Annotated in this window: 53 protein-coding genes, 1 other RNA gene and 1 pseudogene (1 of these 55 running past the window's edge); 38 read left to right on the forward strand and 17 right to left on the reverse strand. The window is 63.7% G+C overall.

The window, feature by feature from the left end; genetic code table 11:
* Positions 1-379: transposase (locus BMY22_RS02830; RefSeq protein ID WP_143068452.1), on the forward strand; the 379-nt coding region annotated here is incomplete at its 5' end.
* Between the two features lie 121 nt (positions 380-500).
* Here BMY22_RS02830 and BMY22_RS02835 read toward each other — a convergent pair.
* The 4 genes from BMY22_RS02835 to BMY22_RS02850 all read right to left on the reverse strand — a co-directional run bounded on the left by BMY22_RS02835 (position 501) and on the right by BMY22_RS02850 (position 3,925).
* The gene (locus tag BMY22_RS02835) at positions 501-1,034 is read right to left on the reverse strand and encodes a BON domain-containing protein (RefSeq protein WP_090619407.1); all 534 of its coding nucleotides are present in this window, start codon (positions 1,032-1,034) and stop codon (positions 501-503) included.
* A complete protein-coding gene (locus BMY22_RS02840; protein ID WP_090619409.1) occupies positions 1,031-1,624 on the reverse strand; it encodes a phosphoheptose isomerase in 594 nt (197 codons plus the stop codon). Before BMY22_RS02840 ends, BMY22_RS02835 begins: the two co-directional genes overlap by 4 nt.
* 110 nt (positions 1,625-1,734) lie before the next feature.
* Complete coding sequence (locus BMY22_RS02845) at positions 1,735-2,100, reverse strand: YraN family protein (RefSeq protein ID WP_090619411.1); 366 nt, start codon at positions 2,098-2,100, stop codon at positions 1,735-1,737.
* 1 nt (position 2,101) lies between these two features.
* The gene (locus tag BMY22_RS02850) at positions 2,102-3,925 is read right to left on the reverse strand and encodes a penicillin-binding protein activator (RefSeq protein WP_090619412.1); all 1,824 of its coding nucleotides are present in this window, start codon (positions 3,923-3,925) and stop codon (positions 2,102-2,104) included.
* A 146-nt stretch (positions 3,926-4,071) separates the two neighbouring features.
* Between BMY22_RS02850 and rsmI the strand changes: the two genes are divergently transcribed.
* From rsmI to lpxC, 18 genes are all read left to right on the forward strand, one after another.
* Positions 4,072-4,908: a 16S rRNA (cytidine(1402)-2'-O)-methyltransferase gene (rsmI, locus tag BMY22_RS02855; RefSeq protein WP_090619414.1), complete on the forward strand. Its 837-nt coding sequence runs from the start codon at positions 4,072-4,074 to the stop codon at positions 4,906-4,908.
* A gap of 71 nt (positions 4,909-4,979) precedes the next feature.
* Positions 4,980-5,338, forward strand: an RNA gene (rnpB, locus tag BMY22_RS02860) — RNase P RNA component class A.
* A 295-nt stretch (positions 5,339-5,633) separates the two neighbouring features.
* A complete protein-coding gene (mraZ, locus tag BMY22_RS02865; protein ID WP_090619415.1) occupies positions 5,634-6,092 on the forward strand; it encodes a division/cell wall cluster transcriptional repressor MraZ in 459 nt (152 codons plus the stop codon).
* A 2-nt stretch (positions 6,093-6,094) separates the two neighbouring features.
* Positions 6,095-7,036, forward strand: coding sequence for a 16S rRNA (cytosine(1402)-N(4))-methyltransferase RsmH (gene rsmH, locus BMY22_RS02870; RefSeq protein WP_090619417.1), 942 nt, complete (start codon positions 6,095-6,097; stop codon positions 7,034-7,036).
* Positions 7,033-7,326, forward strand: a complete 294-nt coding sequence (gene ftsL / locus BMY22_RS02875) for a cell division protein FtsL (protein WP_090619419.1) — start codon at positions 7,033-7,035, stop codon at positions 7,324-7,326. The genes rsmH and ftsL overlap by 4 nt, the downstream gene beginning before the upstream one ends.
* Positions 7,323-9,068: a peptidoglycan D,D-transpeptidase FtsI family protein gene (locus BMY22_RS02880; protein WP_090619420.1), complete on the forward strand. Its 1,746-nt coding sequence runs from the start codon at positions 7,323-7,325 to the stop codon at positions 9,066-9,068. The genes ftsL and BMY22_RS02880 overlap by 4 nt, the downstream gene beginning before the upstream one ends.
* Positions 9,068-10,531 carry a UDP-N-acetylmuramoyl-L-alanyl-D-glutamate--2,6-diaminopimelate ligase gene (locus BMY22_RS02885; RefSeq protein ID WP_090619422.1) on the forward strand — a complete coding sequence of 488 codons (1,464 nt, stop codon included), beginning with the start codon at positions 9,068-9,070 and terminating at the stop codon, positions 10,529-10,531. The genes BMY22_RS02880 and BMY22_RS02885 overlap by 1 nt, the downstream gene beginning before the upstream one ends.
* Positions 10,524-11,891, forward strand: a complete 1,368-nt coding sequence (locus BMY22_RS02890) for a UDP-N-acetylmuramoyl-tripeptide--D-alanyl-D-alanine ligase (protein ID WP_090619424.1) — start codon at positions 10,524-10,526, stop codon at positions 11,889-11,891. The genes BMY22_RS02885 and BMY22_RS02890 overlap by 8 nt, the downstream gene beginning before the upstream one ends.
* The gene (gene mraY, locus BMY22_RS02895; RefSeq protein WP_090619426.1) at positions 11,892-12,974 is read left to right on the forward strand and encodes a phospho-N-acetylmuramoyl-pentapeptide-transferase; all 1,083 of its coding nucleotides are present in this window, start codon (positions 11,892-11,894) and stop codon (positions 12,972-12,974) included. It abuts the gene before it with no gap.
* Between the two features lie 9 nt (positions 12,975-12,983).
* Positions 12,984-14,330: a UDP-N-acetylmuramoyl-L-alanine--D-glutamate ligase gene (murD, locus tag BMY22_RS02900; protein WP_090619428.1), complete on the forward strand. Its 1,347-nt coding sequence runs from the start codon at positions 12,984-12,986 to the stop codon at positions 14,328-14,330.
* Entirely contained in the window at positions 14,330-15,550 is a 1,221-nt protein-coding gene (ftsW, locus tag BMY22_RS02905; RefSeq protein ID WP_090619430.1) for a putative lipid II flippase FtsW, read from the forward strand. The genes murD and ftsW overlap by 1 nt, the downstream gene beginning before the upstream one ends.
* Positions 15,540-16,610: an undecaprenyldiphospho-muramoylpentapeptide beta-N-acetylglucosaminyltransferase gene (gene murG / locus BMY22_RS02910; protein ID WP_090619431.1), complete on the forward strand. Its 1,071-nt coding sequence runs from the start codon at positions 15,540-15,542 to the stop codon at positions 16,608-16,610. The genes ftsW and murG overlap by 11 nt, the downstream gene beginning before the upstream one ends.
* The gene (gene murC / locus BMY22_RS02915) at positions 16,603-18,069 is read left to right on the forward strand and encodes a UDP-N-acetylmuramate--L-alanine ligase (protein WP_090619433.1); all 1,467 of its coding nucleotides are present in this window, start codon (positions 16,603-16,605) and stop codon (positions 18,067-18,069) included. Before murG ends, murC begins: the two co-directional genes overlap by 8 nt.
* A complete protein-coding gene (locus tag BMY22_RS02920) occupies positions 18,069-19,013 on the forward strand; it encodes a D-alanine--D-alanine ligase (RefSeq protein WP_279626338.1) in 945 nt (314 codons plus the stop codon). Before murC ends, BMY22_RS02920 begins: the two co-directional genes overlap by 1 nt.
* Before the next feature lie 3 nt (positions 19,014-19,016).
* Positions 19,017-19,865, forward strand: a complete 849-nt coding sequence (locus BMY22_RS02925; RefSeq protein WP_090619436.1) for a cell division protein FtsQ/DivIB — start codon at positions 19,017-19,019, stop codon at positions 19,863-19,865.
* 21 nt (positions 19,866-19,886) lie between these two features.
* Positions 19,887-21,134 (forward strand): cell division protein FtsA, encoded by a 1,248-nt coding sequence (gene ftsA, locus BMY22_RS02930; protein WP_090619440.1) that lies wholly within the window; start codon positions 19,887-19,889, stop codon positions 21,132-21,134.
* 43 nt (positions 21,135-21,177) lie between these two features.
* Positions 21,178-22,356, forward strand: a complete 1,179-nt coding sequence (gene ftsZ, locus BMY22_RS02935) for a cell division protein FtsZ (RefSeq protein ID WP_090619442.1) — start codon at positions 21,178-21,180, stop codon at positions 22,354-22,356.
* 106 nt (positions 22,357-22,462) lie between these two features.
* Positions 22,463-23,374 carry a UDP-3-O-acyl-N-acetylglucosamine deacetylase gene (gene lpxC / locus BMY22_RS02940; protein WP_090619443.1) on the forward strand — a complete coding sequence of 304 codons (912 nt, stop codon included), beginning with the start codon at positions 22,463-22,465 and terminating at the stop codon, positions 23,372-23,374.
* Between the two features lie 65 nt (positions 23,375-23,439).
* Here the strand turns inward: lpxC and BMY22_RS02945 are convergent, their stop codons facing one another.
* Complete coding sequence (locus BMY22_RS02945) at positions 23,440-23,892, reverse strand: DciA family protein (RefSeq protein WP_090619445.1); 453 nt, start codon at positions 23,890-23,892, stop codon at positions 23,440-23,442.
* Between the two features lie 259 nt (positions 23,893-24,151).
* On the opposite strand from BMY22_RS02945, the gene secA reads away from it, so the two are divergent.
* From secA to BMY22_RS02965, 4 genes are all read left to right on the forward strand, one after another.
* On the forward strand, positions 24,152-26,884 hold the full coding sequence (gene secA, locus BMY22_RS02950) for a preprotein translocase subunit SecA (RefSeq protein WP_090619447.1): 2,733 nt from the start codon (positions 24,152-24,154) through the stop codon (positions 26,882-26,884).
* 153 nt (positions 26,885-27,037) lie between these two features.
* Complete coding sequence (gene argJ / locus BMY22_RS02955) at positions 27,038-28,255, forward strand: bifunctional glutamate N-acetyltransferase/amino-acid acetyltransferase ArgJ (RefSeq protein ID WP_090619449.1); 1,218 nt, start codon at positions 27,038-27,040, stop codon at positions 28,253-28,255.
* Positions 28,256-28,331: 76 nt separating this feature from the next.
* Positions 28,332-28,976, forward strand: a complete 645-nt coding sequence (locus BMY22_RS02960; RefSeq protein ID WP_090619450.1) for a glutathione S-transferase family protein — start codon at positions 28,332-28,334, stop codon at positions 28,974-28,976.
* Positions 28,973-29,914: a Nudix family hydrolase gene (locus tag BMY22_RS02965; RefSeq protein WP_090619451.1), complete on the forward strand. Its 942-nt coding sequence runs from the start codon at positions 28,973-28,975 to the stop codon at positions 29,912-29,914. The genes BMY22_RS02960 and BMY22_RS02965 overlap by 4 nt, the downstream gene beginning before the upstream one ends.
* On the opposite strand, the gene BMY22_RS02970 is transcribed toward BMY22_RS02965, so the two are convergent.
* From BMY22_RS02970 to BMY22_RS02980, 3 genes are read right to left on the reverse strand one after another with little or no spacing between them, the layout of a single operon-like run.
* Positions 29,915-30,493 carry a cob(I)yrinic acid a,c-diamide adenosyltransferase gene (locus tag BMY22_RS02970; protein WP_090619452.1) on the reverse strand — a complete coding sequence of 193 codons (579 nt, stop codon included), beginning with the start codon at positions 30,491-30,493 and terminating at the stop codon, positions 29,915-29,917.
* A gap of 27 nt (positions 30,494-30,520) precedes the next feature.
* Positions 30,521-32,536, reverse strand: coding sequence for a sensor histidine kinase (locus tag BMY22_RS02975; RefSeq protein WP_090619454.1), 2,016 nt, complete (start codon positions 32,534-32,536; stop codon positions 30,521-30,523).
* A 45-nt stretch (positions 32,537-32,581) separates the two neighbouring features.
* Positions 32,582-33,532, reverse strand: coding sequence for a putative 2-dehydropantoate 2-reductase (locus BMY22_RS02980; RefSeq protein WP_208599219.1), 951 nt, complete (start codon positions 33,530-33,532; stop codon positions 32,582-32,584).
* Between the two features lie 156 nt (positions 33,533-33,688).
* Between BMY22_RS02980 and BMY22_RS02985 the strand changes: the two genes are divergently transcribed.
* Positions 33,689-34,168: a YajQ family cyclic di-GMP-binding protein gene (locus BMY22_RS02985; RefSeq protein WP_090619455.1), complete on the forward strand. Its 480-nt coding sequence runs from the start codon at positions 33,689-33,691 to the stop codon at positions 34,166-34,168.
* An 83-nt stretch (positions 34,169-34,251) separates the two neighbouring features.
* Here BMY22_RS02985 and BMY22_RS02990 read toward each other — a convergent pair whose 3' ends face one another.
* The 3 genes from BMY22_RS02990 to BMY22_RS03000 are packed head-to-tail and all read right to left on the reverse strand — an operon-like array spanning position 34,252 to position 37,001.
* Positions 34,252-35,799: an AmpG family muropeptide MFS transporter gene (locus tag BMY22_RS02990; RefSeq protein ID WP_090619457.1), complete on the reverse strand. Its 1,548-nt coding sequence runs from the start codon at positions 35,797-35,799 to the stop codon at positions 34,252-34,254.
* Entirely contained in the window at positions 35,789-36,202 is a 414-nt protein-coding gene (locus tag BMY22_RS02995) for an MGMT family protein (RefSeq protein WP_090619458.1), read from the reverse strand. Before BMY22_RS02995 ends, BMY22_RS02990 begins: the two co-directional genes overlap by 11 nt.
* Positions 36,203-36,242: 40 nt before the next feature.
* Complete coding sequence (locus BMY22_RS03000) at positions 36,243-37,001, reverse strand: SDR family oxidoreductase (protein WP_090619460.1); 759 nt, start codon at positions 36,999-37,001, stop codon at positions 36,243-36,245.
* A 113-nt stretch (positions 37,002-37,114) separates the two neighbouring features.
* Between BMY22_RS03000 and BMY22_RS03005 the strand changes: the two genes are divergently transcribed.
* The 5 genes from BMY22_RS03005 to ltrA all read left to right on the forward strand — a co-directional run bounded on the left by BMY22_RS03005 (position 37,115) and on the right by ltrA (position 43,401).
* Positions 37,115-37,846 (forward strand): HugZ family pyridoxamine 5'-phosphate oxidase, encoded by a 732-nt coding sequence (locus BMY22_RS03005; protein WP_208599222.1) that lies wholly within the window; start codon positions 37,115-37,117, stop codon positions 37,844-37,846.
* 68 nt (positions 37,847-37,914) lie between these two features.
* Complete coding sequence (locus tag BMY22_RS03010) at positions 37,915-38,382, forward strand: FxsA family protein (protein WP_090619464.1); 468 nt, start codon at positions 37,915-37,917, stop codon at positions 38,380-38,382.
* 314 nt (positions 38,383-38,696) lie between these two features.
* Positions 38,697-38,990 (forward strand): co-chaperone GroES, encoded by a 294-nt coding sequence (locus tag BMY22_RS03015; protein WP_089167450.1) that lies wholly within the window; start codon positions 38,697-38,699, stop codon positions 38,988-38,990.
* Positions 38,991-39,036: 46 nt separating this feature from the next.
* Positions 39,037-40,677 carry a chaperonin GroEL gene (groL, locus tag BMY22_RS03020; protein ID WP_090619466.1) on the forward strand — a complete coding sequence of 547 codons (1,641 nt, stop codon included), beginning with the start codon at positions 39,037-39,039 and terminating at the stop codon, positions 40,675-40,677.
* A 1,032-nt stretch (positions 40,678-41,709) separates the two neighbouring features.
* Positions 41,710-43,401 carry a group II intron reverse transcriptase/maturase gene (ltrA, locus tag BMY22_RS03025; RefSeq protein ID WP_090619467.1) on the forward strand — a complete coding sequence of 564 codons (1,692 nt, stop codon included), beginning with the start codon at positions 41,710-41,712 and terminating at the stop codon, positions 43,399-43,401.
* Positions 43,402-43,644: 243 nt separating this feature from the next.
* Here ltrA and BMY22_RS03030 read toward each other — a convergent pair whose 3' ends face one another.
* Both BMY22_RS03030 and BMY22_RS03035 read right to left on the reverse strand, forming a co-directional pair.
* On the reverse strand, positions 43,645-44,337 hold the full coding sequence (locus BMY22_RS03030) for a pseudouridine synthase (RefSeq protein WP_090619469.1): 693 nt from the start codon (positions 44,335-44,337) through the stop codon (positions 43,645-43,647).
* Complete coding sequence (locus BMY22_RS03035; protein WP_090619471.1) at positions 44,327-44,545, reverse strand: cysteine-rich CWC family protein; 219 nt, start codon at positions 44,543-44,545, stop codon at positions 44,327-44,329. Before BMY22_RS03035 ends, BMY22_RS03030 begins: the two co-directional genes overlap by 11 nt.
* Positions 44,546-45,011: 466 nt before the next feature.
* Between BMY22_RS03035 and BMY22_RS03045 the strand changes: the two genes are divergently transcribed.
* A complete protein-coding gene (locus tag BMY22_RS03045) occupies positions 45,012-45,479 on the forward strand; it encodes a hypothetical protein (protein ID WP_143068453.1) in 468 nt (155 codons plus the stop codon).
* Positions 45,480-45,587: 108 nt separating this feature from the next.
* Here the strand turns inward: BMY22_RS03045 and BMY22_RS03050 are convergent, their stop codons facing one another.
* Positions 45,588-46,406 carry an enoyl-CoA hydratase gene (locus BMY22_RS03050; protein ID WP_090619476.1) on the reverse strand — a complete coding sequence of 273 codons (819 nt, stop codon included), beginning with the start codon at positions 46,404-46,406 and terminating at the stop codon, positions 45,588-45,590.
* Between the two features lie 26 nt (positions 46,407-46,432).
* Positions 46,433-46,885, reverse strand: a pseudogene (locus tag BMY22_RS03055) (acyl-CoA dehydrogenase family protein); the annotation flags it as partial.
* 371 nt (positions 46,886-47,256) lie between these two features.
* On the opposite strand from BMY22_RS03055, the gene ung reads away from it, so the two are divergent.
* Positions 47,257-47,955, forward strand: coding sequence for a uracil-DNA glycosylase (gene ung, locus BMY22_RS03060; protein ID WP_090619477.1), 699 nt, complete (start codon positions 47,257-47,259; stop codon positions 47,953-47,955).
* Between the two features lie 12 nt (positions 47,956-47,967).
* Here the strand turns inward: ung and ygfZ are convergent, their stop codons facing one another.
* Positions 47,968-48,909, reverse strand: coding sequence for a CAF17-like 4Fe-4S cluster assembly/insertion protein YgfZ (gene ygfZ / locus BMY22_RS03065; RefSeq protein ID WP_090619479.1), 942 nt, complete (start codon positions 48,907-48,909; stop codon positions 47,968-47,970).
* 122 nt (positions 48,910-49,031) lie between these two features.
* On the opposite strand from ygfZ, the gene BMY22_RS03070 reads away from it, so the two are divergent.
* Both BMY22_RS03070 and BMY22_RS03075 read left to right on the forward strand, forming a co-directional pair.
* Positions 49,032-49,286 (forward strand): FAD assembly factor SdhE, encoded by a 255-nt coding sequence (locus BMY22_RS03070; RefSeq protein WP_090619481.1) that lies wholly within the window; start codon positions 49,032-49,034, stop codon positions 49,284-49,286.
* Complete coding sequence (locus tag BMY22_RS03075) at positions 49,270-49,722, forward strand: protein YgfX (RefSeq protein WP_090619482.1); 453 nt, start codon at positions 49,270-49,272, stop codon at positions 49,720-49,722. Before BMY22_RS03070 ends, BMY22_RS03075 begins: the two co-directional genes overlap by 17 nt.
* Here the strand turns inward: BMY22_RS03075 and nadB are convergent.
* Positions 49,691-51,307 carry an L-aspartate oxidase gene (gene nadB / locus BMY22_RS03080; protein WP_090619484.1) on the reverse strand — a complete coding sequence of 539 codons (1,617 nt, stop codon included), beginning with the start codon at positions 51,305-51,307 and terminating at the stop codon, positions 49,691-49,693. The two genes, BMY22_RS03075 and nadB, sit on opposite strands and share 32 nt — an antisense overlap.
* A 353-nt stretch (positions 51,308-51,660) precedes the next feature.
* On the opposite strand from nadB, the gene rpoE reads away from it, so the two are divergent.
* The 5 genes in view from rpoE to BMY22_RS03105 are tightly spaced (at most 32 nt apart) and all read left to right on the forward strand, a layout consistent with a single transcriptional unit that may run on beyond the window.
* Positions 51,661-52,242: an RNA polymerase sigma factor RpoE/AlgU gene (gene rpoE / locus BMY22_RS03085; protein WP_090619485.1), complete on the forward strand. Its 582-nt coding sequence runs from the start codon at positions 51,661-51,663 to the stop codon at positions 52,240-52,242.
* 32 nt (positions 52,243-52,274) lie between these two features.
* Positions 52,275-52,886, forward strand: a complete 612-nt coding sequence (locus BMY22_RS03090; RefSeq protein WP_090619487.1) for a sigma-E factor negative regulatory protein — start codon at positions 52,275-52,277, stop codon at positions 52,884-52,886.
* Between the two features lie 8 nt (positions 52,887-52,894).
* On the forward strand, positions 52,895-53,839 hold the full coding sequence (locus BMY22_RS03095) for a MucB/RseB C-terminal domain-containing protein (protein WP_090619489.1): 945 nt from the start codon (positions 52,895-52,897) through the stop codon (positions 53,837-53,839).
* Positions 53,839-54,309: a SoxR reducing system RseC family protein gene (locus tag BMY22_RS03100; RefSeq protein ID WP_090619490.1), complete on the forward strand. Its 471-nt coding sequence runs from the start codon at positions 53,839-53,841 to the stop codon at positions 54,307-54,309. The genes BMY22_RS03095 and BMY22_RS03100 overlap by 1 nt, the downstream gene beginning before the upstream one ends.
* Positions 54,310-54,322: 13 nt before the next feature.
* Positions 54,323-55,595: the 5' portion of a DegQ family serine endoprotease gene (locus BMY22_RS03105; RefSeq protein ID WP_090619492.1), read on the forward strand. Its footprint extends 152 nt past the window's final position; only the first 1,273 of its 1,425 coding nucleotides appear in the window; its start codon is at positions 54,323-54,325; the stop codon falls past the right edge of the window.

Raw genomic sequence — 55,595 nt, forward strand, 5'->3', positions numbered from 1 at the left:
TTACTGGTTGTCCACCCTCGAGGAGGACACGCCGCTATCGGAACTGGTGCGCATCGCCCACCTGCGTTGGCGTATCGAGCGCGACTATCAGGATCTCAAGCAGGACCTGGGGCTGGGACATTACGAGGGGCGTGGTTGGCGGGGATTCCACCACCATGCCAGCTTGAGCATCGCCGCCTACGGTTTTCTGCTCGGGCAGCGCCTGCGCCGTGAGGCCCTGTTCGGACCGGATGGCCAAGGAAAAAAAAACCTCATGGCCTGCACGGTACCTGCGCTTCCCGCGGATTACCGCCCCCGCGGTCGGCCAGCGCGCGCAGCGGCATGTGGCGGACTCGATCACGACGCTGCGTCATCAACTCGGTGTCTATCTGATGCTTGAGTATTGCCGGGACCTGTACGGAGGTTTGGGACATCCATGTTTATGACACAGTAAGATTAGGCGAACAATAAACAATAAAAAGGCGATCATAGGATCGCCTTTTTATTGGCGCTGTTGCCCTTCAGTCTGTGTACTGGAACAGCTTGACGACCTTCTGCACGCCGGAAACGCTCTGGACCAGATTGGTGGCCCGATTTGCTTCCTGGCGGGTGATCAGGCCCAGCAAGTAAACGATGCCGTTCTCGGTAACCACCTTGATCTTCGAGCCGGGTACCGTGTTGTCGGCAAGCATCTGAGTTTTGATCTTGGTGGTCAGCAGGGCGTCGTTGCTGCGGGCCAGGAGTGAGGTGGGCAGGAGAATTTGTATTTCGTTGTGTACTTTGCTCACTCCGGGGACCGAGCGGGCTGCTTGCTCGGCGAGCTGTTTGAGTTCGGCGCGGGGGGTCTGGCCAGCGAGCAGGGTAACGCTGTTGTAGGTGGTGACCACAATGTGCGAGCTGCTGCTGCCCAGGTCGGCATGGGCCTGGCGGATCTTTTCGGCGACCTGGGGTTCGATGAGTTTATCGTCGATCGAGTTACCGATGCTGCGACTGCTGCAGCCACTCAAAATAAGGCTTGCCGCCAGGACGGTGGTGATCAGGAGTGAGCGCTTCATTCTTCGCTTCCGAACAGTTGGTTGTCGATCAGATCGCACAGGCAATGGATGACCAGCAGGTGCACTTCCTGGATGCGTGCCGTGACCTTGGCAGGCACCCGGATCTCGACGTCTTCGGGAAGCAGCAGCGAGGCCATGCCGCCGCCGTCGCGGCCGGTCAGGGCGACCACCAGCATTTCTCGGTCGTGGGCCGCCTGGATAGCCTGGATCACGTTGGCGGAGTTGCCGCTGGTGGAAATGGCCAGCAGAACGTCTCCGGGTTGGCCCAGAGCGCGGATCTGCTTGGAGAACACTTCGTTGTAGCTGTAGTCGTTGGCAATCGAGGTTAGGGTCGAGCTGTCGGTGGTCAGCGCGAGGGCCGGCAGGCTGGGGCGCTCGCGTTCGAAGCGATTGAGCAACTCCGAGGAAAAATGCTGCGCATCTCCGGCCGAGCCGCCGTTGCCGCAGGAGAGGATCTTGCCCTCGTTGAGTAGGGCCTGAACCATGAGCTCGCTGGCCTGGGCGATGTGGGGAGGGATGGTCTCCATGGCCTGCTGCTTGGTTTCGATGCTGGCCTGGAAGAGTTGGCGGATGCGGGATTGCATGTCCATCGGCGATAACCTTCAAAGTCGGGTGTCCGCTGCGGCCAGGGTAGCTTTCTGGCTCATGGTGCGGCAGGGCTGCTGCAGGGTGTCCGGGGCTCGCTAGGCGCTGTTGCAGGTCAGGCGTCAAAGGCGTTTCGGACCCAATTCAGGTGGCTGAACGTGCCCTCGTCGGCATTAGTGATGGCGACGATGTCGAAGCGGCAGGGATGCCTGGCCCAGCGTGGCTCCTTCTGCAGGAAATACTGGGCGGTGCGGACGAGTTTCATGCGCTTGCGCGCATCGACGCTCTCCAGTGCGCCTCCCCAGGCAAGGTGTCGCCGATAGCGCACTTCGACGAATACTACTGTATCGCCGTCGAGCATGACCAGATCGAGCTCGCCGCACCGGCAGCGCCAGTTCTGCGCCAGGAGGTGCAGTCCTTGCGCTACGAGATGGCGGTGGGCGAGAGCTTCGGCGTCGCGTCCGCTGCGCTGCCTATCCATATCAGTAACTGTTGGCTGGCAGGCGTTGAACCTGGCCATCGTGGAAGGTGGCCCAAGGCAGCTGGCGCTGGATGCGCTGATCGGGGCTTAGGCTCAGGCTGCCGGAGAGGCCGTCGATGCGTGTGTCGGGCATGGTCTTGAGCTGCGCCAGACGCGGGGCGAGTCGATAGGCATCGGCGCCCATGGCGTAGAGGCGCCCCAGGCTGCCACTGGCCTGGGGCCATTGGCTGCCGACCAGTTGTGGCAGGTTGTCGATCGGGCTGGCATTCAGCAGCCAAGGAGTTTCGCAGAACTGGATGCCTTCCAGGTCGAGGTACTGGTTCTGCTCTTCCTTCGGGTTGTAGAGGTGCGAGGTGGCATACACCGGTACGTCGCCAGCGTACTGGAAGGCGAGGGTCGGCTTGATCTGCTGGGCCTGCTGCGGTGTGGCGGCGAGGAAAATGAAGTCGATGTCTCGGCGTCGCGAAGGTTGTGCGGTCACTTCGCCGCCAAGCACGCTCTGCAGGCGTTTGCCGCGCGCCTCGCTTTGGCGCAACTGGAACAGCTCGGCGATCTGTTGGGCCAGGCGGGCAGACTGATCGATGCGCACGACGGCGATCAGGCTGCCGCCGGCGGCCTGCCAGTTCTTCTGGAAGGCTTGGAGAACGCGATCGCCCCATTCGCCGGAGGGCACCATGACGACGCCCCGGCGCATGCCGTCGGCCCAGGCGCGGCGGGCAGCTTCGCGGGCCTCGTCTTCGGCTGCCAGGCCGAACTGGAAGAGTTGCGGCGGGCTTTCCTGGCCGGTATTGCCATAGTTCAGCGCCAAGGTGGTGATTGGCAGTTGTTCGCGATCGCCGAGTTGCTTGACCAAGGGCTTTTCCAGGGGGCCGATGACCAATTGCACTCCAGCGGCTTGGGCCTGGCGATAGAAGTCGTCGAGGGAGGTCAGCCGGCTGCTGTCGTAGACTTCGATGCTGGGTGGTCGCTGGCCGCTTTGCTGCGCCTGGTAATGGGCTGCCATGAAGCCGTTGCGTAGGGCGCGGGACACTGAGGCGAGTTGGCCCTCCTCGGGGAGCAGCAGGGCGATCTTGTTGAGGGGTTGGCTGGCCAGTTCCCGCAACTTGCGCAGCGGTGCCGGCAATTGCAGGGCTGCCGGGTGCTGTGGGTTTGCCGCGCGCCATTGGTCGATGGCCGCTTGTTGCAACTCCAAGGTACCGGCGCTTTTCGTCGCGCGGGCCAAGGCCAGCCAGCGGCCCAGTTCGGTGTTCTCTTCTCCGGGGACGCTCAGGGCATCCTGTGGCAGAGCTTGAATCAGGCGCCAGATGCTTTCGTGGTTCTCGCTGGCAGCCGACTCGCTCAGCAGGGGCGCGATGAACACCCGCTCGCGGGCGGCATTCAGGCGCTGCCCATCTGCCTCCAGGGCGCGGGCGCGGGCCAGTTGGGTGCGGGTCTGCTGCTGGACGGGCAGTTCGCCCAAGTGCTGCATGCTCGGGTGGTTCAGGCTCTTGAGCGCCGCCTTGGCGTTGTTGCGGGCCAAGGCAATCTCTGCGCCGAGGGTGCTGGCAAAGATCTGCTGAGCGGGCTTGAGGCTGTCCAGTGGGGTCTGGTCGAGAATGCGTACGGCCTGGCCGAGATCCTTCTGCCGGTAGGCTTGGTCGGCGGCGCTCAGGCGGAGGAGTGCGGCCTTTTCCGGCTTGCTTTGGTCGGCCTGCTGCAGCAGTTGTTCGACGCTGGATTGTGTGGGGGGTGGCAGCTCGCCCAGTTGGGATGATGGCGAGCTCGCGCAGGCGACCAGAAAGCTGGCAAGGAAAAGGGTGGGAAGGGGACGCAGGCAGGCGATCATTGAGGCGTTCCTGATGCTCAAGACAATTGAAGAATTGTACCCAAGCCTCGTCCTGGGTGCGATGTCGTGCACTGGAAACCCGGCTACAATGCGCGTTTCGACTGCTTGAGGGGTTCGCCGTGACTGTGTCTGCTGCTTTGAATCCAATGCCGGGCACGCTTTATGTCGTCGCTACCCCGATCGGCAATCTCGACGACATCACTGCGCGAGCCCTCAGGGTATTGCGCGATGTTGCCTTGATTGCCGCCGAAGATACGCGCCACTCGGCGCGTCTGTTGCAACATTTCGGTATCGCGACGCCCTTGGCGGCCTGTCATGAGCACAATGAGCGCGATCATGGCGGGCGCTTTCTGGCGCGCCTGCAGGCAGGCGAGGATGTGGCGCTGATTTCCGATGCCGGTACGCCGCTGATTTCCGATCCGGGTTTTCATCTGGTGCGCCAGGCGCGAGCGGCAGGCATAAGGGTGGTTCCTGTACCCGGCCCCTGTGCGTTAATTGCCGCCTTGTCCGCTGCGGGGCTGCCTTCCGATCGGTTCGTCTTCGAAGGTTTTCTGCCGGCCAAGGCGGCTGGGCGTCTGGCGCGCTTGGAGCAGTTGAAGGAGGAACCTCGAACGCTGATCTTCTACGAGGCGCCGCATCGATTGTTGGAGTGCCTGGGGGATCTCGAGCGAACCATGGGAGTTGATCGTTTGGCGGTTCTGGCGCGGGAGTTGACCAAAACCTTCGAAACCTTCAGAAGCTTGCCTCTCGGTGAGCTACGCGCTTGGGTCGCTGAGGATAGCAACCAGCAGCGTGGCGAGTGCGTGCTGCTGGTGGCCGGCTGGCAGCCTCCGCCTGAGGAGGCGGTGTCGGCTGCGGCGCTCCGTGTTCTTGATCTTTTGCTCAAGGAGGTGCCGTTGAAGCGGGCTGCGGCATTGGCGGCCGAAATCACCGGGGTGCGCAAGAATCTACTCTATCAAGCTGCTTTGGAACGCCAGGGGTGAGGCTGGCCTGGACGCAGCACCAGAGGGAGTGCTTGCGGATGACCTTTGTGACCGATTATTCTTATCGGCGGAGAGTCGATCAGACAGTCGCTGTTCCATATTGTTCCCCAATATGGGAGAGAGGAAAGTCCGGGCTCCATAGGGCAGAGTGCCAGGTAACGCCTGGGAGGCGCGAGCCTACGGAAAGTGCCACAGAAAACAACCGCCTAAGCGCGCAAGTGCCGGTAAGGGTGAAAAGGTGCGGTAAGAGCGCACCGCACGGCTGGCAACAGTCCGTGGCTAGGTAAACCCCACTCGGAGCAAGACCAAATAGGGATCCGTCGGCGTGGCCCGCGCTGGATCCGGGTAGGTTGCTAGAGGCGGCCAGCGATGGTCGTCGTAGAGGAATGACTGTCCTCGACAGAACCCGGCTTACAGATCGACTCTCCCCTCCCTTCTTCCTCTCTTGCCCTTCAAAAAGCTCCTTTGCAAGCGGCTAAAAATCCCCCACATAACAATCCACTTTAAGAGATAAATTCAGCTCATTGATTTTGCTGGGCTTGTTTCTCATTACGTGTGATTTCTCTCTCTCATATTCAGCTAAAGCGCCGTCCTATAAGGATTTTTTCATTTTTCCCTGCCTTGACGGTGGGTTGGGGCGTTCCTATAGTGTGCGCAGGTGGTACGAAGTGGCATAAAGTGGGTTTCAGTGGGCAGGGAAGCTTGAGATCAGGGGAAGCGTCACCGTGTTTCGCGGAGCCAGCGCCGTCAGTCTCGACGCCAAGGGGCGAGTCTCGATGCCTGCCAGGTATCGCGAGGAGTTCGTTTCGCGTTCGGCGGGTCAGCTCATCATCACCATCGACGCGATGGACCCCTGCTTATGCATATATCCCCTGCCGGAGTGGGAACTCATCGAGGCCAAATTGCGCGAGCTTCCCTCGTTGCATGAGGAAACTCGCCGCTTGCAGCGTCTCTTGATCGGTAATGCCGTGGATCTCGAACTGGATGGCAGTGGACGTTTCCTGATTCCGCCGCGCTTGCGCAAGCATGCGAATCTGGACAAGCACGCAATGCTGGTCGGCCAACTGAACAAATTTCAGCTGTGGAATGAGGATGCCTGGACCGCGATTGCGGATGCAGACCTGGCGGCTATCAAACAACAACCCGGTGCTCTGCCGGGCGAACTGCGTGACTTGATCCTGTGACTATGAATAGCGGCTTCAGCCATATCACCGTACTACTCGAGGAAGCGGTCGATGCTCTGTCCGTACGAGCGGACGGTTGTTACCTGGATGGCACCTTCGGGCGGGGGGGGCATAGCCGGTTGATCCTTGGGCGTCTTGGGCCGGAGGGGGGCTTGCTGGGGTTCGACAAGGATCCCCAAGCGATCGCCACCGGGCAAGCCCTGGCCGCCGAGGATGGCCGCTTTGTCATCGTGCAGCGCAGTTTTGCCGAGTTGGCGGATGAGCTGGCGGCACGTGGACTGATCGGCAAGGTCGGTGGCGCGCTGTTCGATTTGGGGGTGTCCTCGCCGCAACTGGACGATCCCGAGCGTGGTTTCAGCTTTCTTAACGACGGCCCGCTGGATATGCGTATGGACCCGACGCGAGGCGTGAGCGCAGCCGAATGGCTGGCCAGTGCTACTGCTGAGGAAATTGCCCGCGTTTTCAAGGAGTATGGCGAGGAGCGCTTTGCCAGGCGTATGGCCCAGGCTGTGGTGCAGCGCCGCCAAGAAAGGCCATTCGAGCGCACTGCCGATCTGGCGCAGGTGCTGGCCGTCGCCAATCCAGCCTGGGAGAAGGGCAAGAATCCGGCAACGCGCGCCTTCCAGGGATTGCGCATTCATATCAACAACGAGCTGGGTGATCTCGAGCGGGGGCTTGAAGCAGTGCTTGAATCGCTTGAAGTCGGTGGCCGCTTGGTGGTGATCAGCTTCCATTCGCTGGAGGATCGTATCGTCAAGCAGTTCATGCGGCGCCAGGCCAAGGGCGAGGCGGACAAGCTGCCGCGCGACTTGCCGATCCGTCTGGCTGCTTTCGAGCCGCGTCTGAGGCTGATCGGCAAGCCTCAATACGCTTCCGAAGCCGAACTCAAGGCCAATCCGCGTGCCCGCAGTGCGGTCATGCGCGTGGCGGAGAAGCTGCGATGAGTCGCATACCGAATAAGGCCATGCCGACCGGTAGTCTGCTGATGTTGGTACTTTTCGTTGCCGCGCTGTTCTCCGCCGTCGCGGTCTCCTACAGCGCCTACTGGAATCGCCAGTTGCTCAATGCGCTGTATGGCGAGCTGACCGAGCGCGACAAGATGCAGGCCGAGTGGGGGCGGCTGATTCTGGAGCAAAGCACCTGGACCGCGCACAGTCGAGTCGAGAGTCTGGCCAGCGAAACCCTGAAGATGCGCATTCCCGATGCGGCGGAAATACGGCTGGTGGCACCATGATGAAACTCGAAGGTGCACTCTATCCTTGGCGTTTCCGTCTGGTGCTGGCTCTCTTGGCACTGATGGTGGCTGCCATCGCCTGGCGTATCGTCGATCTGCACATATTCGATCATGACTTTCTCAAGGGGCAGGGCGATGCGCGCAGCATGCGGCACATCCCGATCCCGGCGCATCGCGGACTGATCACCGATCGCAACGGCGAGCCGTTGGCGGTCAGCACCCCGGTCACCACCCTGTGGGGCAATCCGAAGGAGTTGGTCGGTGCGCGCGACCAGTGGGCGGCTCTGGCCAAGGCCTTGGGGCAGGATGCAAAAGCCCTGGCAGAGCGTCTGGATCAGTTGGCCGGGCGTGAGTTCACCTATCTGGTGCGAGGGCTTACTCCTGAGCAGGGGCAGGCCGTGCTCGACCTGAAGATCCCAGGCGTTTACGCCTTGGAGGAGTTTCGGCGATTCTACCCGGCGGGTGAGGTCACTGCCCATGTGCTTGGTTTTACCGATATCGACGATCATGGTCGCGAGGGCATGGAGCTGGCCTTCGACGAATGGCTGGCCGGCGTGCCCGGCAAGCGCCAGGTGCTCAAGGATCGCCGCGGCCGACTGATCCGGGATGTGCAGGTGGTGCAGAATGCCAAGGCCGGCAGAACGCTGGAGCTGTCCATCGATCTGCGCCTGCAATATCTGGCGCATCGCGAGTTGCGTAACGCTATCACCGAGGTTGGTGCCAAGGCCGGCACCCTGGTGATGCTCGATGTGAAGACCGGTGAGGTGCTGGCGATGGTCAACCAGCCGACCTACAACCCGAACAACAAGCGCAATCTCAACCTGGCAGCCATGCGCAACCGTGCGCTGGTCGATGTGTTTGAACCAGGCTCGACGATGAAACCGCTGTCCATGAGTGCCGCACTGGAATCCGGGCGCTGGAAGCCGGAAGACAAGGTGGAGGTGGCACCGGGTAGGCTGCAGATCGGGCGCTATACCATCCGTGACGTCTCCCACGCCGAAGGCGGCGTGCTCGACCTGACCGGTATTCTGATCAAGTCGAGCAACGTCGGCATGAGTAAGGTCGCCTTCGACATCGGCGGCGAGTCCATCCACTCGCTGATGCAGCGAGTCGGCTTCGGTCAGGATACCGGTCTGGGCTTCCCCGGCGAGCAGGTGGGCAACCTGCCCAGTTATCGTGAGTGGCGCAAGGCGGAGACTGCCACCCTGTCCTATGGCTACGGTCTCTCCGTGACGGCCGTGCAACTGGCCCATGCCTACGCCACCCTGGCCAACGATGGGCGCGCGGTGCCGCTGGCGCTGGCCCGGCAGGATCGTCCGCAGGAGGGCGTCCAGGTCATTTCCCCTAAAGTCGCCAAGACCATGCAGGGCATGCTGCAGCAAGTCGTCGAGGCGCCGGGCGGTGTGTTCCGTGCCAAGGTGCCGGGTTACCACGTCGCCGGCAAGAGCGGTACCGCGCGCAAGAACAGCGTGGGTGCGAAGGGGTACAAGGAAAAGTCGTATCGCTCGCTGTTCGCCGGCTTCGCGCCGACCAGCAACCCGCGCATCGCTATGGCCGTGGTGATCGATGAGCCGAGCAACGGCACCTATTTCGGTGGTCTGATTTCTGCGCCGGTGTTCGGCAGGGTCATGGCCGGTGCGCTGCGTCTGATGAATGTGGCGCCGGACAACCTGTCGCCGCCTGCCGAGACGAAGACTGCCGACAGGGAAGTGCCAGTACCCGGCAAAGGAGGCCGTATCTGATGCCTATGCCCCTCAATCAACTGTTACCCCAGGCCGAGAGCGCGGTGCTGATCCGCGAACTGACCTTGGACAGCCGCCAGGTGCGCCCGGGCGATCTGTTTCTCGCGATTCCCGGAGGCCAGCAAGATGGCCGCAGTCATATCGGCGATGCCCTCGCCCGTGGCGCTGCTGCCGTGGCCTATCAGGCCGAGGGTGCACCAGTGCTCGCCGGCAATGGTGTGCCGCTGGTGCCGATCAAGGGACTGGCCGGACAGCTGTCGGCGATTGCCGGGCGCTTTTATGGCGAGCCGAGCCGAGCCCTGCGCCTGATCGGCGTGACTGGCACCAACGGCAAGACCAGTGTCAGCCAGTTGCTCGCCCAGGCTTTGGACCTGCTCGGTGAGCGTTGCGGCATTGTCGGTACCCTGGGCAGTGGTTTCCACGGCGCGCTGCAGAGTGGTCGGCATACCACTCCCGACCCGCTCGGCGTGCAGGCGACTCTGGCCGGCTTGAAGCAGGCTGGCGCTCGCGCCGTGTCCATGGAGGTGTCCTCCCACGGCCTCGAGCAAGGTCGGGTGGCGGCGCTGGATTTCGATGTGGCGGTCTTCACCAACCTGTCGCGTGACCATCTGGACTATCACGGCACCATGGATGCCTATGCCGCGGCCAAGGCCCGCCTGTTCGCTTGGCCCGGTCTGCGTTGCCGGGTGCTCAACCTGGACGATGCCTTCGGTCGCCAGCTGGCGGGAGAGGCGCGGGCTTCCCGGCTGATCGGCTACAGCCTGGAGGATCGTTCCGCCCAGCTGTACTGCCGTCGGGTGCATTTCGACGAGCGGGGCGTGCGTGCCGAGGTGGCGACCCTGCAAGGTGAGGGGTTGCTGCACAGCCCGCTGCTGGGCTGCTTCAACCTGAGCAACCTGCTGGCTGTGGTCGGTGCGCTGCTGGGCCTGGATTATGCACTGGACGAGATCCTTCGCGTCATGCCTCAGCTTCAGGCCCCGGCCGGACGTATGCAGCGCTTGGGCGGCGGTACCCGGCCGCTGATCGTGGTGGATTACGCCCATACCCCGGATGCCCTGGAGAAGGTGCTGGAAGCGCTGCGGCCGCACGTCCGCGGACGCCTGCTGTGCCTGTTCGGCTGCGGCGGCGACCGCGATCGCGGCAAGCGTCCGCTGATGGCGGCGGTTGCCGAGCGGTTGGCCGACGAAGTGCTGGTCACCGACGACAATCCGCGCAGCGAGTCTCCGGAGCAGATTTTTGCCGATATCAGCAGCGGCATTGCCGCGCCGGAAAAGGTTGCCTGCTTGCACGGACGGGGCCAGGCAATCGCCCGGCTGATTGCCGATGCCGATGTGGCCGATGTGCTGCTGCTGGCCGGCAAGGGACACGAGGACTACCAAGAGATCGAGGGCGTGCGCCAGCCTTTCTCCGACATCGAGGAGGCCGCCAAGGCCCTGCGCGCCTGGGAGGCGGCACATGCTTGAGGCTCTGCACCTGAACGAAATCGCCGGTCTGCTGCAGGGGAGTCTGGCAGGGACCGATGTGGCCTTCGATTCGGTCGGCACCGACAGCCGGGCGATTCGCCCCGGGCAGCTATTCGTCGCCCTGGTCGGGCCGCGTTTCGATGGTCACGCTTTCCTCGCCGAGGTTGCCGCCAAGGGGGCTGCGGCCGCCCTGGTCCAGCGCCTGGTGCCGGACGTGGGGCTGCCACAGCTGCAGGTGGCCGATAACCGCTTGGCTCTTGGCCTGTTGGGGGGCTTCAACCGGCAGGCCTACAGCGGCCCTTTGGCGGCGGTGACCGGCTCCAGCGGCAAGACCACGGTCAAGGAAATGCTCGCCAGCATCCTGCGTACCTGGGGTCCAGTACTGGCCACCCGCGGTAACCTGAACAACGAGCTGGGTGTACCGCTGACCCTGCTCGAACTGGCGCCCGAGCATGTCGGTGCGGTGATCGAGCTGGGGGCCTCGCGGATCGGCGAGATCGCTTACACCGCCGGCCTGGCCCGGCCGCAGGTGGCGATCATCACCAATGCCGGCACGGCACACGTCGGCGAGTTCGGCGGTCCGGAGAGGATTGTCGAGGCCAAGGGCGAGATCCTCGAGGGCTTGCCCACCGACGGCATTGCCGTACTCAACCGCGACGACCAGGCCTTCGCCACCTGGCAGCAGCGTGCTGCGGGACGGCGCGTGCTGAGTTTCGCCTTGGGCGATCTGTCCGCCGACTTTCGGGCCCGGGATATCCAGCCCGACGCCCGCGGTTGCCCGGCCTTCACCCTGCAGGGGCCCGCCGGCGAGGCGCGTATCCAGCTTAACTTGCTTGGCCGGCACAACGTGGCCAATGCCCTGGCCGCGGCGGCGGCGGCTCATGCCTTGGGCATGCCGTTGGTTGGCATCCAGTCTGGACTGGAGAGCTTGCAACCGGTCAAGGGGCGCGCCGTGGCGCAGCTTGCGCCGAACGGCGTACGGGTGATCGACGACAGCTACAACGCAAACCCCGCGTCAATGTGTGCGGCTATCGATATACTCGCCGGCTTTTCCGGACACACCGTCCTTGTCCTCGGCGACATGGGTGAACTGGGCGCCTGGGCGGAGGAGGGCCACAGCCAGGTCGGCGCTTATGCCGCCGGCAAGGTCGATACCCTGTATGCCGTGGGGCCGTTGATGGCCCATGCGGTCGCGGCGTTCGGAGACAAGGGTCGGCACTTCGCCGATCAGGCCAGTCTGCTCGAGGCCCTGCGCCGCGAGCAGCATCCCGATACCACCATTTTGATCAAGGGTTCGCGAAGTGCGGCGATGGACAAGATCGTTTCGGCTCTCTGCGGTTCCAGCGAGGAGACTCACTAAATGCTGCTGCTGCTGGCAGAGTATCTGCAACAGTTCCACACCGGTTTCGCGGTCATCCAGTACCTGACCCTGCGCGGGATTCTTGGGGTGCTGACCGCCTTGATCCTGGCCCTGTGCCTGGGACCCTGGATGATCCGGACACTGCAGATCCGTCAGATCGGTCAGGCCGTGCGCGACGATGGTCCGCAGTCGCACCTGTCGAAGAAGGGCACGCCGACCATGGGGGGGGCGCTGATCCTGTCCGCCATCGCCGTCAGCACCCTGCTCTGGGCAGACCTGTCCAACCGTTACGTCTGGGTCGTGCTGGCCGTGACCCTGTTGTTCGGCGCCATTGGCTGGGTCGACGACTACCGCAAGGTGATCGAGAAGAACTCTCGCGGCTTGCCGAGCCGCTGGAAGTATTTCTGGCAATCGGTGTTCGGTCTCGGTGCCGCACTCTTCCTTTATATGACAGCGAAGACCCCGGTCGAAACCACCCTGATCCTGCCGTTGATCAAGACCATCGAGATTCCGCTCGGCGCCGGCTTCATCGTGCTGACCTATTTCGTCATCGTGGGCTCGAGCAACGCGGTGAACCTGACCGACGGCCTCGACGGCCTGGCGATCATGCCGACGGTGATGGTTGGCGGCGCCTTGGGCATCTTCTGTTATCTGTCCGGCAACGTGAGGTTCGCTGAATACCTGTTGATTCCCAACGTGGCGGGGGCTGGCGAGCTGATCGTGTTCTGCGGCGCGCTGATTGGCGCCGGCCTTGGCTTCCTCTGGTTCAACACCTACCCGGCGCAGGTCTTCATGGGCGATGTCGGGGCCCTGGCGCTGGGGGCCGCGCTTGGCACCATCGCGGTGATCGTCCGGCAGGAAGTGGTGCTGTTCATCATGGGCGGGGTGTTCGTCATGGAAACCCTGTCGGTGATGATCCAGGTTGCATCCTTCAAGCTCACCGGCAAGCGTGTGTTTCGCATGGCACCGATCCATCACCATTTCGAGCTGAAAGGGTGGCCGGAGCCGCGGGTGATCGTGCGTTTCTGGATCATCACCGTGGTACTGGTGCTGATCGGTCTGGCAACCCTGAAGCTGCGCTGAGGACAGGGAATGACTCTGATTGCTTCCGACCAGTTTCGCATTGTCGTCGGTCTCGGCAAGAGCGGCATGTCTCTGGTGCGCTTTCTGGGCCGCCAGGGCGCGCACTTTGCCGTTGTCGACACTCGCGCGAATCCGCCTGAGCTGGTCGCACTGCAGCGCGACTACCCGCAGGTAGAGGTGCATTGCGGCGCGCTGGACGTGGACTTCCTCTGCCGTGCCAGCAAGCTCTATGTCAGTCCGGGATTGGCGCTGGCCACTCCAGCGCTGCAGGCCGCGGCGGCGCGCGGAGTGAAGCTGTCCGGCGACATCGAACTGTTCGCCCGGCATGCCAAGGCGCCGATTGTCGCGATTACCGGCTCCAACGCCAAAAGCACGGTGACCACCCTGCTTGGCGAGATGGCCCGTGCGGCCGGCAAGCGTGTGGCGGTGGGCGGTAACCTCGGCACCCCGGCGCTGGACCTGTTGGATGACAGCATTGAACTCTATGTCCTGGAGCTTTCCAGCTTTCAGCTGGAAACCACCGAGCGGCTGAATGCCGAAGTGGCTACCTGCCTCAACGTCAGCGAGGACCACATGGATCGCTATGTCGATCTGCAGGCCTACCACCTGGCCAAGCACCGTATCTTCCGCGGGGCGGCGCAGGTGGTGGTGAACCGCGACGACCCGCTGTCTCGCCCGCTGGTCGCCGACCAGCTGCCGTGCTGGACCTTCGGTCTCGGCAAGCCGGACCTCAAGGGCTTCGGCCTCCTGGAAGAGGGCGGCGAGAAGCGTCTGGCTTTTCAGTTCGAGGCGCTGATGCCGGTTCGCGAGCTGAGGATCCGCGGCGCCCATAATCAGGCCAACGCCCTGGCGGCACTGGCACTGGGCCGTGCGGTCGGCTTGCCGCTCGCGCCGATGCTGGCCACCCTGAAGTCCTTCGCCGGACTGCCGCACCGCTGCCAGTGGCTGCGCGAGTTGCGTGGGGTCGGCTACTACGACGACTCTAAGGCCACCAACGTGGGCGCCGCGCTGGCGGCGATCGGCGGTCTGGGGGCGGACATCGCCGGCAAGCTGGTGCTGATCGCCGGCGGCGATGGCAAGGGAGCGGATTTCTCCAGCCTGCGTCAGCCGGTTGCCGAATACTGTCGCGCCGTGGTTTTGCTCGGCCGCGACGCCGAGCGCATCGCCACGGTACTGGAGGGCGCCGTGCCGCTGATTCGGGTGAAAACGCTGGAGGAGGCGGTCGAGCGTGCCGCCGTGTTGGCTGAGGCGGGCGACGCGGTGCTGCTGTCGCCGGCATGCGCCAGCCTGGACATGTTCCGGAGCTTCGAGGAGCGCGGACGCTTGTTCGCCCAGGCGGTGGAGGCGCTTTCCTGATGCTGGCCCTGTTGCGTCTCTACCCGTCGCCGCTGTTCAACCGGCGCGGCTTCGATGTTGACTTCCCGATGCTGGCCGGTTGCCTGGCACTGCTTGGCTTGGGACTGGTGATGATCACCTCGGCGTCCTCCGAAGTGGCAGCGGTGCAGGCCGGCAACACGTTCTACTACATGGTCCGTCATTTGGTATATCTGGTGATCGGCCTCGTTGCCGGTGGCGTGGTGATGCTGGTACCGCTGGAAACCTGGCAGAGCATGGGCGGCAAGCTGTTGCTGGCTGCTTTTGGCGTGCTGATTCTGGTGCTGGTTCCGGGCATCGGCCGCGAGGTGAATGGTTCGATGCGCTGGATCGGTTTCGGCGCCTTCAACATCCAGCCCTCGGAGATCGCCAAGCTGTTCGTGGTGATCTACCTCGCCGGCTATCTGGTGCGCCGCGAGGACGAGGTGCGCCAGCGCTGGATCGGTTTCATCAAGCCGATCATCGTGCTGATTCCGCTGGCCGGGCTGCTGCTGCTGGAGCCGGACTTCGGTGCCACCGTGGTGATGCTGGGTTCCGCCGCCGCCATGCTGTTCCTCGGTGGGGTCGGTTTGTTCCGTTTTACCCTGCTGGCCGTCGCCGCCATCGGCGCGGTATTTGTTCTGGTGCAGACCCAGGAGTACCGCCTGCAGCGGCTGATCACCTTCACGGATCCTTGGGCCGACCAATTCGGTTCCGGCTATCAGTTGACCCAGGCGCTGATCGCCTTCGGGCGCGGCGAATGGCTGGGGGTCGGACTCGGCAACAGCGTGCAAAAACAGTTCTACCTGCCGGAGGCGCACACTGACTTCGTATTCTCCGTGCTGGCCGAAGAGCTGGGCATGTTCGGTGCGCTGGCCACCCTCGGGCTGTTCACCTTCGTCTGTGTGCGGGCCCTCTATCTCGGTCTGTGGGCGGAGAAGGCCCGGCACTACTTCTCGGCCTATGTGGCCTATGGACTGGCCTTCCTGTGGATCGGCCAGTTCCTCATCAATATCGGGGTGAACATCGGCCTTCTGCCGACCAAGGGGCTAACTTTGCCTTTTCTCAGCTACGGCGGCAGCTCGTTGGTGATCTGTTGCGTCAGCTTGGGCCTGCTGCTGCGTCTGGACTGGGAGCGTCGTACCCAGCTGGACAACGAGAGTGCACAGTTCGGCAAGGATGATTTCGCCGAGGATCGCGAGGAGCAAGCCGATGAGCGCTAACGTACTGATCATGGCCGGCGGTACCGGAGGGCACGTGTTCCCGGCGCTGGCCTGTGCCCGCGAGTTCCAGGCCCGCGGCTATGCTGTGCACTGGCTGGGAACTCCGCGAGGCATCGAGAACGAACTGGTGCCCCGAGCTGGGCTGCCGCTGTATCAGATCCAGATCGGCGGGCTGCGTGGCAAGGGGCTGGCAACTCTGCTCAAGGCGCCTTTCCAGCTACTCAGGTCGCTGTTCCAGGCCCGCCGGGTCATGCGCGAACTGCGTCCGGTGTGTGTGCTGGGCATGGGAGGCTTCGTCACCGGCCCCGGTGGCCTGGCGGCGAAGCTGGCCGGTGTGCCCCTGATCATCCACGAGCAGAATGCCGTGGCCGGTACTGCCAATCGGGCGCTGGCGCCGATCGCTAGCCGGGTTTGCGAGGCTTTTCCAAATACCTTCGGCGTCACCGACAAGCGATGTACCACTGGCAATCCGGTGCGGCCCGAGCTGTTTCTGGAGACGCCGCGCCAGCCCCTGAAAGGGCGCAGGTTGCGGCTGCTGGTCCTGGGCGGCAGCCTGGGTGCCGAGCCCCTGAACAAGCTGCTACCCACGGCGTTGGCATTGATCCCCGTCGAGCAGCGGCCAGAGATCTTCCATCAGGCCGGCAGGCAGCACCATGAGATCACCGCCGAGCGTTACCGTGGGGCCGGCGTCGAGGCTGAGGTCGCGCCTTTCATCGACGACATGGCCCAGGCCTATGCCTGGGCCGACCTGGTGGTCTGCCGTGCCGGTGCCCTGACCGTCAGCGAGCTGGCAGCCGCCGGGCTGCCAGCGCTGCTGGTACCGCTGCCCCAGGCCATCGACGATCACCAGACCCGCAATGCCGACTATCTGGCGCAGGAGGGCGCGGCCTTCCTGCTGCCGCAGGCGAGCACGGCTGCCGGCGATCTGGCTGCCCGCCTGAGCGAGGTGTCGATGCATCCCGAGCGACTCGCAAGCATGGCTGCCAGCGCTCGCCGCTTGGCCAAACCCGATGCGACCCGGACGGTCGTGGATATCTGCCTGGAGGTGGCGCGTGGTTAAGTCCAAGGATGCGATCCAGTCCGAAATACGCCGCATGCGTCGCATCGGTCGGATCCACTTCGTCGGTATTGGCGGGGTTGGCATGTGCGGGATTGCCGAGGTGCTGCTGAACCTCGGTTACGAAGTCTCCGGCTCCGACCTCAAGGCTTCACCGGTGACTGCGCGCCTGGAAAGCTTCGGTGCGAAGATCTACGTCGGCCATCGCGCCGAGAACGCCGCCAGTGCCGATGTGCTGGTAGTTTCCAGTGCGGTGAGCAGTTCCAACCCGGAAGTGGCGACCGCTCTGGAGCGGCGCATTCCCGTGGTGCCGCGGGCGGAAATGCTTGCCGAGCTGATGCGCTACCGGCATGGCATCGCCGTGGCTGGTACCCACGGCAAGACCACCACCACCAGCCTGATCGCCTCGGTGTTCGCCGCCGGTGGACTGGACCCTACCTTTGTCATCGGCGGCCGGCTGAATGCGGCTGGCACCAATGCCCAGCTCGGCAGCAGCCGCTACCTGATCGCCGAGGCCGACGAGAGCGATGCCAGCTTCCTGCATCTGCAGCCCCTGGTGGCGGTGGTCACCAACATCGACGCCGACCACATGGACACCTATGCAGGCGACTTCAGCCGGCTGAAGAAGACCTTTGTGGATTTCCTGCACAACCTGCCGTTCTACGGTCTGGCAGTGCTTTGCGTCGACGACCCGGTGGTCCGCGAGATTCTGCCCCAGGTCGCCCGCCCGACGATCACCTACGGTTTTGGTGAGGATGCCGACGTACGTGCCATCGACATTCGCCAGGAGGGAATGCGCACCTACTTCACCGTGTTGCGCCAGGGCCGTGTTCCGCTCGCGGTGTCGGTCAACATGCCGGGGGTGCATAACGTGCTGAACGCCTTGGCCACCATTGCCATCGCCTCCGATGAAGGCATCGAGGATGCGGCCATCGTCCAGGGGCTGTCGGGCTTCGAAGGCGTCGGCCGGCGTTTCCAGGTGTACGGCGAGCTGCAGGTCGAAGGTGGCAGCGTGATGTTGGTCGACGACTACGGTCACCATCCGCGCGAGGTTGCCGCAGTGATTCGGGCTGTTCGCGGCGGTTGGCCGGAGCGCCGGCTGGTGATGGTCTACCAGCCGCATCGTTTCACCCGGACGCGCGACCTCTACGAAGATTTCGTTCAGGTATTGGCCGATGCCAACGTGCTGCTGCTGATGGAGGTCTACCCGGCCGGCGAGGAGCCGATTCCCGGTGCCGACAGCCGCAACTTGTGCCGCAGCATCCGGCAGCGCGGCCAGTTGGATCCTATCTACGTAGAGCGTGGGGCGGATATCGCGCCGCTGCTCAAGCCGTTGCTGCGCCCCGGCGACATCCTCCTCTGCCAGGGGGCCGGTGATGTCGGTGGACTGGCTCCACAACTGCTCCAGAGTCCGTTGTTCGGCGGTTGGCCCGAGGTGGCCGCCAAGAGGGAAATGTCATGATTCACGCCCTGCAATCCACGCTTGCCCCGCAGGCTTTCGGTCGTGTCGCCGTGCTGTTCGGAGGCAAGAGCGCCGAGCGCGCAGTTTCCCTGAAGTCCGGCCAGGCCGTACTGGAAGCGCTGCAGAGCGCGGGGGTGGACGCCTTCGGCATCGATGTTGGCGACGATCTGCTCGGGCGGCTGAGCCGCGAGCGGATCGATCGCGCATTCATCGTCCTGCACGGCCGCGGTGGCGAGGATGGCAGCATGCAGGGCCTGCTTGAGTGCGCCGGCATTCCCTACACTGGCAGCGGTGTTCTGGCTTCGGCTCTGGCGATGGACAAGCTGCGCACCAAGCAGGTCTGGCAGAGCCTGGGTCTGCCGACGCCGCGCCATGCCGTGCTGGCCAGCGAGGCCGATTGCCAGGCAGCCGCGCAGGCCCTCGGCTTCCCACTGATCGTCAAGCCGGCCCATGAAGGTTCCAGCATCGGCATGGCCAAGGTGAACGGTATCGACGAGTTGGTCGCCGCCTGGCGGGCCGCCCGTTCTTACGATCCCCAGGTGCTGGTCGAGCAGTGGATTCAGGGGCCTGAGTTCACCGTCGCCCTGCTGCGTGGCCTAGTGCTGCCGCCGATCGGCCTGGGTACGCCGCACAGTTTCTACGACTACGACGCCAAGTACTTGGCGTCGGACACCCAGTACCGGATTCCCTGCGGGCTCGATCCCGTCAGGGAGGCGGAACTGAAGAGCCTGTGCGCGCGTGCCTGCGAGGCCGTGGGCGTGCAGGGCTGGGGCCGGGTCGACGTGATGCAGGATGCCGAAGGCCGCTTCTGGCTTTTGGAAGTCAACACGGTGCCGGGTATGACCGACCATAGTCTCGTGCCGATGGCCGCACGCGCCGCCGGACTGGATTTCCAGCAACTGGTGCTGGCAATCCTGGCCGACAGCGTCGAGGCAAGGGGGTAAGCCATGTACGGCGCCATGCTTCGTCATCGGCAACCAGGGGCGGGGCGTGTTCCGGCGCGTCGGGGGGCCAGCCGCATGGTGGCCAGGCCGCCCGTGTCGGCACGTCTGTCGAAGCTGGGCGTGAGCCTGTTGAAGACGCTGGGCGGATTGCTGCTGCTGGCAGCCCTCGGGGTGGGCAGCTACTTCCTGGCGCAGCGCCTGTTGCCCTATGCAGATCAGCCGATCGCCGACGTCAAGCTCGAGGGGCACCTGACCTACGTCAGCAACCAGGCAATCCTGGATCGCATTGCGCCCTTCCGTCAGGCCAGTTTCTTCAGTGTCGATCTGGCCGGCATCCGCAACGAGCTGGAGAGCATGTCCTGGATCGCCAAGGCTGAGGTACGTCGTGTGTGGCCGGATCAACTGGTGGTCCATCTGGAGGAGCAGCTGCCGGTGGCGCGCTGGGGCGACGAGGCGTTGCTGAACAATCAGGGCGAGGCCTTCGCACCGAGCGAGGTGTCCCACTACGAGCACCTGCCGCAACTGGTCGGCCCCCAGAGGGCGCAGGAGAAGGTGATGCAGCAGTACCATGTGCTCAACCAGATGCTCAGGCCCCTGGGCTTTTCCATTGCCCGCCTGGAGCTGCGCGAGCGTGGCAGCTGGTTCGTCACCACTGTCCAAGGCATTGAGCTGTTGCTCGGGCGTGATCGTCTTCTCGCCAAGATGCGTCGTTTCAGCTCCATCTACGAGAAGGCCTTGAAAGAGCAAAGTGCGAATATCGCGCGCATCGATCTGCGCTATGCCAACGGCTTGGCCGTGGCGTGGCGCGAGCCGGTCGCGCCCACGGCGGTCAAACCCGCCGCCGTGCAGTGAGTTGAGGAGCAGGCAGAAAATATGGCAAGCGCGCAGAGCGGCAAGATGATCGTCGGTCTCGACATCGGCACCTCCAAGGTGGTGGCCCTGGTAGGCGAGGTGGCAGCTGATGGCCAACTGGAAATCGTTGGGATCGGCTCCCATCCCTCGCGAGGATTGAAAAAGGGCGTGGTGGTGAATATCGAGTCCACCGTGCAGTCCATCCAGCGGGCGGTGGAGGAGGCCCAACTGATGGCTGGCTGCCAGATTCACTCGGCCTTCGTCGGCTTGGCCGGGAACCATATCCGCAGCCTGAACTCCCACGGAATTGTCGCCATCCGCGATCGTGAGGTCAGCCAGGCCGATCTGGATCGTGTGTTGGATGCGGCCCAGGCGGTGGCGATTCCCTCGGACCAGCGGGTGTTGCACACCCTGCCGCAGGACTACGTGATCGACAACCAAGAGGGCGTGCGAGAGCCGCTGGGTATGTCCGGCGTGCGTCTGGAGGCCAAGGTGCACGTGGTGACTTGCGCGGTGAATGCGGCGCAGAACGTCGAGAAATGCGTTCGTCGCTGCGATCTGGAGGTGGATGACATCATCCTTGAGCAGCTGGCTTCGGCCCATGCGGTGCTTACCGAGGACGAGAAGGAGCTGGGCGTATGCCTGGTGGACATCGGTGGCGGTACCACCGACATCGCTATCTTTACCGAAGGAGCGATCCGCCATACTGCGGTGATTCCGATCGCTGGCGACCAGGTCACCAACGACATCGCTATGGCGTTGCGCACGCCGACCCAGTACGCCGAGGAAATCAAGATCCGCTATGCCTGCGCCCTGGCCAAGCTGGCCGGAGCCGGCGAAACCATCAATGTTCCCAGCGTCGGCGAGCGACCCTCGCGGGAGCTTTCCCGTCAAGCCTTGGCGGAGGTGGTCGAGCCGCGCTACGACGAGCTGTTCAGCCTGATCCATGCTGAACTGCAGCGTAGCGGCTACGAGGATCTGATCCCTGCCGGAGTCGTTCTCACCGGGGGTTCGGCGAAAATGGAGGGGGCTGTGGAACTGGCCGAGGAGATCTTCCACATGCCGGTGCGCTTGGGCGTGCCGCATAGCGTCAAGGGAATGGACGATGTGATCAGCAATCCGATCTATTCCACCGGGGTGGGGTTGTTGCTCTATGGGTTGCGGAAGCAGGCCGATGGCGTATCCCCGTCCGGTTCCGGTGGGCACAGCGAAGAAACCAAGATACCCGTCCTGGAGCGACTCAAGCGCTGGTTCCAGGGCAATTTCTGACAACGGCGGCAGGCAGTAAAAAGAAAAGGAAAGGAGAGGGAATATGTTCGAGCTCGTAGACAATGTTCCGCAAAGTGCAGTGATCAAGGTTATCGGTGTCGGTGGGGGCGGCGGCAACGCCGTGAACCATATGGCAGCCACCAGCATTGAGGGCGTCGAGTTCATCTGTGCCAATACGGATGCGCAGGCACTGAAGAACATCACTGCACGAACTGTGCTGCAACTGGGCTCCGGGGTGACCAAGGGCCTGGGTGCCGGCGCCAACCCCGAAGTCGGCCGCGAGGCCGCCATGGAGGACCGCGAGCGTATCGCCGAGGTGTTGCAGGGGACCGACATGGTGTTCATCACCACCGGCATGGGGGGGGGGACCGGTACCGGTGCGGCACCGGTCATCGCCGAGGTGGCGAAGGGGATGGGCATCCTCACTGTGGCCGTGGTGACCCGACCCTTCCCGTTCGAAGGGCGCAAGCGCATGCAGGTTGCCGAAGAGGGTATCCGCCTGTTGGCTGAGCATGTCGATTCGCTGATTACCATTCCCAACGAGAAGTTGCTGACCATCCTCGGCAAGGATGCCAGCTTGCTGTCCGCCTTCGCCAAGGCCGACGATGTGCTGGCCGGCGCGGTCCGGGGCATCTCCGATATCATCAAACGTCCTGGCATGATCAACGTCGACTTCGCCGACGTGAAGACCGTGATGAGCGAGATGGGCATGGCCATGATGGGCACCGGCTGTGCCAGCGGCCCGAACCGTGCTCGCGAGGCCACAGAGGCAGCGATTCGCAATCCGCTGCTGGAGGATGTGCACCTGCAGGGGGCTCGCGGCATTCTGGTGAACATCACTGCCGGTCCCGATCTCTCCTTGGGCGAGTACTCCGATGTGGGCAACATCATCGAGCAGTTCGCTTCCGACCAGGCGATGGTGAAGGTGGGTACCGTGATCGATCCGGATATGCGCGACGAGTTGCATGTGACCGTGGTCGCCACCGGATTGGGTGCGCGCACCGACAAGCCGATGAAAGTGGTGGACAACACCCTGCAGTCGGCCGCTGCTGCGACCCCCGGCGTACCGCGTGGCGATCAGGCGGTGAACTACAAGGACTACGAGCGTCCCACCGTACAGCGCCAGAGCAATGCCGCCAGCGCTACGGCTGCCAAGCTCAATCCTCAGGACGACTTGGACTATCTGGACATTCCTGCCTTCCTGCGCCGTCAGGCTGATTGAATATGTTTATCAGGGGTATTGTTTTGATTGGTGTTAAGCAAAGATCGGTTCTGCTATCATTTTTGCTGTTTGTTGAAAAATATTCGCAACTGCTAGCGGCCAAGCCATGATCAAACAACGAACCCTGAAGAACATTATCCGTGCCACGGGAGTGGGTTTGCACTCGGGGGAAAAGGTTTACCTGACCCTGAAGCCAGCCCCCGTCGACACCGGGATCGTGTTCCGGCGCATCGATCTCGATCCGGTGGTGGAGATCCCTGCCAGGGCCGAAAACGTCGGTGAAACCACCATGTCCACCACGCTGGTCAAGGGTGAGGTCAAGGTGGACACAGTGGAGCATCTGCTGTCGGCCATGGCCGGTCTGGGGATCGACAATGCCTACGTCGAACTCTCGGCGTCCGAAGTGCCGATCATGGACGGTAGTGCCGGCCCCTTTGTCTTCCTGATCCAGTCGGCGGGCCTGCAGGAGCAGGAGGTTCGCAAGAGGTTCATTCGCATCAAGCGCGAGGTAGCGGTGGAGGAGGACGACAAGCGTGCTGTTTTCCTGCCGTTCGACGGTTTCAAGGTGAGTTTCGAGATCGACTTCGACCATCCGGTATTCCGCGGTCGCACCCAGACGGCGAGCGTCGACTTCTCCAGCACTTCGTTCGTCAAGGAAGTCAGTCGCGCGCGGACCTTCGGGTTCATGCGTGATATCGAATATCTGCGTTCGAACAATCTGGCGCTCGGTGGCAGCGTGGATAACGCCATTGTGGTCGACGAGAGCCGTGTGCTGAACGAGGACGGCCTGCGCTACGAGGACGAGTTCGTCAAGCACAAGATCCTCGATGCCATCGGCGATCTCTACCTGCTGGGCAATAGCTTGATCGGCGAGTTCCGGGGCTACAAGTCGGGGCACGCGCTGAACAACCGTTTGCTGCGCACCCTGCTTGAACAGACGGATGCCTGGGAGTTGGTCACCTTCGAGGACCCCTCGGCTGCCCCCATCTCCTACATGAGGCCTGTGGCTGCTGTCTGAGCAAGGTTTTTTCCTTTTCTTTCCCTTTTTCTTAAGGCCACCTGCAGGTGGCCTTTCTTTTTTTGCTACTTGGGCTGGGTATGTCGGGCCAATCGCTCCAGCGCTTCGCGGAGCTTGGGGTCGTCAATGCCCAGGGCCGCGGTCTGGATGCTGTCGGCAGCTGCTGGGGACAGCGTGGCGGTGCGGCTGGGCAAGCCGCCTGTCGGCATTGGGGGCTGCACCTTGAAAAGGATCCTGGTCAGCCCCGTGAAGGCGTCCAGGGCTTGCAGTTGACGTTGCAGGCGGCGTTGCTGGTAGCGCAGTCGGGTGGCCCACTGGCCGTCGGTGATGATCAGCAGCAGGCAGCCCTCGCGCCATGAGGCCACATGGCAATGTTCGCGCGCGGCGGGTTGCAACTGGCTCTCCAGCAGGCTCTGCAGCTGGGCCAGTTGTTGTGCCTGACTGAATAGCGACTTGAGTGGCTTGGCCTCGCGCAACAGCGCGGCAGGGGCTCGGGCCGGCAGGGGACGAAAGGTCATGGCGGTTGGCCTGGGAGTGCGGGCACGCATGGTAGCAGAAGCCATACTCCCCTTGGGGCTGCCCTCGGGAGGGCAATGGTGTTTACAAGCAGGCGACCCTTGGTATTTTCGGTACGTTAGCAGCTCCTGGTGCATGATGCCGCTTTTCTTGCCAAGCGGATTTGCGGGTAGAATGCCCTTTTCCCATCGCGGCCGTTTTTGGCTGCCGGGTCGGCTTCGTGCCCGCCCTCCATTCATATGTGAGGAAGAACCTGTCGATATGTTTGCGCCTTTGTTGAGAGTGCTCTTTGGAAGCAAGAACGATCGTGAAGTCAAGCGCATGCGTCGAGCCGTGCGGGCGATCAATGCCCTCGAAGAGCAGATGGTGGCGCTGACGGACGAGCAGCTGCGCACCAGAACCGAGGAGTTCAGGGAGCGTCTCGGCAAGGGCGAAACCCTCGACCAGCTGTTGCCGGAGGCCTTCGCCGTTGCCCGCGAAGCGGGCAAGCGGGTGATGGGCATGCGCCACTTCGATGTGCAGCTGATCGGTGCCATGGTCCTGCACGAAGGCAAGATCGCCGAGATGCGCACCGGTGAAGGCAAGACCTTGGTGGCAACCCTGGCCGTCTACCTCAATGCCCTGGCCGGCAAGGGCGTGCATGTGGTGACGGTGAACGACTACCTGGCCCGCCGTGACGCCAACTGGATGCGTCCGCTGTACGAGTTCCTCGGGCTTTCCGTCGGCGTGGTCACCCCGTTCCAGCCGCCGGAAGAAAAGCGCGCTGCCTACGCTGCCGACATCACCTACGGCACCAATAACGAATTCGGTTTCGACTACCTGCGCGACAACATGGCCTTCAGCCTGGAGGACAAGTTCCAGCGCGAACTCAACTATGCGGTGATCGACGAGGTCGACTCCATCCTGATCGACGAGGCGCGCACGCCGCTGATCATCTCCGGTCAGGCCGAGGACAGCTCCCAGCTGTACCTGCAGATCAACGCCCTGATTCCGCAGCTGAAGCGTCATATCGAGGAAGAAGAGGGCGTGGTCACCCAGGATGGGCACTACAGCGTCGACGAGAAGACCCGGCAGATCGAGCTGAACGAGCAGGGCCACCAGTTCATCGAGGAGCTGCTGGCTCGTGCAGGCCTGCTGCCCGAGGGCGACAATCTCTACTCCGCCCACAACCTGCCGTTGCTGACTCACGTCTATGCCGGTCTGCGTGCGCACGTCCTGTTCCATCGCAACGTCGAATACATCGTGCAGGGCAACCAGGTGCTGCTGATCGACGAGCACACCGGCCGGACCATGCCGGGCCGCCGCCTTTCCGAGGGCCTGCACCAGGCTATCGAGGCCAAAGAGGGGTTGCCGATCCAGGCGGAAAGCCAGACGCTGGCCTCGACCACCTTCCAGAACTACTTCCGTCTCTACCACAAGCTCGCCGGCATGACCGGCACCGCCGACACCGAGGCTTTCGAGTTCCGTCAGATCTACGGTCTCGACGTGGTGGTGATCCCGACCCATCGGCCGATCGCCCGCAAGGACTTCAACGACTTGGTCTACCTGACCCAGGAAGAGAAGTACGTGGCGATCATCGCCGACATCAAGGAGTGCCAGGCCCAGGGCCGGCCGATCCTGGTGGGGACCGCTTCGATCGAGAGTTCCGAATACGTTTCCTTGTTGCTGAATAAGGAAGGTATTGCGCACCAGGTGCTCAACGCCAAGTATCACGAGAAGGAAGCCGAGATCATCGCCCAGGCCGGTCGTCCAGGGGCGGTGACCATCGCCACCAACATGGCCGGCCGGGGTACCGACATCCTCCTCGGCGGCAACTGGGAGGTCGAGGTCGCCACGCTCGACAACCCGACCGAAGAGCAGGTCGCGCAGATCAAGGCCGACTGGCAGAAGCGCCACCAGCAGGTGATCGAGGCCGGTGGCCTGCATGTGATCGCCTCCGAGCGTCACGAGTCCCGGCGCATCGACAACCAGCTGCGCGGCCGCGCCGGCCGTCAGGGCGATCCAGGCTCGAGCCGCTTCTACCTGTCTCTGGAAGACAATCTGATGCGGATCTTCGCCTCCGACCGGGTGAAGAATTTCATGAAGGCGCTCGGCATGCAGGCCGGCGAGGCCATCGAGCACCGCATGGTGACCAATGCCATCGAGAAGGCCCAGCGCAAGGTCGAGGGCCGCAACTTCGACATGCGCAAGCAACTGCTCGAATTCGACGACGTGGCCAACGAGCAGCGCAAGGTGATCTACCACATGCGCAACAGCCTGCTGGTGGCCGAGGATCTCGGCGAAACCATCGCCGAATTCCGCCAGGAAGTGCTGGGTGCCGCCATCGACCAGCACATCCCGCCGCAGTCGCTGCCCGAGCAATGGGACATCGCCGGCCTGGAGGCTACCCTGCAGGGCGACTTCGGTGTGCAGCTGCCGCTGCGGCAGTGGCTCGACGAGGATGACAGGCTCCACGAGGAGACGCTGCGCGAGCGCCTCCTCGAGGCGCTGCTGGCGGCTTACCGGGAGAAGGAGGAGATTGCCGGTGCCGAAGCCCTGCGCACCTTCGAGAAGCAGATCCTGCTGCGTGTGCTGGACGACCTGTGGAAGGATCACCTGTCGACCATGGATCACCTGCGCCACGGCATCCACCTGCGCGGCTACGCGCAGAAGAATCCCAAGCAGGAATACAAGCGCGAGTCCTTCGAGCTGTTCCAGACCCTGCTCGAGTCGATCAAGCGCGATGCCATCCGCGTGCTCTCCCACGTGCAGGTTCGCCGCGAGGATCCGGCCGAGGAGGAGGAGCGCCTGCGCCGCGAGGCCGAGGCCCTGGCCCGGCGCATGCAGTTCCAGCATGCTGCGGCTTCGGCCTTGGCGCCGCAGACGGAGGACGGCGATCTCGAGGTTGTCGAGGAGTCCGTGCCGGTGCGCCCCGAGCCGAAGATCGGGCGCAACGAGCCCTGCCCCTGCGGTTCCGGCAAGAAGTACAAGCACTGCCACGGGCAGCTCAACTAATGTTGCCCGGCTGCGTTTCGGCGCAGCAGGTTCGGTATGCGCAAAGCTGCATCCGCAACGCCGCGACCGGTCGAACCGGTCGCGGCGTTTTTCCAGCCGTTTTTCGTACCCCTGGTACGCTCATTCAACAGAACCTCTACGAAGGAGCCCTTCATGGCTGTCGGTCTTGGCCCTCTGCCCACCCTGCACCCGGTCCCCGGTTTCGAACTCGGCATTGCCTCCGCCGGCATCAAGCGCCCCGGGCGCAAGGATGTGGTGGTGATGCGCTGCGCCGAAGGCTCCACGGTTGCCGGGGTGTTCACCCTCAATGCCTTCTGCGCGGCACCGGTGATCCTCGCCAAGCAGCGCGTGCAGGGCCCCGTGCGCTACCTGCTGACCAATACCGGCAACGCCAATGCCGGCACCGGCGAGCCGGGCCTTCAGGCGGCCGCGCGCACCTGTCTGCGGCTGGCCGAGCTGGCTGGCGTGGCGGAGGCGGCGGTGCTGCCGTTCTCCACCGGGGTGATCGGCGAACCCCTGCCGGTGGAGAAGATCGAGGCCGCGCTGCCGGCCGCCCTGGCCGATCTCAAGGCCGACAACTGGGCGATCGCCGCCGAAGGCATCATGACCACCGACACCCTGCCCAAGGGCGCCAGCCGGCAGTTCGTGCATGACGGGGTGACCGTCACCGTCACCGGCATCTCCAAGGGTGCCGGGATGATCCGTCCGAACATGGCCACCATGCTCGGCTACATCGCCACCGACGCCAGGGTCGTCCAGCCGGTGCTGCAGGACCTGTTGCGCGATGCGGCGAACAAGTCCTTCAACCGCATCACCATCGACGGCGATACCTCCACCAACGATTGCTGCATGCTGGTCGCCACCGGCCAGGCGGCGCTGCCGGAAATTCGCGAAGCGAAGGGCGAGCTGTTCGCCAAGCTGAAGCAGGCGGTGTTCGAGGTGAGCATGGAAGTGGCCCAGGCCATCGTCCGCGACGGCGAAGGCGCGACCAAGTTCGTCACCGTGCAGGTCAACGGCGGCGCCACCTATCAGGAGTGTCTGGACGTCGGCTACGCCGTGGCCCACTCGCCGCTGATCAAGACTGCGCTGTTCGCCTCCGACCCGAACTGGGGGCGCATCCTCGCCGCCGTCGGCCGCGCCGGCGTGCCGCAGCTCGACGTGAGCCGGATCGACGTCTTCCTCGGCAAGGTTTGCATCGCCAGGCAGGGCGGCCGTGCACCGACCTACACCGAGGAGCAGGGCGCCGCGGTGATGGCCGAGGCGGAGATCGGCATCCGCATCGAGCTGGGCCGGGGCGACTGCAGCGAAACCATCTGGACCACCGACCTGTCCCACGAGTACGTGAAGATCAACGCCGAGTACCGGACGTAAGCGCCGCCTCGCGCCACCGGCTGCGGGCTTCCGGCGGCACTCGCACCGCGAGCGGCCCGCAGCCAAGGAGACTGCCATGTCCCTGACCCTGATCATCGGTAACAAGAACTACTCCTCCTGGTCGATGCGCGCCGCCCTGGTGCTGGAGCTGACCGAGGAGCCCTATACGGAAGTGCGGATTCCCCTGTATCAGCAGGCGAGTCGCGCCCGCCTGCTGAGTCATTCGCCGACCGGCAAGGTGCCGGTGCTGCTGACCGAGGAGGGGCCGATCTGGGACTCTCTGGCAATCGCCGAGTATCTGGCCGAAACCTACGGTGAGTGTCATCTCTGGCCGCGCGGCGAATACGCGCGAGCCGTGGCACGCTCGGTGTGTGCCGAGATGCACAGCGGCTTTGCCGCGCTGCGCAGCCACCTGCCGATGGACCTCCGGCGTCAGCCGAAACCGCTGGCACAGGCGCTGCCGGCGGCCGTGCAGGAGGATATCGGCCGCATCTGCGCGCTCTGGGCCGATTGCCGGCAGCGCTTCGGTGCGGACGGTGCCTTCCTGTTCGGCCATGCCGGCATCGCCGATGCCTTCTACGCGCCGGTGGCGGCACGTCTGCGTGGCTATGCCGTGGCCCTGCCGGAGCCGGCGGCGGCCTATGTTGAAACCCTCTACCAGTGGCCGGCCTTCCAGCGTTGGTACCAGGCGGCCCTGCAGGAATCGGAGACGATCGAATGAAGCGTGTGCATGTCGCGGCGGCGGTGATCCGCGGCGCCGATGGTCGGGTGCTGATCGCCAGGCGACCCGAGGACAAGCATCAGGGCGGCCTCTGGGAGTTCCCCGGCGGCAAGGTCGAGGCGGGCGAGGCGGTCGAGGCCGCCCTGGCCCGCGAGCTGGAGGAGGAATTGGGCATCCGCGTGACTGCTGCCAGGCCGCTGATCCAGATACGCCACGACTATCCCGACCAGTGCGTGCTGCTGGATGTCTGGGAGGTTGGCGCCTTCGCCGGCGAGCCCCATGGCGCCGAAGGTCAGGCGCTGGCCTGGGTCGCTCCGCGGCAGTTGTCGGAGTATGAGTTTCCCGCCGCCAATTATCCGATCGTCGCCGCTGCCCGGCTGCCCGAGCGCTATCTGATCACGCCGGACAATCTCTCTTCGCAGGCGCTGCTGCAGGGCCTGCGGGCTGCCTTGGACGGCGGTATCCGTCTGGTCCAGCTACGCGCGCCGAACATGTACGATCCCGAATACCGCGACCTGGCGGTCGACGTGCAGGGACTCTGTGCCGGACGGGCACAACTGATGCTCAAGGGGCCGCTGGAGTGGCTCGGCGATTTCCCAGCCGCCGGCTGGCACCTGACCGCCCGCCAGCTGCGCGAATACGCTGCCAAGGGCCGGCCCTTCCCGGCCGAGCGCTGGCTGGCGGCCTCCTGCCACGATGCCGAGGAGCTGGCCCTGGCCGCGCAGATGGGGGTGGATTTCGTCACCCTGTCGCCGGTCGAGGCCACCCGCAGCCATCCCGAGGCCAGCCCCCTGGGGTGGGAACAGGCCACCGAGCTGCTGCAGGGTTTCGATCGCCCGGCATTCCTGCTCGGCGGGCTCGCCAGCCAGGATCTGGCACGCGCCTGGCGGGCCGGCGCCCAGGGTATCGCCGGCATCCGCGGGTTCTGGCCAGACTGATCAGCCTGTCGGGCTGGCGGTCTGCCAGATGATTTCCGCCCGGCCTTGGCGGCGGGCGATCAGCCGTGCGGCGACGAACAGCAGGTCGGAGAGCCGGTTGAGGTAGGCGAGGAGTTCCGGGCGCAGCGCTTCGAGGGCGTTCAACTGCTGGCAGCGCCGCTCGGCGCTACGTGCCTGACTACGGCAGACATGGGCCAGGGCGATCAACCGCGAGCCGCCGGGCAGGATGAAGTCCCGCAGGGGCCCCAGTTCCGCGTTCCAGCGGTCGATGGCCGCCTCGAGGCGGGCGATCTCGCCCGCTTCGAGAGCCTGGTAGGCGGGCATTGCCAGTTCGCCGCCGAGATCGAACAGGCGGTGCTGGCAGGGTGCCAGGATTTCGCTCAGTTCGGTGAGTCCGGGCCAGCGCTCTTGGTGCTCGTCCAGCTCGGCGAGCAGCAGGCCGAGCTGGCTGTTCAGACTGTCCACCTCGCCTATGGCTTCCACCCGGGGATGGTCCTTGGCTACCCGGCGGCCGTCGGCCAGGCCGGTTTCGCCGGCATCGCCGGTGCGCGTGTAGATCTTCGAGAGTCGGTTGCCCATGACTGTCCGTACCTTGCAGAAAATGGGTCAGAGCTCGGCGCCTTCCGGGGTTTCGGCCAGCTGCAGGCGCAGGGTGAAGCTGCTGCCCTGGCCCGGCCGCGAATGCACCTCCATCCGTCCCTTGTGGTTGTTGGTGATGATGAAATAGGACACCGACAGGCCGAGGCCGGTGCCCTGGCCGACTTCCTTGGTGGTGAAGAAGGGCTCGAAGATGCGCTTGCGCACGTTTTCGGGAATGCCGACCCCATTGTCCTCGACGATGATCTCCGCCCAGGGCGGATTGGGACGGGTGCGCAGGATGATGCGCCCGGGCAGGCCGTTCTGGCGCTGGTGGATGGATTGGGCGGCGTTCTTCAGCAGGTTGAGCAGCACCTGCTCCAGTTCGTTGGCGATGACCAGTGCCGGGCCGAGGTTCGGATCGAAGTCGCGCTGGATGCGGATGTTCCGGAAGTCGAAGCCTTCTGCTGCGGCGAAGTCGTTGCCGGCGATTTCCAGCGCCTGGTCGATCAGCGGCGGCAGCAGGCTGGGGGCCAGTTGCCGGTCGCTGCGCCGGCTGAAGCTGAGCATGTGGCTGACGATCTTCGCCGCGCGGGTGCCGGCTTGCTGGATGCCGTCGAGCAGCTGCGGTACCTCGCGCCGGGACAGGTAGTCGTTCACCGTCGCCAGGGCGATGCCGCATTCCTCGGCCTGTTCGAGGTTCTTCGGCAGCTCCGGCGAGAGGCGCCGACGAATGTTCTGCACGTTGTGCAGGATGGCTCCCAGGGGGTTGTTGATCTCATGGGCCATGCCGGCGGCGAGGCCGCCTACCGAGAGCATCTTCTCCGACTGCACCATCAGCTCCTCCATGGACAGGCGCTGGGTGATGTCGTCGATGCGGATCACCACGCCGCGCCCGCCGCCGCCCATCAGCGGATAGAAGGTTAGCGCGTAGTGGCGGGGCTCGTCGTTGCGCGGCCAGGTGACGCGCTCGATCTTCTCCACCCGGTGCTGTTCGGCAGTGTGCCTGAGCTGGTCGAGGAACGGCTGCAGCGGCGGGAAGGCGAGAAAGATCGGCTGGTTCAGGGCTTCGTGCAGGGAGGTGCCGGACAGGCTGCTGGCCTCCTGGTTCCACTGGGTGACGTAGAGCTGCTCGTCGAGGGCGATCAGCGCCGAGGGCATGGAGTCGATGATGCTGTTGAGATAGTTCTGGAAGCCGGTGAGCTTCTTCTCGATCTTGCTGCGTACCTGGACTTCCAGCTCCAGCTTGCGATTGAAGCGGCGGGTTTCCTCGGTCAGGGTCTGCGCCTGGTCGAAGGCGCTCTGGGCGTCGTCGCGGGCGCGCTTGAGCTGCTGCTCGCGGGCCTCGATGCGCGACAGCATGGTGTTGAAGGCATCGGCCAGACTGCCGATCTCGTCCTGGTTGCCGCGCTGAGCACGCAGCGAGTAGTTCTCCTCAAGGGTGACTCGGCGCGAAAGCTCCTCCAGCTTGCGGATCGGCCGGGTGATCAGCCGGCGAATCTGCCGGGCGACCAACATCCAGAGCAGCACGCTGAACGCAAGGATCAGCAGGCTAGCGCTGAGGGTGCCGGTGTAGAAGGCCACCGGCAGCTCGCTGGAAGCGACCAGCAGCAGATGGCCGGGGGGCTGCCCCGGCTGCGGTAGCTCGATGAGTTGGGTGGCCCGGAATTCGAGCAGCCGCCAGGCGGGCAGCTTATCGGCGTGTTTCGGCAGGTCCAGGGCGTCGTGCCTCTGCAGTTGGGCGAGCAGCCGTCCGTCGCTGCCATAGAGGGCAGCGCTGCGCAGCGGAGCGTAGGGCTCCAGGCGCTGCAACACCTCCCAGGCCGCTTCCGGAGAGGCGAGGGCCTGGCGGGCGAGTGGCGGGCTGGCGATCAACTGGCCGAGGGCGCCCAGTGCCTGAGGCGTCATGCTCTGCTGGGAGATCCAGTAGGCGGCGCTGATGAAGGCCAGGTTGGCCAGCAGCAGCACGGTGGCGAGCAGGACTATCAGGGCCGCCAGGAGCTTGCGGCCGACCGGCAGGTTTTCGAGGCGCTGACGCAGACCCATGGGCACCACGCGGCAGGGGAGTGAGCGGGCAGGTTAGCGCGGGCTTCAGTCGACCGGCAATCCACGCTCGGCCAGATGCCGCTGCAGACGCTGCTGCAGCGCCTCCAGGCGGGGCAGGCGCAGCTGCCGTCGGCTGGCCTCGCGGCAGGCATGGCCGAGCAGGTAGGCGATCTCGCTGCGTCGACCGCGGGCCACGTCCTGGTGCATCGACGAATAGTTCGCCGCGGTGGCCTGGATCACACGTTCGACCTCTTCCAGCAGTCCCTCGGCGGCAGCTGGCTGCCCGCAGCCGCGCAGCAGTTCGGCCAGCTCGGTACAGAGCGCGGCGACTTCCCGGGCATGCTCCCGCAGGCCGCCATTGCGGCAGTCGTGCAGAACGCTGAGCGGGTTGATCGCGCAGTTGAGGGCGAGTTTGCGCCACAGCCGACTGTGGATCTCCTCGCTCCAGGCATGAGGGATAGCGGCCGCGGCCAGCTCGTCCAGCCAGTCCGGCGGACGGCCCGCATCGCCGAGCCAGGTATGTCCGCGGCCGGCGAACACCACCCGGAAGTCACCGTCGCGGAAGGCGCCCTCGGTGGTCGAGGCGAGTAGGCAGCGGCGTCCCGGTAAGCGGGCGGCCACCGCGTCCTGGCTGCCGAGTCCGTTCTGCAGCAGGACGAGTTCGGCGTCTGCTCCCAGGCGTGGCGCCAGGCGCTCGGCCGCCGGTGCTGCGTCATAGGCTTTGCAGGTCAGGAGCAGGCGGTGGATTGGCGTCGTGGCGTCGAGGCTTTCGGCCGGGATCGGATACAGCCGTTCCGTACCGTCCTCCACCAGCCGCAGGCCGCCGGTGGCCCGGTAGGCGGCCAATCGCTGCGGGTCGCGCAGGATCAGCCGCACCGGCAGGCCGGCGCGGGCCAGGCGCACGGCCCAGAGACTGCCCAGGCTGCCGGCACCGAGCACATGCCAGGTCGTCTCGCCGACCGGGAACGGGGGAACATCGAGCGGGGAGAGGGGCATGGCAGGACTCGTTGGTTGGGGTGGGCAAAGGCAGGGGCGCGCGGTGGCGCGGCCCTGCGATGCGCCACGATCGAACCGTTATAATAAGCGGCCATTTCAACCGTCAAGCCAGGCGCCCGCCGCGATGCCGGCCGCGCCCTAAACTGGAGGAATTCCATGCCCTCGTTCGACGTGGTGTCCGAACTGGACAAGCACGAAGTCACCAATGCCATCGACAATGCGATCAAAGAGCTGGACCGTCGCTACGACCTGCGCGGCAAAGGTAGCTTTGAGTTCAAGGAGAAGACGGTCACCCTGACCGCCGAGGCCGACTTCATGCTCGAGCAGATGATCGAGATCCTCAAGCTGGCCCTGATCAAGCGCAAGATCGATATCCAGTGCCTGGAGTACAAGGATCCCTACGCCTCGGGCAAGGTGGTCAAGCAGGAAGTGGACCTGCGCGAAGGTATCGACAAGGAGCTGGCGAAGAAGATCGTCGCGCTGATCAAGGACGCCAAGCTCAAGGTGCAGGCGGCGATCCAGGGTGAGCAGGTGCGCGTTACCGGCAAGAAGCGCGACGACCTGCAGGAGGCCATCGCGCTGCTGCGTACCCAGGAGCTGGGCATGCCGCTGCAGTTCGACAACTTCCGCGACTGACCCGCTCAGGGCCTCGGGACGCCGTGGCCTGTGCAACCGCTCCGCTCAGGCCGGGGCGATTGCATTGGCGATCGGACCGCGGGTCAGGAGCGCTCGGTCACGGCATCGCCGTCTTCCAGGGGCTCGGGGCCGAGCGGCTGCTGCCGCGACTGCCAGAGAATCAGCAGCAGGGTCGGTACGCCGAGCAAGGCGGTGAACAGGAAGAACTGGCCGTAGCCGTGCTTTTCCACCAGTACGCCGGAATAGCCGCCGATCAGCCGTGGCAGCAGCAGCATGATCGAGCTGAGCAGGGCGTACTGGGTGGCGGAGAACTTCAGGCTGGTCAGGCTCGACAGGTAGGCGACGAAGGCCGAAGTGGCCAGGCCGGAGCTGAAGTTGTCGCAGGAGATGGTCACTATCAGCATTTCGAGATTGGCCCCCATGCTGGTCAGCATGAGGAACAACAGGTTGGTGGCGGCAGAGGCTGCGCCACCGATGAAGAGGATCGGCAGGATGCCGAAGCGGACGATCAGCAGGCCGCCGAAGCCGGCGCCGAGCAGGGTCATGATCAGGCCGAACAGCTTGCTGACGCTGGCGATCTGGTCCTTGCTGAAGCCTTGGTCGATGTAGAACACGTTGGCCATCACGCCGAGCACCGTATCCGACAGCCGATAGGTGGCGATCAGGCCGAGCAGCAGCAAGGCCTGCCAGCGATAGCGATGGATGAAGTCGCTGATCGGAGTCAGCACCGGCGCCAGGCTGCGCCGGCCCATGGTCGACAGGCACAGGGTGGTGAGGATGAGGTAGAGCAGGAAGCGCAGGAAGGCGCGGTCCTCGCCGATCAGCTCGACCACGCCCATGCGGCCCTGCAGCACCAGCAGGATGTCGCTGTTGTAGAGCTGGGTGAAGGTCGCCGGTACCGAGACCATCAGCACGATCAGCACCAGGATCGACAGCATCTGGTGGTTGAAGCTGTAGCGCGCCGCCTCTTGCTGGGTCTGCAGCGGTACCGACGGCTCGCGCATCAGCAGGGTGGTGCTCATGCCGGGCAGCATCAGCAGGGCGAACAGCAGATAGGTGGAGGTCCAGGCGGCGGGCTTGTAGAACTCGCTGGTGGAGCCGAACCAGTCGGCGAAATACAGGGCGCCGGCGGTGGCCAGCAGGGCGGATACCCGGTAGCCGGCCATGTAGCTGGCGGCCAGGGCGGCCTGGCGGCTGCCTTCGGCGATTTCCAGACGGTAGGCGTCTACCGCGATGTCCTGGGTGGCCGAGGCGAAAGCGACCAGCACGGCCAGGGCGATCAGCCAGGGCAGGCTCTGCTGCGGATCGCACAGGGCCATCCCGGCCAGTCCCACGGTGACCAGTGCCTGTGACAGCAGCAGCCAGGAGCGCCGCCGGCCGAGACGGCCGAGCAGCGGCAGGCGCCACTGGTCGAGCAGGGGCGCCCATATCCATTTGAAGGCGTAGGCCAGGCCGATCAGGCTGGCGTAGCCGATGGTTTGACGGGCGACGCCGGCTTCGCGCAGCCAGACCGACAGGGTGGAGAACACCAGCATGTACGGCAGGCCGGCGGCAAAGCCAAGCAGCAACAGGGCCAGGGTGGCGGGGCTGGCATAGGCGGCGAGGGCATCGCGCCAAGGTTTATGGGACATGGGGCTTCGCGGTGTCGTGCAAAGGGCGCACTCTAACCGCAGCGCCATTCGGACGCCAGCCGTGCCGGCCAATATCCACGCGATTGTCGCGAACGGTCAGCCCCTCCGCGCGCAGGCGGGCGCGCTGCTCGTCACCGGCGGGGCTGCCCGCCGGCAGACTGAGGCGGCCCTCGGCGGCGACCACGCGGTGCCAGGGCAGGCCGGTGTCTGCCGGCAATTGCGCGAGGATGCGGCCGACCCAGCGGGCGGCCCGGCCGAGTCCGGCCAGTTCGGCCAGTTGTCCGTAGCCCACCACCTGGCCGGCCGGCACCTGGGCCAGGGTCTGGTACAGGGCCTGCCGGCGGTCGGCGGCGTGCTCCGGGGCGGATTCGAAGGGGTGACTGGGTACGTTGGTGGGAGGCATCGGGGGAACGGCTCCGGGGCTTTGCCAGGAGCCTGCCATTCTACAGGCGCAGTCCGCCATCCAGTTCGAGAATGCGGCCGGTGAAATAGTCGTTCTCGAAGATGAAGGTCGCGGCATGGGCGATTTCCGCAGGCTTGCCCATGCGTTTGAGCGGAATGCCGGCGGTCATCTTGTCCAGCGCCTCGGGGCGCATGCTGGCGGTCATCTCGGTTTCGATGAAGCCAGGGGCGATGGCTGCGACGCGGATGCCATAGCGGGCCAGTTCCTTGGCCCAGACCACGGTGTCGGCTGCCACCCCGGCCTTGGCTGCCGAGTAGTTGGCTTGGCCCATGTTGCCGGCTCGGGAAATGGATGAGATGTTGACGATTGCGCCACGGTTGCCCAGTTCGATCATCTTCGCTGCCACTTCCCGTGTGCAGAGGAATACGCCGGTCAGGTTGACGTCGATCACCGCCTGCCACTGGGCCAGGCTCAGCGTACTTAGTTCGCCATCCTTGACCTTGACGGTCAGGCCGTCGCGAAGGATGCCGGCGTTGTTCACCAGGCCGTTGATCGCCCCGAAATCCTTCGCCACCTGGTCGACCATCTGCATGACCTGTTCCTCGTTGGCGATATTGCACAGATAGGCCCGTGCCTCGCCGCCGGCTGCCCGACAGGCCGCCACGGCGGCGTCGAGTTTTTCCGGGCTGAGATCGACCAGTGCCAGCCTTGCGCCCTTCGCCGCCAGATATTCGGCCATGGCCCGTCCCAACCCCTGACAACCCCCGGTGATGATGATGGTCTTGTCGTTCAGTTGCATCTGCTATCCCTCATTTGGGATGGATTCACTGTTGCCTTGCCGGTGCCATTAGTCGTTATGCTGGGCACCTGTCCACTACGGCGGATCTTCGGCGAGGAGTCATTAAGGTGAGCGTGAAGGTGAAGGACCTAAAGGATGCCCGGCAATTATTACTCAAAGAGTACCGCGGAGCGCTAGCAACCCTGTCCCAGAGCCTCCCTGGCTTTCCTTTCGGATCGGCGGTGCCCTACTGCCTGGATGCGACGGGCCGCCCGCTGATCCTGATCAGCCGGATCGCCCAGCACACCCGCAATCTCCAGGCCGACGGCAGGTGCTCGCTGCTGGTCGGCGAGCGAGGGGCACTCGACGTGCAGGCCACCGGACGCCTGACGCTCGTGGCCGAAGCCCGGCAGTTGCTGGACGAAGCGCAGATCGAAGCTGCCGCCGCCCGCTACTACCGCTATTTCCCGGCCGCGCGCAACTATCATCGTGCCCACGACTTCGATTTCTGGGTGATGGAGCCGGTGCGCTGGCGTTTCATCGGTGGTTTCGGTTCGATCCACTGGTTGGAGGGGGTGGAACTGGCCAACCCCTTCGCCGGTGAGGTCGAAGCCGGTATGATCGCGCACATGAACCGCGACCATGCCGAGGCTCTCGCCCACTATGTCGAGCTGGCCGGACTGCCCGTCGACGAGCCGGCGGAGATGGTCGGCATCGACAGCGAAGGTTTCCATCTGCGCATCGGCCAGGCGCTGTATTGGTTACCCTTGCCAACACCCTGTAACAATCCCGCCATGGTGCGCCAGGCTTTGGTACAGCTGGCCCACGCCGAGGTCTGGCCGGTCGCTGGGCTGGGCGACGCTTGAATTGGCTGCGGGATGGACTCATTTAGTGTAGGAACCGGAAGGCGTCCTTCCGCCCGGGAAAACCATTGATGCGTGCTTTTCTACTGCTGTTTCTGCTGTTCCCCCTGCTCGAACTGGCCGTGATGATCAAGGTCGGCTCGGCGATCGGCGTCCTGCCGACGTTGCTGCTGATCGTGCTCGGCGTGCTGGTGGGGGGGCTGGTGTTGCGTGTTGCTGGTGTGGCGACCGCTTGGCGCGCCCGCGAGCGGCTGGCCCGCGGCGAACTGCCGGAGCAGGAAGTGCTCGAAGGGTTGCTGATCGCCATCGGTGGCGGCCTGCTGCTGCTGCCAGGTTTCGTCAGTGATCTGCTGGCTGTGCCCTGCCTGCTGCCCTTCACCCGTCGCCTGTTGCTGGCTCGCCTGCGGCGGCGCGCCGAAGAGCAGGCGTTGCGCCAGCGGGCCTTCTTCGACGATCTGGCCGCCCGCTCCGGGCAGTCCCGCCCGGATGCCTCCCGGCCCAACGTTATCGAAGGCGAGTACGAGCGCCGGGACGACTGAGTCGCTCCTTTCCTCAGCCCGATCCTGGGGCCTTTGCCCAAGGATCGGGCTCCTTCTCCGCGGTGCCGGTTCGGCTGGTTTCGCACGCCTTGCTTTTCCTCCACGCTGCACCCGGCAGAGTGAAAATTTTTCTCCGGTACCCTTGAAATGCCCTTGAGCGCCCACATCTAGCGGTCACCGCAAGGTTCCTGTCGGACGACAGGCTGTCTTCTGCGGTCCCGCGCTGCGGGCCGCAACCGGCGATGCCGGCTTTTACCAACGGGCCGATGAAGGCATCGGTTGCTGAAACGATAGAAAACTAGGAGAGATCGACAATGAAGCTTCGTCCTCTGCATGACCGCGTCGTGATTCGTCGCAGCGAAGAAGAAACCAAGACCGCAGGTGGCATCGTGCTGCCGGGTTCCGCTGCCGAGAAACCGAACCGTGGCGAAGTCGTCGCTGTCGGCACCGGTCGCGTGCTGGACAACGGCGAAGTCCGTCCGCTGGCCGTGAAGGTCGGTGACAAGGTGGTGTTCGGCCCCTATTCCGGCAACAACACCATCAAGGTCGATGGCGAAGATCTGCTGGTGATGGGCGAGAACGAAATCCTCGCCGTCGTCGAAGCCTGATTCCCGCGAGTCTCCGTAGAAAATCCAAGATTGAGGAACGATCAAAATGGCTGCAAAAGAAGTCAAGTTCGGTGATTCCGCCCGCAAGAAGATGCTGGTAGGCGTGAACGTCCTGGCCGATGCCGTCAAGGCCACCCTCGGCCCGAAAGGCCGCAACGTGGTCCTGGACAAGAGCTTCGGCGCACCGACCATCACCAAGGACGGCGTGTCCGTAGCCAAGGAAATCGAACTCAAAGACAAGTTCGAGAACATGGGCGCCCAACTGGTGAAAGACGTGGCTTCCAAGGCCAACGACGAGGCGGGCGACGGCACCACCACCGCCACCGTGCTGGCCCAGGCGATCGTCAACGAAGGCCTGAAGGCCGTTGCCGCCGGCATGAACCCGATGGACCTGAAGCGCGGTATCGACAAGGCCACCCACGCCATCGTCGCCGAGCTGAAGTCGCTGGCCAAGCCGTGCACCGACTCCAAGGCGATCGCCCAGGTGGGCACCATCTCCGCCAACTCCGACGAGTCCATCGGTCAGCGCATTGCCGAAGCCATGGAAAAGGTCGGCAAGGAAGGCGTGATCACCGTCGAGGAAGGTTCGGGTCTGGAAGATGACCTGTCCGTCGTCGAGGGCATGCAGTTCGATCGCGGCTACCTGTCGCCGTACTTCATCAACAAGCCCGACACCATGGTTGCCGAGCTGGACAACCCGCTGCTGCTGCTGGTCGACAAGAAGATCTCCAACATCCGCGAACTGCTGCCGGTGCTGGAGGCTGTGGCCAAATCCGGCCGCCCTCTGCTGATCGTCGCCGAAGACGTCGAAGGCGAAGCCCTGGCCACCCTGGTGGTCAACAACATGCGCGGTATCGTCAAGGTCGCCGCAGTGAAGGCTCCGGGCTTCGGCGACCGCCGCAAGGCCATGCTGCAGGACATCGCCATCCTGACCGGCGCCACCGTGATTTCCGAGGAAGTCGGCCTGAGCCTGGAAAGCGCCACCCTGGAGCATCTGGGCAACGCCAAGCGCGTCGTGCTGAACAAGGAAAACACCACCATCATCGACGGGGCCGGTGCTCAGGCTGACATCGAGGCCCGCGTTGCGCAGATCCGCAAGCAGGTCGAGGACACTTCCTCCGACTACGATCGCGAGAAGCTGCAGGAGCGTCTGGCCAAGCTGGCCGGTGGCGTTGCCGTGATCAAGGTTGGCGCTGCCACCGAAGTCGAGATGAAAGAGAAGAAGGCCCGCGTCGAAGACGCCCTGCACGCGACCCGTGCGGCAGTGGAAGAGGGTGTGGTCCCCGGCGGCGGCGTGGCTCTGGTGCGCGCCCTGCAGGCCATCGAAGGCCTGAAGGGCGACAACGAAGACCAGAACGTCGGTATCGCTCTGCTGCGTCGTGCCGTCGAAGCGCCGCTGCGCCAGATCGTCGCCAACGCTGGCGGTGAGCCGAGCGTGGTGGTCGACAAGGTCAAGCAGGGCTCCGGCAACTTCGGCTTCAACGCCGCGACCGATACCTATGGCGACATGATCGAAATGGGTATCCTCGACCCGGCTAAGGTCACCCGTTCCGCACTGCAGGCCGCTTCCTCCATCGGCAGCCTGATGATCACTACCGAAGCCATGGTCGCCGACATCGTCGAAGACAAGCCGGCTCCGGCCATGCCGGACATGGGCGGCATGGGCGGCATGGGCGGCATGATGTAGTGCAACGAGAGTCGCTATAGGTAGGAGTACCTAGCGGGCTACATCCTAGGCGGTCACCACATGGTTGGTGGCCGCTTTTCCCGCAAAACAGCTCTAAAAACCCGAGATCCGGGCGACAAAAGCCCGGATTCAGGGTGCCGTCAAGGCGCTAAGGATTCGGCAATTCGTTGCCTAAATATCCGGTCTTCCACCGTGGGGACCATAAAACGATATTCGTACTGAGCCTGTATTTCGCGTTTTGAGTACAGGGGAGGTATGGGAGATCGTGTCCAAAAGCTGGCTGCTCCTATCCGTAGGGCGCAAGCCATAGCTGTCATTGTCTCACCCGAAAACCGCAAGGTAGCCGGGATACGAGACCTTCTGTTCAGCCAGAAAGTAGCCTAGGGACAGTGCGTCGCCGGTAACGGCGGGGTGCGAAGCGTCCTGACAATGTAGCCCCATGATGTCTGTGGTGTGTGGTCGCCGCGAGGCGCCATGCAGACCCTGCGAGCAACACGCGGGCGAGGCGCTAGGCTGGGTGGTACGGCCAACGTAAGTGAACTGCTGATAAACACCGTCAACCGCATGGAGCCAAAGTTGCTGACAGGCTTCGACCAAAAGGGTGCGTGACTGGTTGTCCCTCTTACATCTGGGGACACGCTGACATCGAGTCACCGGTGAACAGGCAGGGCCTAACCCACTCTTGTGATGGTTATGGAACTCGGTAAGCCCGTATTTTCGCCACTGGCTGGTAGAGCGGGGGCAGGTCGACCGCAAGGAAGGCTGTTGAAAGTGCGGGTAAAGGAGGTCGGAAAAAGCGAATGCCGCCCTGTAACGGGGCTGGATAGGGGCCGTTGCCCCGACCCGAAAGGGTGCCCACTTCCGACTGGTCTTTGATCGCGAAAAGGCTTGTAAAGCCATAAAAGCTGGCGTCGTTCGGTCCGACCGGCGGCGTCTGAACAGAAATCCCTCGCGGGGTAGTGAACTCACTCCCCGCAAGGGCGACGTGCGTCCGCTGCTCCTCCGGGGAAATCTTCTTTGGAGGAAAGCAAGATGAGTGCGTCTGAAAAGGAAGTACCTGCGTCCTCCCTCCCGGCCAGCAGTTGGCACACGATCGACTGGGCAACCAGTCATCGGCGGGTGAGAGGGCTACAGGTACGGATCGCGAAGGCAGCCAAGAATCGGCAATGGCGGCAGGTGAAAACCTTGCAGCGCATGCTGGTCCGCTCGTTCGCCGCCAAGGCATTGGCGGTCAAACGGGTCACTGAAAACCGGGGTCGCAGGACTCCGGGCGTCGACGGGGAAACCTGGAGCACGCCTGAAAGCAAATGGAAGGCTATTTTTCGGTTACAGCGCACGGGCTACCGGCCCAGGCCGTTGCGGCGGGTGTACATCCCCAAAGCCAACGGCCAGCGCCGACCGCTGGGAATACCGACGATGCTGGATCGGGCCATGCAGGCGTTATACCTGCTGGCGCTCGAACCGGTGTCCGAGACCACGGCGGACCGGAATTCCTATGGCTTTCGTCCTCACCGTTCCACGGCGGATGCAATCGAGCAATTGTTCGTCAACCTCGGTCGCAAGCACTCTGCGCAGTGGGTCATGGAAGGGGATATCAAAGGCTGTTTCGACAACATCAGTCACGACTGGCTGATCGCCAACGTCCCGCTGGACAAGGCGGTCTTACGGAAATGGCTGAAGGCGGGATACCTGGAATCCGGCCAATTGAACCCCACCGGGGCGGGAACTCCGCAAGGAGGCATCATCTCGCCGGTGCTGGCCAACCTGGCGCTTGATGGTCTGGAAAAGGCGCTCGAATCGCGATTCGGGCAACGCAACACCAAAGCCAGCTACAAGACCAAGGTCAACTATGTGCGGTATGCGGACGATTTCGTCATCACCGGCATCTCGAAAGAGCTGCTGGTGAATGAGGTGAAGCCCGTCGTCGCCGCCTTCATGGCGGAGCGCGGGTTGAGCCTCGCGGCGGAAAAGACGCTGTTCACGCATGTGTCGGAGGGGTTCGATTTCCTCGGGCAGAATGTCCGCAAGTACGGTGACAAGCTGCTGATCAAGCCAGCCCACCGGAACGTCAAGGCATTCCTGGCCAAGGTCAAGGCGTTGATCGAGGGAAACAAGACGGCTCCGGCCAGTCTGTTGATAGACAAGCTCAACCCGGTCATCCGGGGCTGGGCCAACTATCATCGGCCGATAGTCGCCAAGAAGACCTTCAATTACGTGGATTACCGGATATGGAAGTTGTTGTGGCGGTGGTGCAGGCGGCGACATGGAAATCGCTGCAAACGCTGGATCAAGGAGAAATACTTCAAGCGCATCGGTACGCGCAGTTGGGTATTCTCCGGGCAGTATCCCAGCGGCAAACTGGCCACATTGCTGTACGCCGACGACACGACCATACAGCGGCACAAGAAAACCAGAGCGGAGGCCAATCCGTACGACCCGAAAGACGAGATGTACTTCGAGGAAAGGCTGGAATACGCCTGGCGGAGATCGGACGAGGGGAAACGGAGAACGCTGAGGCTGTGGCTTGGCCAGAACAAGCGCTGCCCGATGTGCAAGCAGTTGATCACGTTCGAGACGGGGTGGAACATCCACCACATCATCGAGCGGCACATGGGCGGAGGCGACGAGCTGGACAATCTGGTGCTGTTGCATCCCAACTGTCATCGACAGCTACACAGTGCGGCACCGGCTCTTTCGATTGAGAAAGGGCTTACAAAGGCTTGAGCTGTATGCGGGGAAACTCGCACGTACAGTTCTTAGGGGAGGGGTGGCCAGCAATGGTCGCCCCTTACCCGACAGGCGAGCCGTTCCGCTCCCGGCCTGAAGCTCTGCCTGGCAGGGTGAACGGCTTCCCAGACGCCCCGACTTGTTCGGGGCGTTTGCTTTTCAGGTGTCCCCCGACTTTGGGCTGGGCTCCGTTTGCCTGTCGTTTCCCATCCCTCGTTTTTCCGCGGTTGGCCTTTCCCTTCAGATCAGTTGGATCTCCTCCGGCGTCAGTGGGCGGTACTGGCCGGGCATCAACCCCGGTTCCAGCCGCAAGGGCCCCATGCTTTCTCGGTGCAGACGCAGCACGCGGTTGCGGAAGTGCCCGAACATCCGCTTGACCTGATGGTAGCGCCCCTCGAACAGCGTCAGTCGGGCGCTGTGGCTGCCGAGAGTCTCTAGCCCGGCCGGCTGGGTGACGAGATCCTCGTAGGCGAAGTAGAGGCCGCGGGCAAACACTTCGATGTATTCCGCGTCGATCGGCTCGGCGGTTTCCACGTAATACACCTTGGCCAGCTTGTGCTGCGGATGAGTGATGCGGCGTGACCAGAGTCCATCGTTGGTGATCAGCAGCAGGCCGGTGGTTGTGAGGTCGAGGCGCCCGGCCAAATGCAGATCCTGCCGGTCCGGCTCCTCCAGCAGGTCGAGCACGGTTCGGTGTTGCTCATGGCGGGTGGCGCTGACCACCCCAGCAGGCTTGTGCAGCATGAAATAGCGCGCCGGCCTGCCGGCCTGCAGAACACTGTCATCCAGTTCGATCCGGCTGAATTCACGGATTTCAACGCGCCCGTCGCGAGCCACCTGGCCGTCGACGCGAATCCGTCCGCCGGCCAGAAGCAGGCGGGCGTCCCGGCGGTTGAGGTGGGGCTGATTGCCGAGAAAGCGGTCAAGGCGCATCGGGCATTGTCTCGTCGTGTAGCCGCTGCAGGCAGCGGGGGCACAGGCAGGCCTGGTTGCACAGATCCGCTGGCAGGCACTTCAGCGCGTCGGGATTGGCGGGCTTGGAAAAGCACCAGCATTCGGCGTTCCGAGATGGATTGGCTAGGCCGCAGGCGTTGCCGTCGCCGCACAGGGGGCAGAGCTTGGGATCGGTGTTCAAGGACATGGAAATAATTGCACTTGTATGGTGCGCACTTGGCGTTTCTCACCGAGACAGTGCGCAAGTCCGCCGAAGGGTAATGGTAATGGGAAATCGCTCAAGTTTAGAATGACCATATAAAGTTTGCGATTTTGTTGTCTATTTCGCTGTATGTGATTGTTTTTGGTTGTTTTTATATTTTTCGAAAATGCGGGGGCGTCCGATGCGTGGCTTTTCTGTGTGTCTTTTGAGTGCATTTTTGCTGTTGGGTGGTTGCAGTATTGGTGCGCCGGGTGCTCGTACGGGGCTTGGGGGGGGTACCCATCTCGACTTGGGTAAGGGGGGGCACGGAGGGTATGGCGGACAGTTCTGCCCGCCAGGGCAGGACAAGAAGGCCAATTGTTGAACGGCCGTACCTGTTCGATGTCGAAAGGATGTCATCTAGCGAGGGTCGGTCAAGGCTGGTCTTCGTTGTATTGGGGGAACATCCATCATGCTGTGCCGATCTCTGCTGGTTGCCCTGCTGGGCCTGTTCCTGAACGGATGCGCCGTATACGACTACGACAATGGCGATGACCACGACGATCACCGCCATTATGCCCGTCATGATGATGGATACCGCTATCGCGATTACGACGATGCCCATCGGTACTATTCATACGACAACGATCACCGGCATCGCCCGGATCAGAGTTACCGTGCTGCCTCCCCCAATCGCCAAGACTGGCGCTCGGAGCGCAAGGAAGTTCCGCGCTACAACGAGCGCAGGGAGGAGCGCCATGAGCGGCACGAGGAGTGGCGCAGGGAGCCGACTCGCCAGGGTGAGCGTCGCGGCAGCCACTCTCGAACGGACGAGGGCTGGCGGGATCGGCACTCCGAGCAGGAGTGGCGCCGCTCCTATCGCGCCTCGGATCGCGATCATTCGCATGGGCGGGATAGCTGGGACGATTGGCGTGATTGACCCTCTGGGTCCTTGCCGGTATCCGAGTGGGCGTGCCGGGCGGGATGGTCGGGAAGATTGTCCCGCCGGCATCGGTATCCTGGCGCTGTAGCGGTTTGGTACGTCGCTCTACCTGTTGCGCCACTGCGGGGTGCGTTTCTCGAGAAAGGCGTTGACGCCTTCGCGGGTGTCTTCGGCTTCGAAGAGATCGACGAAGCGTTCGCGCTCCTCCACCAGCCAGCCGTTGGGTCCACGCTCGCGGGCGCCTTGGATCAGTGGCTTTATGGTGCGCACTGCGACCGGACTCTGCTGTGCCACCTTGGCTGCCAGCAGCAGGGCCTGACCGCGTGACTCGCCGGATTCGACGACTTCCTCTACCAGGCCGATGCGCCGGGCGGTTTCGGCATCCACCCGTTCGCCGCAGAGGATCATGCGCTTGGCCCAGCCTTCGCCGACCAGCCAAGGCAGTAGCTGGGTGCCGCCAGCGCAGGGCAACAGGCCCACCGCGGCCTCCGGCAGGGCCAATAGGGCCTGACGCTCGGCGATGCGGATGTCGCAGGCCAGCGCGCACTCCAGCCCGCCGCCCATGGCGTAGCCGTTGATCGCGGCGATGGATACGCCGCGGAAATCGCGCAGGGCCTCGAAGGCTTCGCCGAAGCGCCGGGCCATCTCGCGGGCGCGGCCCCTGTCTCCGTCGGCGAACAGCTTGAGGTCGGCGCCGGCACTGAAGAATTTTTCGCCCTGGCCGGTCACCACCAGGGCGTAGATGTCGTCGTCGCGGTTGAGGTGTTCGACCAGCAGGCGCAGACCGATCAGCGAGTCGCGATCCCAGGTGTTGGCCGGCGGGTGGTTGATGGTGATCAGCGCGGTATGCCCGTGCTTTTCCACCGTCAGCTTGTGGGTCAGATCGAACAGGCCGGGATGGTAGGTTTCTACGGCATGGCTCATGGCATTTTCCTTGGTTGGCAGGCCGATTACAGCAGCTGTTCCAGCGTGCCGCCCTTTTCCAGCAGGTGGCGGGCGATGATTACTCGCATGATTTCGTTGGTGCCCTCAAGGATCTGGTGCACGCGGCTGTCGCGTACCCAGCGCTCCAGTGGATAGTCGTTCAGATAGCCGTCGCCGCCGTGGAGTTGCAGGGCTTCGTTGCAGATCTCGAAGCTCTGGTCGGTGGCGAAGCATGTGGCCATCGCGCAGTAAAGGCTAGCTTGTGGATGGCCGCGGTCCAGCCGGTCTGCGGCCAGCAACACCATCTGCCGGCTGGCGGTGAGCTGGGTGAGCATGTCGGCGAGCTTGAACTGCAGGGCCTGGAACCCGGCCAGCGGCTTGCCGAATTGCCGGCGCCCCCCGACATAGCCCAGCGACTGATCCAGGGCGGCCCGGGCCGCACCGGGGGAGCAACTGGCGATGTTGATGCGGCCGCCGTCCGCCTCGTCGATGTACAGGCCCAAGTAGTCCTGCTCGGCGGCCTGGCGGATTGCCGTCAGGGGGAACTGGAGTCGGCGGCATGCGGCGCCAGTTCGCGGCGGGCGAAGGTGTGGGCGCTGTCGATCGGCAGGCGTTGTTCCCCGGTGAGTTCGAAGTCCATGGGCGGTATTCCCGTTTGGCGTTATCCTGCGCCGCGATTGGCGTGTCGGGCGCCGGCTCTCTTGGCGGTCGGCCGCGTGCTGGCCGAAAGGGATGGGCCTTCTTATGTTGTTATAGCGGCGTTGTGGCGAGTTTTCACCGCAAGCCCGTGCCTTGACTTGGCGGCAGGGCTTCTCTAGCGTGCCGCGGTCATTCGCAAGGGGAAAAAGCTATGGGCAGTGCCGAAGAGCGCATCAAACTGGAGGCTTCCTGGAAGGAAGCGCTTCATGACGAGTTCGACAAGCCCTACATGCGGGATCTGGGCGATTTCCTGCGGCGGGAAAAGGCGGCCGGCAAGGAGATCTATCCGCCGGGAGCACTGATCTTCAACGCGCTGAATTCGACGCCGCTGGAGCGGGTCAAGGTGGTGATCATCGGCCAGGATCCCTACCACGGACCCGGCCAGGCCCACGGCCTGTGTTTCTCGGTGCAACCGGGCGTACCGGCGCCGCCGTCGCTGCTGAACATCTTCAAGGAGCTCAAGCGCGATCTGAACATCGACATGCCGACGCATGGCTGTCTGCAGCACTGGGCCGAGCAGGGCGTGCTGCTGCTCAACACCTCGCTGACGGTGGAGCGGGGCAACGCCGGATCGCACGCCGGCATGGGCTGGCAGCAGTTCACCGATCGGGTGATCGAGGTGGTCAGCCATCGGCGCGAGCATCTGGTGTTCATGCTCTGGGGGGCTCATGCGCAGAGCAAGCGGCGCCTGATCGATCCGAGCAGGCACCTGATCCTCTGCTCCGCGCACCCCTCGCCGCTGTCGGCCCATCGCGGCTTCATCGGCAATGGCCATTTCAGCCGTGCCAATCAGTTTCTCGAGCAGCACGGCCAGGCACCGATCGACTGGCGCCTGCCGGAAATGCCCTGAGAGCGGAGCGGCCTAGCGCTGGGTTTCCAGCTCGTGGTTCAGCGCGTAGGGAAGATCGAGCAGGCGCAGGGCGGGTCCTTCGAGCGTGCCCAGGTTGACCCGGCCATCCTCGGCGGCATCTTCCTGCAGCACCGCGAGCAGTTCGATGCCGCTTTCCGCCGGGGCGGCCAGGACCACTTCGCCGACGCTGGTGCGGTGTACGGGAGAGAACAGTTCGGTAGCGGGTGCCGGTACTTCGTCGCCGTCCAGTGCCAGGCGGTACAGGCGGCGCTTGAGCTTGCCCAGGTACTGCATGCGCGCGACGATTTCCTGACCGCTGTAGCAGCCCTTCTTGAAGCTTACCCCGCCGACCGCCTGCAGATTGATCATCTGCGGAATGAATAGTTCGCGGGTCGCACCGAAGACCTGGCCGATCCCGGCGCGGATCTGCGCCAGCAGCCAGCGCTCCAGCGGAGCCTCGGGCAACTGGCCGGCCAGCTGTGACTGCAGCGCCTCGGCCTGTTCGGCTGGAGCCCAGAGTTCGGAGCGCCCGCCCTCCAGGCGGAGGGCGATGAGTTCACCGTTGCGCACGACCTGACCGGCCTCCGGGGGCAGATCCAGGCCCAGGCCGATCAGGGCAGCATCGCCGCCGATCAGGCCGAAGCGGCTCCAGATGCCGCTTTCATCGAACAGCTGGGATTTGGAGAAGGCCGCGAACTTCTTCAGCTCGGTCTGCTGCGGCTCGATCAGTTCGCCGGCCATGGCCAGGAGGAAGCCGTCGCGGTCGGGAAGGAGGCGAAAGCTCGACACCATTCGCCCCTTCGGTGTGCAGCGGGCACCAAGGCTGGAACTGCCGCCCTTCAGGTAGTTGAGATTGCAGGTCAGTTGCCCCTGGAGGAATTTGTCGGCATCCGGACCGCGAACGGCCAGCACGCCTTCGTGGACCAGCGGACAGAAATAAGCGGAATCGGCCATGAGCGTCGCTGCAGTTGATAAGGAGTGGCCGCCATCATAGAGGTCGGTCTCGAGCTTGTCAGCGGGTGCCGGAGTGTCGCGACGCCGGTATAATCCGAGCCTTCTTTCAAGGAACCCATCCCATGGCCGACGATCTCGAACTCAACCGACTTTTCTGGCACAGCCGGCGTGGCATGCTGGAGCTGGACGTGCTGCTGGTGCCTTTCGTGAAGGAGGCCTATTCCGCTCTGGATGCTGAGGATCAGGCGCGCTTTCGCAAGTTGCTGGAATGCGAGGATCAGGATATGTTCGGCTGGTTCATGCGCCGGGAAGAGCCGACAGATCCCGATTTGCAGCGCATGGTGAACATGATCCTGGACCGTGTCCAACCCAAGTGATGTCTTCGAGTGCCGCTGGCGGCCTTCGCGGCAGTTGCTGGCGGCCTACCTGATCGCTCAGACGCTGGCCCTGAGTTCTCTTGCACTGGCCGATATTCCTTCCTGGAGCCGCCTGCTCGGTGTCTTGCTGTGTCTGGCGCAGGCGGCCTGGTGTCTGCCCAGACAGATCCTGCTTTCCCATCCCGCAGCTTTCCGGGGCGTGCGCCGCACCGCCGAAGGTTGGCAGCTGTGGAGTGCTCGCAACGGCTGGCAGTCGGTGCAGTTGCGGCCGGACAGCCTGGCTTTGCCGCGGGCGATCGTCCTGCGCTTTCGCCTGGCGGATGGGCGGTGGGTGAGGGGCGTGTGCATCCCGCGCGATGCGCTGGCGCGGGATGTCCATCGGCGATTGCGGGTGCGGCTGAAGTTCAGCCGGCGTAGGTGGGCGGCACCAGAATAGTGTCGCGTGCTTCGGGCAGCATGTCCGGGTAGTCGAGGGTGTAGTGCAGGCCGCGGCTTTCGTGGCGCTGCATGGCCGAGCGGATCATCAGGTCGGCGACCTGGGCCAGGTTACGCAGCTCGATCAAGTCACGGCTGACCTTGTAGTTGCTGTAGAACTCGTCGATTTCGCCGAGCAACAGCCTGACCCGGTGTTGGGCGCGCTGCAGGCGCTTGCTGGTGCGCACGATGCCGACGTAGTCCCACATGAAGCGCCGCAGCTCGTCCCAGTTGTGCGCGATGATCACATCCTCGTCGGAGTCGGTGACCTGGCTGGCGTCCCAGCTCGGCAGGTCGTTCGGCAGGCCGGCGTCCGCCATTTGCCTGAGGATGTCGAGCGCCGCGGAGCGGGCATAGACGAAGCACTCCAGCAGGGAGTTGCTGGCCATGCGGTTGGCACCGTGCAGACCGGTGAAGCTGGTTTCGCCGATGGCGTAGAGGCCGGGGATGTCGGTCCGTCCGTGGCTGTCGACGACGACGCCGCCGCAGGTGTAGTGAGCGGCGGGGACCACCGGGATCGGCTCGCGGGTGATGTCGATGCCGAAATCCAGGCAGCGTTCATAGACGGTCGGGAAGTGTGTCCGGATGAAGTCCGCCGGCTTGTGGCTGATGTCCAGATACACGCAGTCGATCCCGAGGCGCTTCATTTCGTGGTCGATGGCGCGGGCGACGATGTCCCGTGGGGCCAGTTCGGCTCGGGAGTCGAAGCGTGGCATGAAGCGCTCGCCGTTGGGCAGCTTGAGCAGTCCGCCTTCGCCGCGCAGGGCTTCGGTGATCAGGAAACTCTTGGCCTGCGGATGGTACAGGCAAGTGGGGTGGAACTGGTTGAATTCCAGGTTGCCCACCCGGCAGCCGGCGCGCCAGGCCATGGCGATGCCGTCGCCGCAGGCGCTGTCGGGGTTGCTGGTGTAGAGGTAGACCTTGGCTGCCCCGCCGCAGGCAAGTGTGGTGAAGCGCGCGCTGTAGGTGTCGACCTCGCCGCTCTGGCGGTTGAGTACGTAGGCCCCCAGACAGCGCTTGCCGGGCAGGCCGAGCTTGCTTTCGGTGATCAGATCGATGGCGACGTGTTGTTCGAGCAGCTCGATGTTCGGCCGCTCCCGGGCCTGGGCCAGCAGGGTCTTGAAGATGGCTGCGCCGGTGGCGTCTGCGGCATGGATGATGCGCCGGTGGCTGTGACCGCCTTCGCGGGTCAGGTGGAATGCGAAGCCACCGTCATCGCGCGCCGTGGGGTCTTCGCGGGTGAAGGGAACGCCTTGTTCGATCAGCCACTGGATGGCTTCGCGGCTATGCTCCACGGTGAAGCGTACCGCTTCTGCTCTGCAGAGTCCGGCGCCGGCGATCAGCGTGTCTTCGACATGGGACTCGACGGTATCGGTATCGTCCAGCACGGCGGCGACGCCGCCTTGAGCCCTGAAGGTCGAGCCGTTGGAGAGTTCTCCCTTGCTCAGAACCGCGATGCGTAGGTGGTGCGGCAGGGTGAGTGCCAGGGTAAGGCCGGCCGCTCCGCTGCCAATGATCAGGACATCATGCTGAAAATGTTGGCTCATGTCGAAAAAATCCGGGAAAAGCAAGCACTAGTAGAGAGAAGCCGGGCTTGGCACAATCGCCGACTCGGCTGCAGGGGTCAGAGGAACTCTGCCCTCTTTTGGGAATCAATAATCGGCTGTAACAGGATGGCACACCGGTTGGCGACAGTGAAAGCTCAGAGAAGAGCATGGTTAGCCCTGTGAGTGACTATTCCCATGGCGGGTAGTTCAGGTTGCTTGATCCGTTCGGAGTTGTTCGCTTTCTACGGGAGGCCTCGCTTGGGAGAGGAACTTTTGCTTAATGCCTGCGTCAATACAAACAAGATGATCCAGTACCTGATGCTATGTGTCCTCGGGTTTAACGAGGAGTATTCATGTTAAGCCAGGAGCAGGATCAGCAATTGGTCGAGCGGGTGCAGCGTGGCGACAGGCGAGCCTTCGATGTACTGGTGCTGAAGTACCAGCACAAGATTCTCGGTTTGATCGTGCGTTTCGTGCACGATGCCCATGAGGCTCAGGATGTCGCTCAGGAAGCCTTCATCAAGGCCTATCGCGCGCTCGGCAATTTTCGTGGCGATAGCGCTTTCTATACCTGGCTGTATCGCATTGCCATCAATACCGCGAAGAATCATCTGGTAGCCCGTGGGCGGCGTCCCCCGGACAGCGATGTGAGTGCTGGCGATGCCGAGTTCTACGAGGGCGACCACGCGCTGAAGGATATCGAGTCGCCGGAGCGTTCTCTGCTGCGGGATGAAATCGAAGCCACCGTACATCGCACCATCCAGCAACTGCCGGAAGATCTGCGGACGGCACTGACGCTGCGCGAGTTCGACGGTCTGAGTTATGAGGATATTGCCAGTGCCATGCAATGTCCGGTTGGAACTGTGCGCTCACGCATCTTTCGGGCGCGTGAGGCGATCGATAAAGCGCTGCAGCCATTACTGCAGGAAACCTGAGACAGCGGCCGTCAGCCGAGAGAGGTATCGTCATGAGTCGTGAAGCCCTGTATGAATCGCTGTCCGCGGTGATGGATGACGAGGCGGACGAGTTGGAGTTGCATCGTGTGCTCGCTGCCGGCCGGGACGATGCCGAGTTTCGGGCCACCTGGGCGCGTTATCAGCTGGCGCGGGCCGCCATGCACAAGGAGTTGCTGGAGCCGCGCCTGGATATCGCTGCGTCGGTTTCTGCGGCCTTGTCCATGGAGGACACACCCAAGGTCAAGATAGAGAACACTCCCAAGGCCCGGCGCTTTTCCTGGGGGATGATTGGGCGTATAGCTGTGGCCGCCTCGGTGACGGTCGCGGTGCTGGCTGGCGTTCGTCTCTACAACCAGAGCGAGAGGGCAGGGGCCGAAATGGCCCAGCAGTCAACTCAGCCTTCCCTGCCGATACCGCAGGCGCATGGGACGCCGGTTTTGGCCGGTTATACCGAGGGCGCCGAGCAGCCTCAGGCATCCTCACCCAGCGAGGCGGAGCAAGACGCGAACTGGCATGAAAAAAGGCTTCCAGCCTATATTCGCCAGCACGCACAGCAGTCGACTGTGAATGGGACCGAGAGTACCTTGCCCTATGCCCGCTCGAGCAGTCTGGAAAATCGCTGAGGAGGAGCATGCGTTTTTTTTCTCTGCTTTTGCTCGGCGGCAGTTTGGTGATGCCAGCACATGCTGCGGATGCGCAAAACTGGCTGAGTCGCCTGTTGAAGGCGGAGAGGCAGCAAAGCTTCCAGGGTGTCTTCGTCTACGAGCGCAATGGCAGTTTTTCCACTCATGCCATCTGGCACCTGATCGGCCAGAATGGGGGCATGCGAGAACGTCTTCTGAAGCTGGATGGTTCGCCCGCGGAGATGCTGCGCGTCGACGGGCGCCTTCGGTGCGTAAGCAGCACTTCGGCCGATCAATTGATCGAGGAAGGGGCTTGGCCACCGCGGCCGCTGGATCCGCAGGAACTGACCAACTGGTATGAGTTGCGAATGGTCGGCGAGTCCCGGGTTGCCGGCCGTACTGCGGTCGTGCTGGCTATCCTGCCGCGTGATCAGTATCGCTATGGTTTCGAGTTGCATCTTGATCGTGAGACCGCCCTTCCACTCAAATCCCTCCTGCTGAACGAGAAAGGCCAACTGCTTGAGCGTTTCCAGTTCACTCAGTTGGATACGTCCACTACCCTCGCCAAGGAGAGGCTGGAGCCGGGGCCGGCCTGTCGCCCGGTCAAAGTTCTGAGCGCCGAGGGGGCGGAGCAGGATTCCTGGCGTTCCGAATGGCTGCCGCCGGGATTTACTCTGCGCAGTGTGCATGCCCAGCCCAGTCCCATCTCGGGTGAAACCCTTACCTATTTGATGTACGGTGATGGCTTGGCGCGCTTTTCGGTGTTCATCGAGCCGTTGCGTGGCGTTCCCGTCGAAGACGCGCGCAGTCAGGTGGGGCCGACCGTTGCGGTATCCAAACGCATGGCGACGGCAGATGGCGATATGATGATCACTGTCATCGGCGAGATCCCTTTGGGAACGGCCGAGCGTATCGCGCTATCGATGCGTGCGGCTGGGGAAAAGGCTGATTGATGATTGAAGAGCAGTGCCTGGTCGTGGCGGTCGAAAGTGGGGCTGTGTGGGTTGAGGTCCAGCGCAAAAGTGGCTGCCCAGGTTGTGCGACGAGTGCTGGCTGTGGGCAGGGCCTGCTGGAGCGATTGGGGGCGGGCGGGGGGCGCAAGCGCATGCGTGCCTTGTCGATCATGCCGCTTCGAGTTGGCGATTCTGTCGTTGTCGGCATGCGGGAAGATTTCCTGTTGCGCAGCGCCCTTGCAGTCTACCTGTTACCGTTACTGGGCTTGTTTGTCTTCGCCATTCCTGTTCAGCAGATCGGTTTCGGGGAGCCACTGGTGATTCTCGCCGGCTTCCTGGGGTTTGCCTCTGCTTGGATCTTGATGCGTAGGACAAGCCGGCGTGTGATGGACGACCCTGCATGGCAGCCGGTAGTGTTGCGTGCCTTGCCTGGCACTCTAGAAGGGCATGCCGGGCGTGCGGCTTTTTGAGTGGAGGAGCGGTATGTTGAAATTAGGTTTTAAGTCCTTCGCCTCCGTCCTGGCAGGCGCCTTGTTGCTTGGGCAGTCGCTGCTCGCGCAGGCGCAGTTGCCTGACTTTACCGAGCTGGTGGAGTCGGCCTCTCCGGCGGTGGTCAATATCAGTACCCGACAGAAGCTTCCCGATAGTGCCATGGCGGAGGGAATGCCCGATCTCGAAGGTCTCCCGCCGCTCTTCAGGGAGTTCCTGGAGCGCAGTATTCCTCAGACCCCTCGTGCGCCGAACAGCAATGGCCGTCAGCGCGAGGCGCATTCCTTGGGGTCGGGCTTCATCATTTCCGCGGATGGTTATGTGCTGACCAACAACCATGTGGTTGCCGATGCTGATGAAATCATCGTTCGACTGTCCGATCGCAGCGAGCTCGAGGCCGAACTGGTCGGTGCCGATCCGCTTACCGACGTGGCTCTGCTGAAGGTCAAGGGCTCGAACCTCCCCACCGTCAAGCTTGGCCGCTCCGATGAGTTGAAGGTCGGGGAGTGGGTTCTAGCCATCGGTTCGCCTTTCGGTTTCGATCATTCCGTGACGGCCGGCATCATCAGTGCCACGGGGCGGAGCCTGCCGAACGAGAGTTACGTGCCTTTCATCCAGACCGATGTGGCAATCAATCCCGGCAATTCCGGGGGGCCGCTCTTCGATCTGGAGGGGCGCGTGATCGGGATCAATTCGCAGATTTTTACCCGCTCGGGCGGTTTCATGGGATTGTCCTTCGCCATTCCCATCGAGGTTGCCATGGGGGTGGCCGATCAATTGAAAGCGACCGGCAAGGTTGCCCGCGGCTGGCTGGGCGTGGTCATTCAGGAGGTCAGCAAGGATCTGGCCGAGTCCTTCGGTCTGGACAAGCCGGCCGGGGCGCTCATCGCTCAGGTCTTGGAAGGCAGTCCAGCGGACAAGGGGGGCTTGCAGGTCGGGGATGTCATTCTCGGAATGGACGGTCATCCGATCGTGATGTCGGCCGATCTACCGCACTTGGTTGGCGGGCTGAAGCCCGGAGCCAGAGCCAATCTTGAGGTCGTGCGTGAGGGGAAACGGCAAAACATCGCCGTCACGGTGGGGGCCTTGCCGGCGGAAGGTGACGAGGTTAAGCCGAGCGTTGCTGGCGTGGAGCGAAGCAGCAATCGTCTGGGCGTGACAGTCACCGAGCTGACTCCCGAGCAGAAGAAGTCCCTCGACCTCAAGGGTGGCGTGGTCATTAGTGAAGTGCTGAACGGTCCGGCGGCCCTGATTGGCTTGCGGCCTG

Source organism: Azotobacter beijerinckii (genome assembly GCF_900110885.1).
Classification (GTDB): Bacteria; Pseudomonadota; Gammaproteobacteria; order Pseudomonadales; family Pseudomonadaceae; genus Azotobacter; species Azotobacter beijerinckii.

Coding starts and splice junctions, on each gene's coding strand:
- BMY22_RS02835 (WP_090619407.1), bottom strand. CDS start 1,034: ATGAAGCGCTCACTCCTGATCACCACCGTCCTGGCGGCAAGCCTTATT.
- BMY22_RS02840 (WP_090619409.1), bottom strand. CDS start 1,624: ATGGACATGCAATCCCGCATCCGCCAACTCTTCCAGGCCAGCATCGAA.
- BMY22_RS02845 (WP_090619411.1), bottom strand. CDS start 2,100: ATGGATAGGCAGCGCAGCGGACGCGACGCCGAAGCTCTCGCCCACCGC.
- BMY22_RS02850 (WP_090619412.1), bottom strand. CDS start 3,925: ATGATCGCCTGCCTGCGTCCCCTTCCCACCCTTTTCCTTGCCAGCTTT.
- rsmI (WP_090619414.1), top strand. CDS start 4,072: ATGCCGGGCACGCTTTATGTCGTCGCTACCCCGATCGGCAATCTCGAC.
- rsmH (WP_090619417.1), top strand. CDS start 6,095: ATGAATAGCGGCTTCAGCCATATCACCGTACTACTCGAGGAAGCGGTC.
- ftsL (WP_090619419.1), top strand. CDS start 7,033: ATGAGTCGCATACCGAATAAGGCCATGCCGACCGGTAGTCTGCTGATG.
- BMY22_RS02880 (WP_090619420.1), top strand. CDS start 7,323: ATGATGAAACTCGAAGGTGCACTCTATCCTTGGCGTTTCCGTCTGGTG.
- BMY22_RS02885 (WP_090619422.1), top strand. CDS start 9,068: ATGCCTATGCCCCTCAATCAACTGTTACCCCAGGCCGAGAGCGCGGTG.
- BMY22_RS02890 (WP_090619424.1), top strand. CDS start 10,524: ATGCTTGAGGCTCTGCACCTGAACGAAATCGCCGGTCTGCTGCAGGGG.
- mraY (WP_090619426.1), top strand. CDS start 11,892: ATGCTGCTGCTGCTGGCAGAGTATCTGCAACAGTTCCACACCGGTTTC.
- murD (WP_090619428.1), top strand. CDS start 12,984: ATGACTCTGATTGCTTCCGACCAGTTTCGCATTGTCGTCGGTCTCGGC.
- ftsW (WP_090619430.1), top strand. CDS start 14,330: ATGCTGGCCCTGTTGCGTCTCTACCCGTCGCCGCTGTTCAACCGGCGC.
- murG (WP_090619431.1), top strand. CDS start 15,540: ATGAGCGCTAACGTACTGATCATGGCCGGCGGTACCGGAGGGCACGTG.
- BMY22_RS02925 (WP_090619436.1), top strand. CDS start 19,017: ATGTACGGCGCCATGCTTCGTCATCGGCAACCAGGGGCGGGGCGTGTT.
- ftsA (WP_090619440.1), top strand. CDS start 19,887: ATGGCAAGCGCGCAGAGCGGCAAGATGATCGTCGGTCTCGACATCGGC.
- ftsZ (WP_090619442.1), top strand. CDS start 21,178: ATGTTCGAGCTCGTAGACAATGTTCCGCAAAGTGCAGTGATCAAGGTT.
- lpxC (WP_090619443.1), top strand. CDS start 22,463: ATGATCAAACAACGAACCCTGAAGAACATTATCCGTGCCACGGGAGTG.
- BMY22_RS02945 (WP_090619445.1), bottom strand. CDS start 23,892: ATGACCTTTCGTCCCCTGCCGGCCCGAGCCCCTGCCGCGCTGTTGCGC.
- secA (WP_090619447.1), top strand. CDS start 24,152: ATGTTTGCGCCTTTGTTGAGAGTGCTCTTTGGAAGCAAGAACGATCGT.
- argJ (WP_090619449.1), top strand. CDS start 27,038: ATGGCTGTCGGTCTTGGCCCTCTGCCCACCCTGCACCCGGTCCCCGGT.
- BMY22_RS02960 (WP_090619450.1), top strand. CDS start 28,332: ATGTCCCTGACCCTGATCATCGGTAACAAGAACTACTCCTCCTGGTCG.
- BMY22_RS02965 (WP_090619451.1), top strand. CDS start 28,973: ATGAAGCGTGTGCATGTCGCGGCGGCGGTGATCCGCGGCGCCGATGGT.
- BMY22_RS02970 (WP_090619452.1), bottom strand. CDS start 30,493: ATGGGCAACCGACTCTCGAAGATCTACACGCGCACCGGCGATGCCGGC.
- BMY22_RS02975 (WP_090619454.1), bottom strand. CDS start 32,536: ATGGGTCTGCGTCAGCGCCTCGAAAACCTGCCGGTCGGCCGCAAGCTC.
- BMY22_RS02980 (WP_208599219.1), bottom strand. CDS start 33,532: ATGCCCCTCTCCCCGCTCGATGTTCCCCCGTTCCCGGTCGGCGAGACG.
- BMY22_RS02985 (WP_090619455.1), top strand. CDS start 33,689: ATGCCCTCGTTCGACGTGGTGTCCGAACTGGACAAGCACGAAGTCACC.
- BMY22_RS02990 (WP_090619457.1), bottom strand. CDS start 35,799: ATGTCCCATAAACCTTGGCGCGATGCCCTCGCCGCCTATGCCAGCCCC.
- BMY22_RS02995 (WP_090619458.1), bottom strand. CDS start 36,202: ATGCCTCCCACCAACGTACCCAGTCACCCCTTCGAATCCGCCCCGGAG.
- BMY22_RS03000 (WP_090619460.1), bottom strand. CDS start 37,001: ATGCAACTGAACGACAAGACCATCATCATCACCGGGGGTTGTCAGGGG.
- BMY22_RS03010 (WP_090619464.1), top strand. CDS start 37,915: ATGCGTGCTTTTCTACTGCTGTTTCTGCTGTTCCCCCTGCTCGAACTG.
- BMY22_RS03015 (WP_089167450.1), top strand. CDS start 38,697: ATGAAGCTTCGTCCTCTGCATGACCGCGTCGTGATTCGTCGCAGCGAA.
- groL (WP_090619466.1), top strand. CDS start 39,037: ATGGCTGCAAAAGAAGTCAAGTTCGGTGATTCCGCCCGCAAGAAGATG.
- ltrA (WP_090619467.1), top strand. CDS start 41,710: ATGAGTGCGTCTGAAAAGGAAGTACCTGCGTCCTCCCTCCCGGCCAGC.
- BMY22_RS03030 (WP_090619469.1), bottom strand. CDS start 44,337: ATGCGCCTTGACCGCTTTCTCGGCAATCAGCCCCACCTCAACCGCCGG.
- BMY22_RS03035 (WP_090619471.1), bottom strand. CDS start 44,545: ATGTCCTTGAACACCGATCCCAAGCTCTGCCCCCTGTGCGGCGACGGC.
- BMY22_RS03045 (WP_143068453.1), top strand. CDS start 45,012: ATGCTGTGCCGATCTCTGCTGGTTGCCCTGCTGGGCCTGTTCCTGAAC.
- BMY22_RS03050 (WP_090619476.1), bottom strand. CDS start 46,406: ATGAGCCATGCCGTAGAAACCTACCATCCCGGCCTGTTCGATCTGACC.
- ung (WP_090619477.1), top strand. CDS start 47,257: ATGGGCAGTGCCGAAGAGCGCATCAAACTGGAGGCTTCCTGGAAGGAA.
- ygfZ (WP_090619479.1), bottom strand. CDS start 48,909: ATGGCCGATTCCGCTTATTTCTGTCCGCTGGTCCACGAAGGCGTGCTG.
- BMY22_RS03070 (WP_090619481.1), top strand. CDS start 49,032: ATGGCCGACGATCTCGAACTCAACCGACTTTTCTGGCACAGCCGGCGT.
- nadB (WP_090619484.1), bottom strand. CDS start 51,307: ATGAGCCAACATTTTCAGCATGATGTCCTGATCATTGGCAGCGGAGCG.
- rpoE (WP_090619485.1), top strand. CDS start 51,661: ATGTTAAGCCAGGAGCAGGATCAGCAATTGGTCGAGCGGGTGCAGCGT.
- BMY22_RS03090 (WP_090619487.1), top strand. CDS start 52,275: ATGAGTCGTGAAGCCCTGTATGAATCGCTGTCCGCGGTGATGGATGAC.
- BMY22_RS03095 (WP_090619489.1), top strand. CDS start 52,895: ATGCGTTTTTTTTCTCTGCTTTTGCTCGGCGGCAGTTTGGTGATGCCA.
- BMY22_RS03100 (WP_090619490.1), top strand. CDS start 53,839: ATGATTGAAGAGCAGTGCCTGGTCGTGGCGGTCGAAAGTGGGGCTGTG.